This window comes from Epilithonimonas arachidiradicis (genome assembly GCF_003610695.1).
GTDB classification, from domain to species: domain Bacteria; phylum Bacteroidota; class Bacteroidia; order Flavobacteriales; family Weeksellaceae; genus Epilithonimonas; species Epilithonimonas arachidiradicis.
Genome location: NZ_RAQH01000010.1, coordinates 115,343 through 173,013, shown reverse-complemented (window position 1 = coordinate 173,013; position 57,671 = coordinate 115,343). Strand labels below are relative to the sequence as shown.

Annotated in this window: 50 protein-coding genes (2 of these 50 running past the window's edge); 15 read left to right on the top strand and 35 right to left on the bottom strand. The window is 36.9% G+C overall.

Annotation, left to right across the window (positions count from 1 at the left end; translation table 11 throughout):
* Positions 1-1,513, bottom strand: partial view of a TonB-dependent receptor plug domain-containing protein gene (locus tag BXY58_RS15165; protein WP_120214711.1) — the 5' portion only. The gene continues 287 nt to the left of window position 1, outside the view; only the first 1,513 of its 1,800 coding nucleotides appear in the window; the start codon lies at positions 1,511-1,513; the stop codon falls past the left edge of the window.
* Between the two features lie 771 nt (positions 1,514-2,284).
* On the opposite strand from BXY58_RS15165, the gene uvrA reads away from it, so the two are divergent.
* Positions 2,285-5,071 carry an excinuclease ABC subunit UvrA gene (uvrA, locus tag BXY58_RS15160; RefSeq protein WP_120214710.1) on the top strand — a complete coding sequence of 929 codons (2,787 nt, stop codon included), beginning with the start codon at positions 2,285-2,287 and terminating at the stop codon, positions 5,069-5,071.
* A 22-nt stretch (positions 5,072-5,093) separates the two neighbouring features.
* Positions 5,094-5,525: a hypothetical protein gene (locus BXY58_RS15155; protein ID WP_120214709.1), complete on the top strand. Its 432-nt coding sequence runs from the start codon at positions 5,094-5,096 to the stop codon at positions 5,523-5,525.
* A gap of 438 nt (positions 5,526-5,963) precedes the next feature.
* Here BXY58_RS15155 and BXY58_RS15150 read toward each other — a convergent pair whose 3' ends face one another.
* The gene (locus BXY58_RS15150; protein WP_120214708.1) at positions 5,964-6,635 is read right to left on the bottom strand and encodes a YceI family protein; all 672 of its coding nucleotides are present in this window, start codon (positions 6,633-6,635) and stop codon (positions 5,964-5,966) included.
* A gap of 395 nt (positions 6,636-7,030) precedes the next feature.
* Here BXY58_RS15150 and BXY58_RS15145 point away from each other — a divergent pair, with 395 nt between their 5' ends.
* Complete coding sequence (locus tag BXY58_RS15145) at positions 7,031-7,903, top strand: polysaccharide deacetylase family protein (protein ID WP_120214707.1); 873 nt, start codon at positions 7,031-7,033, stop codon at positions 7,901-7,903.
* Positions 7,904-8,000: 97 nt separating this feature from the next.
* Here the strand turns inward: BXY58_RS15145 and BXY58_RS15140 are convergent, their stop codons facing one another.
* The 3 genes from BXY58_RS15140 to BXY58_RS15130 form a co-directional block, all read right to left on the bottom strand.
* The gene (locus tag BXY58_RS15140; RefSeq protein ID WP_120214729.1) at positions 8,001-8,765 is read right to left on the bottom strand and encodes a TIGR02757 family protein; all 765 of its coding nucleotides are present in this window, start codon (positions 8,763-8,765) and stop codon (positions 8,001-8,003) included.
* A gap of 160 nt (positions 8,766-8,925) precedes the next feature.
* On the bottom strand, positions 8,926-10,572 hold the full coding sequence (gene pafA, locus BXY58_RS15135) for an alkaline phosphatase PafA (RefSeq protein ID WP_120214706.1): 1,647 nt from the start codon (positions 10,570-10,572) through the stop codon (positions 8,926-8,928).
* Positions 10,573-10,808: 236 nt separating this feature from the next.
* Positions 10,809-12,992: an outer membrane beta-barrel protein gene (locus BXY58_RS15130; RefSeq protein ID WP_120214705.1), complete on the bottom strand. Its 2,184-nt coding sequence runs from the start codon at positions 12,990-12,992 to the stop codon at positions 10,809-10,811.
* 112 nt (positions 12,993-13,104) lie between these two features.
* Between BXY58_RS15130 and BXY58_RS15125 the strand changes: the two genes are divergently transcribed.
* From BXY58_RS15125 to BXY58_RS15115, 3 genes are all read left to right on the top strand, one after another.
* Entirely contained in the window at positions 13,105-13,680 is a 576-nt protein-coding gene (locus BXY58_RS15125) for a YdeI/OmpD-associated family protein (RefSeq protein ID WP_120214704.1), read from the top strand.
* 114 nt (positions 13,681-13,794) lie between these two features.
* Positions 13,795-14,358 carry a DUF4256 domain-containing protein gene (locus tag BXY58_RS15120; protein ID WP_120214703.1) on the top strand — a complete coding sequence of 188 codons (564 nt, stop codon included), beginning with the start codon at positions 13,795-13,797 and terminating at the stop codon, positions 14,356-14,358.
* A gap of 12 nt (positions 14,359-14,370) precedes the next feature.
* On the top strand, positions 14,371-14,988 hold the full coding sequence (locus tag BXY58_RS15115; protein WP_120214702.1) for an FEKKY domain-containing protein: 618 nt from the start codon (positions 14,371-14,373) through the stop codon (positions 14,986-14,988).
* Between the two features lie 8 nt (positions 14,989-14,996).
* Here BXY58_RS15115 and BXY58_RS15110 read toward each other — a convergent pair whose 3' ends face one another.
* Entirely contained in the window at positions 14,997-15,371 is a 375-nt protein-coding gene (locus BXY58_RS15110; protein WP_120214701.1) for a Fur family transcriptional regulator, read from the bottom strand.
* A 105-nt stretch (positions 15,372-15,476) separates the two neighbouring features.
* Here BXY58_RS15110 and BXY58_RS15105 point away from each other — a divergent pair, with 105 nt between their 5' ends.
* Positions 15,477-16,385, top strand: coding sequence for an NAD(P)/FAD-dependent oxidoreductase (locus BXY58_RS15105; protein WP_120214728.1), 909 nt, complete (start codon positions 15,477-15,479; stop codon positions 16,383-16,385).
* A gap of 40 nt (positions 16,386-16,425) precedes the next feature.
* On the top strand, positions 16,426-16,986 hold the full coding sequence (locus tag BXY58_RS15100) for a hypothetical protein (RefSeq protein ID WP_120214700.1): 561 nt from the start codon (positions 16,426-16,428) through the stop codon (positions 16,984-16,986).
* A 61-nt stretch (positions 16,987-17,047) separates the two neighbouring features.
* Here BXY58_RS15100 and BXY58_RS15095 read toward each other — a convergent pair whose 3' ends face one another.
* On the bottom strand, positions 17,048-17,980 hold the full coding sequence (locus BXY58_RS15095) for a malate dehydrogenase (RefSeq protein WP_120214699.1): 933 nt from the start codon (positions 17,978-17,980) through the stop codon (positions 17,048-17,050).
* Between the two features lie 216 nt (positions 17,981-18,196).
* Here BXY58_RS15095 and pfkA point away from each other — a divergent pair, with 216 nt between their 5' ends.
* Together pfkA and gap are read left to right on the top strand one after the other, a co-directional pair.
* Positions 18,197-19,183, top strand: a complete 987-nt coding sequence (gene pfkA, locus BXY58_RS15090; protein WP_120214698.1) for a 6-phosphofructokinase — start codon at positions 18,197-18,199, stop codon at positions 19,181-19,183.
* Positions 19,184-19,231: 48 nt separating this feature from the next.
* Positions 19,232-20,236 carry a type I glyceraldehyde-3-phosphate dehydrogenase gene (gene gap, locus BXY58_RS15085; RefSeq protein ID WP_120214697.1) on the top strand — a complete coding sequence of 335 codons (1,005 nt, stop codon included), beginning with the start codon at positions 19,232-19,234 and terminating at the stop codon, positions 20,234-20,236.
* A 51-nt stretch (positions 20,237-20,287) separates the two neighbouring features.
* Here the strand turns inward: gap and BXY58_RS15080 are convergent, their stop codons facing one another.
* Complete coding sequence (locus BXY58_RS15080) at positions 20,288-22,774, bottom strand: T9SS type A sorting domain-containing protein (protein WP_120214696.1); 2,487 nt, start codon at positions 22,772-22,774, stop codon at positions 20,288-20,290.
* A 172-nt stretch (positions 22,775-22,946) separates the two neighbouring features.
* Here BXY58_RS15080 and recA point away from each other — a divergent pair, with 172 nt between their 5' ends.
* Positions 22,947-23,948 (top strand): recombinase RecA, encoded by a 1,002-nt coding sequence (recA, locus tag BXY58_RS15075; RefSeq protein ID WP_120214695.1) that lies wholly within the window; start codon positions 22,947-22,949, stop codon positions 23,946-23,948.
* A 30-nt stretch (positions 23,949-23,978) separates the two neighbouring features.
* Here recA and BXY58_RS15070 read toward each other — a convergent pair whose 3' ends face one another.
* From BXY58_RS15070 to BXY58_RS14990, 18 genes are all read right to left on the bottom strand, one after another.
* Positions 23,979-24,656 carry a porin family protein gene (locus tag BXY58_RS15070; protein WP_120214694.1) on the bottom strand — a complete coding sequence of 226 codons (678 nt, stop codon included), beginning with the start codon at positions 24,654-24,656 and terminating at the stop codon, positions 23,979-23,981.
* Positions 24,657-24,755: 99 nt separating this feature from the next.
* Positions 24,756-25,628, bottom strand: a complete 873-nt coding sequence (gene sucD / locus BXY58_RS15065; RefSeq protein ID WP_120214693.1) for a succinate--CoA ligase subunit alpha — start codon at positions 25,626-25,628, stop codon at positions 24,756-24,758.
* Between the two features lie 108 nt (positions 25,629-25,736).
* Entirely contained in the window at positions 25,737-26,639 is a 903-nt protein-coding gene (locus BXY58_RS15060; protein WP_120214692.1) for a UDP-3-O-(3-hydroxymyristoyl)glucosamine N-acyltransferase, read from the bottom strand.
* A gap of 197 nt (positions 26,640-26,836) precedes the next feature.
* Entirely contained in the window at positions 26,837-27,400 is a 564-nt protein-coding gene (gene efp / locus BXY58_RS15055) for an elongation factor P (RefSeq protein ID WP_120214691.1), read from the bottom strand.
* Positions 27,401-27,428: 28 nt separating this feature from the next.
* On the bottom strand, positions 27,429-28,217 hold the full coding sequence (lpxA, locus tag BXY58_RS15050; protein ID WP_120214690.1) for an acyl-ACP--UDP-N-acetylglucosamine O-acyltransferase: 789 nt from the start codon (positions 28,215-28,217) through the stop codon (positions 27,429-27,431).
* Positions 28,218-28,220: 3 nt separating this feature from the next.
* Positions 28,221-29,615 carry a bifunctional UDP-3-O-[3-hydroxymyristoyl] N-acetylglucosamine deacetylase/3-hydroxyacyl-ACP dehydratase gene (locus tag BXY58_RS15045; protein WP_120214689.1) on the bottom strand — a complete coding sequence of 465 codons (1,395 nt, stop codon included), beginning with the start codon at positions 29,613-29,615 and terminating at the stop codon, positions 28,221-28,223.
* Positions 29,616-29,660: 45 nt separating this feature from the next.
* Positions 29,661-30,680, bottom strand: a complete 1,020-nt coding sequence (lpxD, locus tag BXY58_RS15040; RefSeq protein ID WP_120214688.1) for a UDP-3-O-(3-hydroxymyristoyl)glucosamine N-acyltransferase — start codon at positions 30,678-30,680, stop codon at positions 29,661-29,663.
* A 64-nt stretch (positions 30,681-30,744) separates the two neighbouring features.
* The gene (locus tag BXY58_RS15035) at positions 30,745-31,968 is read right to left on the bottom strand and encodes an HD domain-containing protein (protein ID WP_120214687.1); all 1,224 of its coding nucleotides are present in this window, start codon (positions 31,966-31,968) and stop codon (positions 30,745-30,747) included.
* 171 nt (positions 31,969-32,139) lie between these two features.
* On the bottom strand, positions 32,140-32,313 hold the full coding sequence (locus BXY58_RS16990; RefSeq protein WP_170144253.1) for a hypothetical protein: 174 nt from the start codon (positions 32,311-32,313) through the stop codon (positions 32,140-32,142).
* Entirely contained in the window at positions 32,313-33,161 is an 849-nt protein-coding gene (locus BXY58_RS15030) for a diacylglycerol/lipid kinase family protein (protein ID WP_120214686.1), read from the bottom strand. The genes BXY58_RS16990 and BXY58_RS15030 overlap by 1 nt, the downstream gene beginning before the upstream one ends.
* A 180-nt stretch (positions 33,162-33,341) precedes the next feature.
* Entirely contained in the window at positions 33,342-33,788 is a 447-nt protein-coding gene (locus BXY58_RS15025) for a DUF6526 family protein (protein WP_120214685.1), read from the bottom strand.
* Positions 33,789-34,574, bottom strand: a complete 786-nt coding sequence (locus tag BXY58_RS15020) for an RsiV family protein (RefSeq protein ID WP_120214684.1) — start codon at positions 34,572-34,574, stop codon at positions 33,789-33,791.
* Between the two features lie 219 nt (positions 34,575-34,793).
* Positions 34,794-36,728 carry a DNA topoisomerase (ATP-hydrolyzing) subunit B gene (gene gyrB, locus BXY58_RS15015; protein WP_120214683.1) on the bottom strand — a complete coding sequence of 645 codons (1,935 nt, stop codon included), beginning with the start codon at positions 36,726-36,728 and terminating at the stop codon, positions 34,794-34,796.
* Positions 36,729-36,908: 180 nt separating this feature from the next.
* Positions 36,909-38,609 (bottom strand): lysine--tRNA ligase, encoded by a 1,701-nt coding sequence (gene lysS / locus BXY58_RS15010; protein ID WP_120214682.1) that lies wholly within the window; start codon positions 38,607-38,609, stop codon positions 36,909-36,911.
* Between the two features lie 162 nt (positions 38,610-38,771).
* The gene (locus BXY58_RS15005) at positions 38,772-39,203 is read right to left on the bottom strand and encodes a DUF2314 domain-containing protein (protein ID WP_120214681.1); all 432 of its coding nucleotides are present in this window, start codon (positions 39,201-39,203) and stop codon (positions 38,772-38,774) included.
* A 15-nt stretch (positions 39,204-39,218) separates the two neighbouring features.
* Entirely contained in the window at positions 39,219-40,142 is a 924-nt protein-coding gene (gene rlmF / locus BXY58_RS15000; protein WP_170144252.1) for a 23S rRNA (adenine(1618)-N(6))-methyltransferase RlmF, read from the bottom strand.
* Complete coding sequence (locus tag BXY58_RS14995) at positions 40,142-42,280, bottom strand: glucoamylase family protein (protein ID WP_120214727.1); 2,139 nt, start codon at positions 42,278-42,280, stop codon at positions 40,142-40,144. Before BXY58_RS14995 ends, rlmF begins: the two co-directional genes overlap by 1 nt.
* A gap of 100 nt (positions 42,281-42,380) precedes the next feature.
* Positions 42,381-42,761, bottom strand: coding sequence for a c-type cytochrome (locus BXY58_RS14990; RefSeq protein ID WP_120214680.1), 381 nt, complete (start codon positions 42,759-42,761; stop codon positions 42,381-42,383).
* A gap of 86 nt (positions 42,762-42,847) precedes the next feature.
* Here BXY58_RS14990 and dusB point away from each other — a divergent pair, with 86 nt between their 5' ends.
* The 4 genes from dusB (at position 42,848) to BXY58_RS14970 (ending at position 47,875) form a co-directional block, all read left to right on the top strand.
* Positions 42,848-43,837 (top strand): tRNA dihydrouridine synthase DusB, encoded by a 990-nt coding sequence (gene dusB / locus BXY58_RS14985; protein WP_120214679.1) that lies wholly within the window; start codon positions 42,848-42,850, stop codon positions 43,835-43,837.
* Between the two features lie 156 nt (positions 43,838-43,993).
* Positions 43,994-45,619 (top strand): M1 family metallopeptidase, encoded by a 1,626-nt coding sequence (locus tag BXY58_RS14980; RefSeq protein ID WP_120214678.1) that lies wholly within the window; start codon positions 43,994-43,996, stop codon positions 45,617-45,619.
* A gap of 20 nt (positions 45,620-45,639) precedes the next feature.
* Positions 45,640-46,281: a GNAT family N-acetyltransferase gene (locus BXY58_RS14975; RefSeq protein WP_120214677.1), complete on the top strand. Its 642-nt coding sequence runs from the start codon at positions 45,640-45,642 to the stop codon at positions 46,279-46,281.
* A gap of 88 nt (positions 46,282-46,369) precedes the next feature.
* The gene (locus BXY58_RS14970) at positions 46,370-47,875 is read left to right on the top strand and encodes an FMN-binding glutamate synthase family protein (RefSeq protein ID WP_120214676.1); all 1,506 of its coding nucleotides are present in this window, start codon (positions 46,370-46,372) and stop codon (positions 47,873-47,875) included.
* A gap of 64 nt (positions 47,876-47,939) precedes the next feature.
* On the opposite strand, the gene guaA is transcribed toward BXY58_RS14970, so the two are convergent.
* The 9 genes from guaA to BXY58_RS14920 form a co-directional block, all read right to left on the bottom strand.
* Positions 47,940-49,469, bottom strand: a complete 1,530-nt coding sequence (gene guaA / locus BXY58_RS14965; RefSeq protein WP_120214675.1) for a glutamine-hydrolyzing GMP synthase — start codon at positions 49,467-49,469, stop codon at positions 47,940-47,942.
* Between the two features lie 18 nt (positions 49,470-49,487).
* Positions 49,488-50,252 (bottom strand): methyltransferase domain-containing protein, encoded by a 765-nt coding sequence (locus BXY58_RS14960; protein WP_120214674.1) that lies wholly within the window; start codon positions 50,250-50,252, stop codon positions 49,488-49,490.
* A gap of 283 nt (positions 50,253-50,535) precedes the next feature.
* Positions 50,536-51,774: a phosphoribosylamine--glycine ligase gene (purD, locus tag BXY58_RS14955; RefSeq protein WP_120214673.1), complete on the bottom strand. Its 1,239-nt coding sequence runs from the start codon at positions 51,772-51,774 to the stop codon at positions 50,536-50,538.
* A gap of 103 nt (positions 51,775-51,877) precedes the next feature.
* Entirely contained in the window at positions 51,878-52,597 is a 720-nt protein-coding gene (locus BXY58_RS14950) for a pirin family protein (RefSeq protein ID WP_120214672.1), read from the bottom strand.
* A 346-nt stretch (positions 52,598-52,943) separates the two neighbouring features.
* A complete protein-coding gene (locus tag BXY58_RS14940; RefSeq protein WP_120214670.1) occupies positions 52,944-54,323 on the bottom strand; it encodes an MFS transporter in 1,380 nt (459 codons plus the stop codon).
* Positions 54,324-54,345: 22 nt separating this feature from the next.
* A complete protein-coding gene (locus BXY58_RS14935; protein ID WP_120214669.1) occupies positions 54,346-54,861 on the bottom strand; it encodes a nuclear transport factor 2 family protein in 516 nt (171 codons plus the stop codon).
* Between the two features lie 75 nt (positions 54,862-54,936).
* A complete protein-coding gene (locus BXY58_RS14930) occupies positions 54,937-55,341 on the bottom strand; it encodes a DUF1572 domain-containing protein (RefSeq protein WP_308659101.1) in 405 nt (134 codons plus the stop codon).
* A 71-nt stretch (positions 55,342-55,412) separates the two neighbouring features.
* A complete protein-coding gene (locus BXY58_RS14925) occupies positions 55,413-57,260 on the bottom strand; it encodes a glycoside hydrolase family 13 protein (protein WP_120214668.1) in 1,848 nt (615 codons plus the stop codon).
* Between the two features lie 197 nt (positions 57,261-57,457).
* Positions 57,458-57,671, bottom strand: the 3' end of a protein-coding gene (locus BXY58_RS14920) for a bile acid:sodium symporter (protein ID WP_120214667.1). It continues 773 nt past the right edge of the window; only the last 214 of its 987 coding nucleotides appear in the window; its start codon lies off the right edge, out of view — the gene reads right to left on this strand; it ends in the stop codon at positions 57,458-57,460.

Sequence of the window (57,671 nt, the reverse complement as noted above, 5' to 3'; positions counted from 1 at the left end):
CTTCATTTTTATATTGATTGTCAAGATAAGTGTAATTCAATCTATAATTTAAAAAGTCAAATAATTGATGTCTGAATTCCGTCTCAAAACCTTTCAGATTGATTTTCCCAACATTTTCCGCAGTCCAGATACTTTCAGGAGTTGGTTTCAGCCAGTCGATTCCATTATGTGTGTTTCTGATAAAACCACTGACTTTCGCTAATATTTTCTGATTCTGGAATCGGTAACCTAATTCTGAGGATAGTGCACTTTCAGGAATCAGATTTGGATTTCCTTTTTCAGTCGGGCTCACATAATACAAATCCGTGAAAGTCGGGATTCTGAAACCTTTTGAAACTGCACCGAAAATCTTATGATTTGGATTAAAAATATAACCAACATCCACCCCTGGATAAAAGAAATTATCGCCCGAATAATTCGCCAAACTGGCTCCAGGATTAATTTCTAACTTCTGATTAAAAAATTTGAATTGATGATCAAAAAACACCTGCGTTACATCTCTTTTTCTCTCCCCAAGGTTACTGCTGGTCAAAAATTCTTTTCTGTAATCAACACCAAAATTCGTAATCCCAAGTGAAGATTCGTAAGACAAATTGACGGTTCCACCAGCATTGTTGCCAATGTGCATATTCCTGTAAAATGCAGGATTATCACGCTTCAGCAGATACATATCCTGACCTCTGCGCCAGTAAAGACTGGAGTTGAGTGACAGTTTACCAAATTTCTGCTGATACTGCAGACTCACCACAGACGCCTGTGTTTCCTCATATTGGTTGGTATAAGTTGGCGACGCATAGAAACCGTTTGCGCCAAATTTCTTCTCAGAAAAACCTGCCTGCAAGCTCAAACTTCCCTCGTTCAGTTTTAATTTGTTCTGATAAAAAACATTCTTGATTTGATAATCTGTATTATACCGATAACCATCCGAAGCGCCGTTGCTCACCGTCACAAGATTGGTAAATTTCTCCGAACCAAAAGTTGCAGAAGCTGACAAATCATAAGTTTTGAAATCTCCTCCTTGTGCTTTGATCGTCACTTTTTCTTCAGCAGAAGATTTCGTAACAATATTGATGACACCTGCGAAAACATTCTGACCGTAGAGTTTTGCCGATGAACCTTTCATAATTTCAATCCTTTCAACCGCCGAAATATCAAACGGAATATTGAATGTGTTATGACCCGTCTGAGAATCATTCATTCTGATGCCGTTTATCAAAATTAAAACCTGCTCAAAAGAACTTCCCCGAATCGAAATATCGCTCTGGACACCATTAGAACCTCGTCTTCTGATATCCAATCCAGAATGAAACTGCAGCAATTCATCAATGCTCGTTGCCGGACTGTTCTCGATTTGTTGCCTGGTAATGACCGTCACATTCTCATTCACATCATTATACGGAATCGATAAAAACCGACCTTGTAAATTCACTTCATCTATAGCTTTTTCCTGATTTTGTCCAAATCCGTTAACCGACAAAACAATGACGGATAAAGCCATTACAGTTTTTTTCATAGTTTAAAATTTCCTTTCAGATAATCGGGCGCAAATATAGAGATTAGCCAAATTCCCCACCTATAATTCTACTGAAAGTTGAATTATAACCAACCTCAACCAGTTCTGACGTACCTGTAACAGGTTCAACAAATATCATTTTGTGGTTCTCTAAGTGCCTCCGACCAGCTACTTAAGTACCCAGGGACACTTATACCAATCGCTAAAGCCGGTTCTGAAATGGTTTCAACCACTTACCTAAGTAGTCATAGCCACTCGCACAACCACCTACAACCATTTCGGAACCGGTTACAACCACTTGAGCAATAACCTTTTGCCATTTCGGAACCGCCCTTTACCTGGATGATAACCGGCTATAACCACTTAAGAACCGGTCTCAACCATTTATATAACCACCCACAACCATTTCGGAACCGGCTATACCCTGGTTAGGAACCACCCTTACCCCCCTTCCGAGCCACCCCTTCCGAACATATAAACAACACAATATCAAATCATTAGAAACAAATCAAATCCCATAAGGGATGACCTGTTAGTAAACAACAAATACGCACTAAATCAGAGCTCCGTAGGAGCGACCTATTGGATACATTTAACAGGTCGCTCCGATGACGCTTGTCTGTGAAAATCCTATTGCTTCTATTAACAGAACGTTCCTACGGAACTATAAAAACAGTTCCGATTTTTGTGATTTTATTGTGATTATTTTAATCCAAAAACTTACCCGAAAACGATTAAATTTTGCGTAATTTTGTGGGTCTTATTTTTACTATGGCTACAACAACCGACATCGATATCAAGAAATTTCTTTTCGTTAAAAACGCACACCTTAACAATCTGAAAAACATCGACGTTCTGATTCCAAAGAACAAATTGATCGTGATTACAGGTGTCTCCGGAAGTGGAAAATCATCTCTGGCTTTCGACACGATCTATGCGGAAGGGCAAAGGCGTTATGTGGAAAGTTTGAGCTCCTACGCACGTCAGTTTTTAGGTAAATTGGAGAAACCAAAGATTGATGATATCAAAGGTTTGGCGCCATCAATTGCAATTCAGCAAAAGGTGATTTCGTCTAATCCGCGTTCTACTGTGGGAACTTCTACGGAGATTTACGATTATATGAAATTGCTATACGCAAGAGTTGGAAGAACCTATTCGCCGATTTCCGGAGAAGAAGTTAAGAAAGACAGCGTGACGGATGTCATTGATTTCATCAAGGCTTCGAAAAAAGATTCCACTTTTTTACTTTTGACGCCTTTGACATTTGAAAAAGAAACATTTGCTGAATTATTGAAAACTTTGAAAGTTTCAGGATTCACAAGGTTAGAAGTAAATGGAAATCTTGCTGGAATCGAGGATTTGGAATCTTTCGGATTCACGCCGGAAAAAGATATGACGATTAATTTGGTCATCGATAGATTCAGTTATGAGGAAGATGAGAATTTCCTGCAACGTTTAGCAGACTCTATCCAAATGGCTTTCTACGAAGGTCACGGCTATTGTTCACTTAAAAATACAGACACCGGAAAAATCCGTGAATTTTCCAATAAATTTGAATTGGACGGCATCGTTTTCAACGAACCGAATGTTCATTATTTCAGCTTCAATAATCCTTACGGTGCTTGTCCGACTTGCGAAGGTTATGGAAAAGTGATTGGAATTGATGAAGATTTGGTAATCCCTAACAAAAACCTGTCGCTTCACGAGGATGCAGTCGCTTCCTGGAAAGGTGAAAGTATGAGCGAATGGAAAAAAGATTTCATCAAAAAAGCTAAAGATTTTCCGATTCATAAGCCTTATTATCAATTAACCAAAGAGCAGAAACAATATCTTTGGAAAGGCGACAAAACGAGAAATTTCCCGAGCATTGATAATTTCTTCAAAATGCTGGAGGAAAATCTATATAAAATCCAGTATAGAGTAATGCTTTCGCGTTACCGTGGAAAAACCATTTGTCCAACCTGTGAAGGATTACGGTTGAGGGAAGAAACGAGCTGGGTAAAAATCGACGGACATAATATTCAGTCTTTGATTGAGTTGCCTTTGGACGAATTGCTTCCTTTAATAAAAAGCTTAAAACTCAACGACCACGACGGAGAAATAGCAAAACGATTGACTTACGAAATCGAAACAAGACTGGAATTTTTGACTAAAGTTGGTTTGGGTTATCTGACCTTAAACCGGACATCGAACACGCTTTCCGGAGGAGAAAGTCAGAGAATTAATCTGGCGACAAGTTTAGGAAGTTCTTTGGTTGGTTCGATTTATATTTTGGATGAGCCAAGCATCGGTCTGCACTCTCGAGATACGGAAAACCTGATTGGTGTTTTGAAACAATTGCGAGATTTAGGAAATACAGTAATTGTTGTAGAACACGATGAAGATGTGATGCGAGAAGCAGATTATATCATCGATATTGGTCCGGAAGCGGGTTATCTTGGTGGAGATTTGGTTTTCAGCGGCGATTATAAAGAAATGCTAAAAGCGGATACTTTGACCGCAAAATATCTGAATGGCGATTTGGAAATCGAAGTTCCTGCAAAACGAAGAAAGACAAAAGAATACATCGCAATAAAAGGTGCCCGTCAAAACAACCTAAAGAATGTTGATGTGAATGTTCCGTTGGAATGTCTAACAGTTATCACTGGCGTTTCAGGAAGTGGAAAATCGACTTTGATGAAAGAAGTGATGACGAATGCGATTCAGATTCAACTCGGAATGGGTGGAAAAAAAGCAGATTACGATTCGGTGGAGTTTCCTTCAAAATTGATTCAGAATATCGAATTAATTGACCAAAACCCGATTGGAAAATCGTCACGTTCCAATCCTGTAACTTATCTGAAAGCCTATGATGACATCCGTGACCTTTTTGCAAAACAGAAATCTGCAAAAGTTCAAGGTCTGAAACCGAAGCATTTTTCTTTCAACGTAGATGGCGGAAGGTGTGACGAATGTAAAGGCGACGGTGTAATCACAGTATCAATGCAGTTTATGGCAGACATAGAGCTGGAGTGTGAACATTGCCACGGAACACGTTTCAAAAAAGAAATCCTCGAAATCAAATACGACGAGAAAAATATTTCCGACATCCTTCATATGACGGTTGACGAAGCGTTGGAGTTCTTCAAAGAGAATCACGAAGAAAAAATTGCAACCAAACTAAAACCGCTTCAGGATGTTGGTTTGGGTTATCTGCAATTAGGTCAATCTTCTTCTACGCTTTCCGGTGGTGAAGCGCAAAGAGTGAAGCTGGCATCGTTCCTTGTGAAAGGTGTAACGACAGAAAAAACCTTGTTTGTTTTTGACGAACCTTCAACCGGCTTGCATTTCCACGACATCAAAAAATTACTGAAATCGCTTCAGGCATTGATAGAATTAGGACATTCAGTGGTGGTGATTGAACATCAGCCAGACATCATCAAATGTGCCGACCACATCATCGACGTTGGCCCCAATGCCGGAAAATACGGTGGCGAGATTGTTTTCACGGGAACACCGGAAGATTTGGTGAAGGAGAAGAAATCTTTTACTGCGAAGTATATTGCAGAAAAGTTGTAATTAAATTTAATTTCTATTCGCAATGACAAATACTGAAAAACAAATGCAGGAAATTGAAGAAACTTTCAAGAGTATAGAAAAAACAACAGCTTCATTAGAAAAAACCGCATATGATGGAACTAGAGATATATTAAGATATTTTGATAGAATTCACGATAAATTATTTACATTTAATAATATAATGATTGTTGGTTTTTTCACTATTTCAAAAATGAAAGAAGGTGTTCCAATTGAATTAATCCTTGTCCCACTTCTAAACCTTTGTTTTTTGATGTATATTGAATTTAGAATGATGGAAAAAAGTAGATTCGAAGCGAATATTTTAGAAAAATCTAAAACCCAAATTGAAGAACAAGGTAAACAAATTAGAAAAAGCACAAATTATTCATTACTTTCAATTTTCACAACGTTTGTTGTAACTTGTTTTTTTCTATATAATTTATTCAGACAATAATTTTCTTTTTAGATCAAAGTTATCCACAAAAAAATGTGGATAAGTATGAAATTTTAACATTTAGTTTACAAATGGTATGGTTTTTATTTCTAAATTTACAATAGAGATTTAGGAAATGATTACAAAATTTGCTTTTGACTCAATCGGAATTACTCAAATTAAATTTGATATAAAAATTTAAAGGATAGCATTGTCGGCTGTCCTTTTTTGTTGTTGTCTAACTAAAAAAATGAGATGTTTTATCTACTGAACCGGCTTCTAAAGAGTCGGTTCTTTTATTATTAATCCCTTCGAGAGCCTTAAGATGACAATCGACTGACAATTCTACAAAAAACATTTAGTATTAGAATGTCACACTGAGCGAAGTCGAAGTGTTTTGAATTACAAAAAAAGACTGCCTCTTTCGAAACAGTCTTTCTTTTCATTTTTACAATTTATCTATTTAGTAGCATTCACATTGATACCAATTTCGATGTCTTTGCTGATCATCCATTCAGCAGGATCAGTTTCATCCGTCCCGAATTTGATTCCCCAATCTGCTCTGTTTACTGTAAACTTAGCTTCAATAGCCGCTTTACCTTCGGCAACAGTCACTTTTGCAGGGAAAGAAACATTAAGCGTTTTTCCTAACAATGTCAAGTTTCCGCTCACTGTTTTGTTAGCACCAGCGACTGCATCTTTTGGAAGTTCTCCAGTCAAATCCGCTACAGAAGTGATTTTGAAATCAGAAGTTGGATTTTTAGTAACGTTGAAGAAATCTTCATTCTTCAAGTGAGCTTCCAGGTCAGCCGGTTTTTTATCAGCCTCAGTTACAGACGCAGGATCAACTTTCAAAGTTGTCATATCGATTACAAAATCGCCGGAAGTCAGCGCTCCGTTTTCAACAGAAACCTCACCAGATTTGATGTTCAAAGTTCCCCATCTTGGCGCAAAACCTCCTTTATGGAAAGCTTTCCAGTTCACCTTTGAAGTTGCCAAATCTACATTGTAAACATCGCCAGATTTTGCTGCAACTTCCACTGGGTCTTTTCCGCCCTCTTTTGATTTTTCGTTACAAGCTGTGAACATCAAAGCAGCGCCTGCCAATGCCAATACTGTTAATTTTTTCATAGATAATATTTTAAAATTAATATTGATTTTCCGCAGCAAAAATAAGACCTTTAATATTAATACAACATTGATGTACATCAATAAAATCTATGATTCTAATTTTTGGGCAGCTCTATCCACCTTCCACTCTCGCTATTTTGCCAAAGCTAAATTCCAGCCACAAAAATGAGCTCCGTTCAAGTCGGGCTGCATAAGATCTATGCATTAAAATCAATTTAAGATTTAACATAATGTTCCAAAATAATAAAATCCAAAAAAAACAATCATAATTAAATGAATATCAATAACAAAATATTTTAGTGAAAATTTAAAAACATCAAGATTAGGCATTAAATTTGATTCTAAACTTTAACTTAATTAACATTTTTTTAACAATTTAAAATCTTTTATTTCCAATGAAAAAAACTTTTGCTGAAAAATCAAATCATTTGATTTTTCTTGGGACTGCTGCTTTAATCGTTAGCGCAGTATTTTTTTTGAATTCCTGTAACAAAAAATCAAAACAGGTAGCAAGTTCAAAAACACATTCAGAAAAAGTTGTCCCCAAAACAGCAAAAGTGATTTCCACAAAACCGGAGATTCCCGACGACCCAAACAAACGTTACATCTATCTGACCTTTGACGATGGTCCGAATAAAGGAACAGAAAACCTTCTGAAAATCATCAACAAATATCAGATCCCTGTAACATCTTTCATCGTAGGAAAACACGCTTATGATAGCAAAACACAAGCTAAAAACCTGAAAGAATTAGAAATTCACGAATTGGTAGAATTAGCCAATCACAGCTATTCTCACGCAGAAAACAAATACTCTGAATTTTATAAAAACCCTGAGAAAGTAGTTCACGATTTTGACCGGGCTAAGGACAGTTTAAAATTCAAAAACAAATATGCGAGAACCCCTGGACGGAATATCTGGAGAACTTCTGACATCAATAATACCGATATCAAAAGCTCTAAAACTGCCGCAGACGAATTACAAAGAGCAGGTTATGTTTTGGTTGGGTGGGATCTTGAATGGAAACCTGACAATACAATGAAACTGAAAGGTTCTCATCAACAAATGGCAAAGCGCGTGGACAGTATATTTTTCAATGATTTGGAAAAGACTTCCCGACATTTGGTTTTTCTCACGCACGACCAATATCTTCAGGATGACGATTCGGTTAAAGAATTGGATTTGTTTATTTCCGGCTTGCAGAACAGCAACCGTTTTGAGTTTAGAAAAATATCGGATTATCCTGGGATTAATGATATCTTGAAATAATTTTTTTTAAACCACAAAGACACAAAGTTTTTTCACAAGGTTCACAAATTAAATAGTTGTGTTCTTAATGAGACCTTTGTGTATTTGTGGTTAAATTCTATTCAAATTCTTTGGAAACGCCCAATCCAAACAACGCAAAATCGTAAACCGCCGGGTCATCAGCATTATATTTCCTAAGAATCAAATCCAATTCTTCAACCGCTTTCCAATCATTTTGTTTTCTGGTTAGCATTCCTAATTTTCTTGAAATATTGGCTGTATGAACATCCAACGGAACAGAAAGATATTTTGCATCAATTTTTTCCCAAATTCCAAAATCGACACCTTTTTTATCTTTACGAACCATCCAACGCAGAAACATAATCAATCTTTTAGAAGCCGAATTTTTGTAAGGTGAACTCACGTGTTTTTGTCCACGATGTTTTTCAGAAATGAAATGATTACGGAAACGTTCGATAGAATGATAGAAATTGATTTCGTTTTCATTAATCAGAAATGCATCTTCCAAACTTTCAAATTGGTTATAAATTCTTTTAAAATTCTTCAGGAAGAAAATAAAATCTTCGTGGTTGAAAGTTCTGTGAATGGCCTTTTGTGGAATCTTTTTTAAATCAGAATCAGTAAAATTCATCACAAAATCGTAAGGCGAATTTTCCATCAGTTCCATCATTTTATTGGCATCATTGATAATCGATCTTCTGTTTCCCCACGCAATACTTGCAGATAGAAATCCTGAAATCTCAATGTCCTGTTTCAAAGAAAAACGATGCGGAATCTGAATTGGGTCATCAGTAATAAAATCCGGAGAATTGTAAAGTTCTGCTTTTTCATTCAGCAAATCGAAAATGTCTTTTTCGTTCAAATTCATTGTTCAAAAATACGAATTATTTTTATCGCCAAGGCGTAAGAATTTAATTATAGAAAAGCAAAAAGTCGCAAGTTCTTATTGAAAACATTTGCGACTTAGTAAATTAACGATTTGAAATCTAATATCTAGACTTTAATATTTAACTTCTATCTGTCTATCTTCCAATCACTTCCGTAATTGGTTTTCCAACGGCACCACTTGGGAATTCGATATGGAGAAGTGCGGAGATTGTCGGTGCTATATCGGTCATATAATAATCACCATTGCTCTCGCCATGTTTGATTCCCCAGCCCATAAAAATCAATGGAATATGCGAATCGTAGGAATTCCAAACGCTGTGTGTTGTTCCTTTTTTAGCATAAGTCGGCAGCATCCCATCGTGAGAAATGATTTGTATATCGCCGCTTCTCTGCCAATTGTAGCCATTAATCGCTCGGGATTTTATAGGCTCCGGAATCGCTGATGAACCAATCTTCTTCAAATCTACAGCGTACAAAACTCTTGGATCTTTGTTCAGATTGTCGATGATAGTGGTCTTGATCGCTTCTTCGTCCAGGTTTTTTTCTTTGATGAGATTCTGGTTCAGATAAATTTGATAATTATCGATTCCGAGAATCAATTTAGAATTGGCATATTTCTTTTCCAATTCTGCACCCAGATTTTTTTCCATTCCTTCGTCGAAGAAACCGCCTAGAATTTTGTTAGCTCTCAGAAATCCTTCTGCATTTGCACCTCCGTGATCAGCAGACAAGAAAACCAAATAATCATTTTTTCCTACTTTCTCATCCAACATTTTGAAAAATGCCGCCAAATCTCTGTCCAACCTTATGTAAGTATCTTCAACCTCGATAGAATTGGGACCATAAGAATGTCCTACATAATCCGTAGAAGCTAAGTTGATCGCCAGAAAATCTGTTTCAGTTCCTTTTCCTAAAGCATAATTATCCAAAGCTGCTTCTGCAAATTTGAGCGTCAAAGTATTTCCAAAAGGTGTTGTTCTGATAACGCCTTTTTTAGTCGCATAATCTGATAAAAGATTTTTATATGGAAAAACCGGTTCTTTTGCCGTTCCTACAGGATATTCCCATTCTACATTATCAGCTGTACTTTCAGTATATTGATTAATTGGCAGAGCTGTTTCCCAACCGTTTGCCAACAATTTTTCAGGAACTTTCTGGTCGTTGAAATCTTTTACCCATTTCGGCAATTCATTCATATAATAAGAGCTTGTGATAAAGTTTCCGGCAGAATCATCAAACCAAAAAGCACCCGTCGGATTGTGACCGGCAGGCAAAATGGAAGCACGGTCTTTCAAAGAAACTCCAACGACTTTTGACCTGAAATTACTGGCAATTCTCAGTTGGTCTGTAATGGTTGTGGACCAAAGATTTTTTGGAGAATGACTTCCGTTTCTTCTATTATCCGTTCCAATCGGATTGACACTGTCATCTGTTGTACAATAAACGTTCTTCCCTGTCGCTTTGTCCGTCCAGTCGTTCCCGGCAATCCCGTGAATGGAAGGCACAGAACCAGTATAAATGGAAGTATGACCAATGGCTGTAACTGTTGGAATGTAAGGAATATGAACGTTATTGAATGAATAACCTTCTCCCAACAATCTTTTGAAACCGCCTTCTCCAAATTTCTTTTCAAAACGGTAGAGATAATCCCAACGCATCTGGTCTACGACTAATCCTACGACTAGTTTTGGTCTTTCCCCTGAATTTAATTTTGATTTCTGTGCACTGACATTTCCGAATGTGGCCACCGCCAAAACGAAAATCTGAATTTTCCTGAACATTGATTTACTTTTTATTGAGTCCCAAATTTACGGCTTTCAAAAGTTTTGGGATGTGAAATTTTATTAAAATTTAGTTGAGAGTTTTACACAAAGGCACAAAGGACTTCGACTTCGCTCAGCCTGACAGCTTTGATACAATTTAATTCTACATTTATCAATCTGAGCGAAGTCGAAGACTTTCTTAATAAAAAAGAACGAGCAATTGCCCGTTCCTTTAAATATAAAATTTAACAATTCTATTTTCCGCCGCCGGAATTTTTCTCGACATCGGTTTTAGTGTTTTCTTTTACCTTTTGATTTCCGAAACGTTTCACAAACGTTAGCGATACGCCATACCAATCCCAACGGTTAAAGTTTTTAAAAGTTCCTATTTGGCTGTAAGTGGTAGTCGTCATACTTGGTCTTTTGAAAATATTCATAAACTGCAAACTGGTTTCTATCTGTGCCCCTGGAAAAATCTTAGTCACGGAAAAATTATGAAAGTAATTGTATTTATTAGCGACTGAGTTTCCATTATTTTGATTATCAACACTCATCCAAGCACTTAGATTAATATTTTTATTGAATAAATTGGTGTAAGAAAAATTCGTAGAACCGCCGATATAGCTGATGTAATTATTTTCCTGACTTAAATTATTTCTTCTGTTAAAATCGCTGTTGTCAATATAATACCAACCAATTCCAAAATTGACATTGAGCTTATTCTTGAAAAGATTCTGATTGGTGTTAGCGAACAAATAGAATTTCTCAACTTTCCCTTTGAAGTTATCAGGAAAAACAATTGTTTTCAAATTTCCGTTAACATCAGTTTCCTGTGCATAATTTTCCCAGTAATCCTGATCTGTAAACATATATCTGGCTGAGATGAAATATTTTTTGAATAATCCAAATTTCAGCACCACTCTATCGCTTGGATTTGGAAGCAATTCCATATTTCCTCGGTAGAAGATGCCGTTATTATTTGGCACTTCAAAAGGATTAAATTCCGAATACCACGGTCTCCAGAGATTGTGATTGTAGGTTAGACTCAAATCATAGTTTGGAGAAAAAGCATATTTCACTAGAAGGTTTGGTAAAAATGTTCCGTAAGAATCTTTTCTTCCTTGGTTTCCAACATTTTCTCTGATTTTATAATTGATATGTTCGTAGCGCAAACCAACCCTTGTTTCCAGTTTTTCAAAAAACGTTTTGCTGTAGGTAAAGTAAAGTGAATTGATATTATCCGAATAATGGAAATCACTATTCAGTCGGGTATTTTTTATTAAATTCTGATAATTATTCGGAATCACATTGTTATTGAAATTTGCTTTTCCACCGACTTCCAAAGTTCCACCTTTCCCAAGTGGCGTTGTATAATCCACTTTAACATAATAATTTCTGTTTTGTGTGTTGTTATCAATCAAAGTTCTTTCAATCGCCGGTTTGTTTTCCCAATCTTCAGGTTTCACATAAGATGAATTAGCCGTTTTAAGAATTCGGTCTGTATAGCCTTCACTCGAATCGTAATTCAATCCAAAATTAATATCTAAAATTTTATTTTTCTCTTTATCATAATATTTGTAGAACAAATTGGTTCCTAAAGTATTGTTGAGATTTTTGCCCAATGTATTTTGATAATTAAAATATTTAAAAGTATTGTCATCATAAAACCTGGTGTATGAATCGGAATCTGAACTATTGTCGCCACGGAAATATTCCAGTACAAGTCCAATATTATTTTTTTCATTCAGTTCAAATTCTGAGGTCGAAGAAAAAGACGGATTTTTGTTTTTGTAAGCTGTTTCAGAATCGATTAACTGTCTGTTTTTATTAGCATAATAGGAATAGTCGTTAGAACTTTTTGATATAAAAACATTATCGTTATAACTTCCTGTAAAAGTTTGTGTGAAATTCTTTTTATGGTAATTCAAATTCAAACTTCCGTATTGGTTGTTCTTGGTATTCTGAGTATTGGTTAAAGAAATACTTCCTTTCAAACCTTCATCATCTCGTTTTTTCAGAACGATGTTGATAACTGCGCCCGTCGCTTCATAACGGGAAGATGGACTTGTAATGACTTCAATTTTCATCAGATTATCTGCAGGAATTGTTTTGAGGTATTCCTTCAGTTCTTTACCTGTAAAAACCGACTTTCTGTCGTTGATGTAAACCGTTACCGATTCCCCTTCTGCCCTCACATTATCATTATTATCAATACTAACCAGTGGCGTCATTCTCACAATATCCCAAGTGGTATTTCCTGCCAGAATAGAGCTGTTTTCAACATTAAACACAGTTCTGTCGGCTTTACTTTGGACAGTCGGTTTTTTGGCGATAACTGTGACCGCTTCTATTTCCTTTGATTTTATAGTATCTTGAGTAGATTGTGCTAGTAATAAAGTAGTTGAGAGTAATCCTAAGGAGGATAACAGTAATTTCATAGTCTTGTTTTACTTATAAGACAACCGTCGCGGTAGAAATGTTACATCTATAATCAATTAAATTTATATTAATTCGAATTTTAATTAAATTTGGGAAAAACATATTCTTAAAATGAATTCAAAAGTTGACGATCACATCAATCAGTCCAAACAATGGAAAGATGAGATGAACGCATTGAGAATCATTATTCTGGATTGTCAATTGGCAGAGGATTTCAAATGGGGAAAACCCTGTTATTCTTTTCAAGGTAAGAATATTGTGATTATCCAAGGCTTCAAAGATTATTTTGCGCTAATGTTTTTCAAAGGAGGATTGATGAAAGATTCTCAAAATCTTCTGGTAAAAATGGGAGAAAACACACAAGCTGGAAGACAAATGCGATTTCAAAATGTTCAGGATATTTTGGATAAAAAGTCAATTATCAAAGATTATATTTTTGAAGCTGTTGAAATCGAAGAACGTGGCGAAAAAGTGGAAATCAAAAGAGAAGCAACACCAGTTCCCGAAGAATTTCAAATAAAATTAAATGAAAATTCCAAATTGAAATCTGCTTTTGAATCTTTAACTCCCGGAAGACAGCGTGCGTATCTGATTCATTTTTCTGCACCAAAGCAATCCAAAACCAGAGAATCCAGAATCGAAAAATCAATCCCTAATATATTGAAAGGAAAAGGTATGAATGATTGACGATATTTTAAGTCTCGCTGATTTGGCAAATCTTGCAGATTCTGTACAAGTAAGAAATTGCGTAATCTGCTAAATCTGCGAGAGAAATATTTTTATCTAACACAATTAATCAATATGAAAAATAAAGCTCTGCTTTCAACAGAACAACGGGAAGAATTAATCAAAATCCTCAAAACCCGTTTTGAGAAAAATCCGAAGCGCCACGAAAATATCCAATGGGAAGATGTTCAGAAAAAACTGGAATCCAATCCCGGAAAATTGTGGTCACTTAACGAAATGGAAAGAACCGAAGGCAAACCAGATGTTGTTGGTTACGATAAAAAAACAGACGAATATCTTTTTATCGATTGTTCCGCAGAAAGTCCAAAAGGCAGACGAAGTCTTTGCTATGACAGAGATGCGCTCAATTCCAGAAAAGAACACAAGCCTGTAAACAGCGCGATTGATTTGGCTTCAGAATTAGGAATCGAGATTTTAAATGAAGAACAATACCGAGAATTACAAACGCTTGGGAATTTTGATTTGAAAACATCGAGCTGGGTAAAAACACCTGAAGAAATCCGAAAATTAGGTGGTGCTATTTTCTGCGACAGACGTTACAATAATGTTTTCCTTTATCACAACGGCGCAGAATCTTATTATGCTGCGAGAGGTTTTCGTGGGATTTTGAGAGTGTGAAAATAAAAAGAGATGAAGCCAAAATTTTTAATTCTTAATCTGATTGTATTAGCCTTAGTTGTTTTGGCTAATATTTTTCAGTTTTATTTCATTAGTTATCCAATGAAATTTAATTTTCAGCTTGCTGTGGAAGATGGTAATTGGATGATGTTGTTTATCATCCTTTCAACGTTAGCGGTATTTTCATTGGTCTTAGGATTTCTAAAAATTAGACATTTAGATTTTCAGAGGATTTTTTTATGCTTTAATGTTTTGATTTTGATTTTTTTAATTTATTATTCCGCAGATGCTTTTATAAAAACAAAAAAAGAAATTTCCAAAAGAGAAAAAGAATATATCATTAAAGCTAAACAAGACATCAAAAATGACAATGTCACTTTTGAATATAATGGTGGATTTGGAATTATTTTAGACAATCAAAAAATGCTAGATAAAATTGACAACATTCATAAAAAATATGGCGTTGATTATAAGAATATAGGTTGTGTTATCAATTCTGTTGATAATGAAGCTCGTCAAAAATATGATGAAACAGTTAAGCCTTATTTGGAAAAAAGAAATGGTAGAAACTGGGAATCAAAAATGAATGCGGAAATTGAAAAAATGAGAAAAGAAAATATTGAACTCTAATAAAAAGTTTAAGTACAATCTTTACAAATCCCCGTCAAAATACAATTCACACTTTTCACAGAATAACCATTCTCCAAAGAAAATTGAACTTCAATCGGCAGGCATTCTATTGTTTCACAGTTTGTACATCTGAAATGAAAATGATGCTCTGCTAGTTTCTTTTCTTCACATTTGATGCAAACTGCGAAATACTGTTTTCCGTCTTCAGCAACAATTCGGTGGAGAATTCCGTCTTCGCAAAAACGGTTGAGAACACGGTAAACTGTAGCTCGATCCATATTCACAGAAACTTTTTTCATAATAGCTTCCTGGCTCATTGCTTTTTTTGAATCTGTTAAAACATTGAGAACGGCATCTTTTGTCGGTGTACTTCTTCTTATCATTTTATTAATGCGATTTAGTTGCAATAATAAAAATTAATCCTAACTTTGGCAAGAAATAAATATTTAAATTTTCATTTCGAAAAATATTATCTTAAAAATCAAAATATGAAACAGGAAACTATATTCGATGTCATTATAGTTGGCGGAAGTTATGCAGGTCTTTCTGCAGCAATGTCATTGGGAAGATCACTTAGAAAAGTTTTGGTTATTGATAGTGGAAAACCGTGCAATATCCAGACGCCACATTCCCATAATTTTCTGACTCAGGATGGAAAAACGCCGAAAGAAATTTCAACCATTGCAAAAGAGCAAGTCAAAAAATATGATACAGTTGAATTTTATGACGGACTCGCAACGGAAGGAAAGAAAACGGAAAATGGATTTGAAATAATAACCAAACGAGGCGAAAGATTCCAAGCTAAGAAACTCATTTTTGCAACAGGAATTGTAGATGAAGTTCCGAATATCAAAGGATTTTGGGATTGTTGGGGTATTTCTTTGATCCATTGTCCTTACTGCCACGGCTATGAATTTAAAACTAAAAAAACAGGAATTATTGCCAATGGCGAACGTGGTTTTCATATTGCATCATTAGTTAATAATCTGACCAATGATTTGACAATTCTGACCAGAGGAAAAGCCGAATTCACGGAAGAGCAAACTCAAAAACTGAAACAAAATAACATTAATATCATCGAAACAGAAATTGACGAAATCCAGCATCAGAATGGGTATATAGAAAGTTTAATTTTATCCGATGGCGAAAAACTGAATTTCGATGCGGTTTATGGAGCATTTCATTTCAAACAACATTCTGATATTCCCGGTTCTTTGGGTTGTGAATTTACAGAACACGGACACATCAAAATCGATAACTTACAAAAAACAACTATCTCTGGAGTTTATGCTTGTGGCGATAATTCTTGTCCGATGCGTTCCGTTGCCAATGCTGTTTATACGGGTAATCTCACAGGTGCGATGGTTAATATGGAATTGACAAATGAAGGTTTTTAGTTTGGGACATTTGTGTAAATTTGGATTTAAACAATATTGAATGAAAAATACATTTTTATTTATCGCAGTTTTTACAGCTTTCACATTTTCTTGCAGTAAGGACAATAAAGAAACAATTGAAAATCCAGCGACCAATTCTGACAACAAAACAGAATTAAAAGCTGCAGAAAAAACAAATTCAAAAGAAGAACCAACAATCAACTTATCGGAATACAGCAAACTTACTCCAATTGAAATCAAAGATTCTAAACAGAAAGATGTCTTCAAAAAATACGGAATAGAATTCGGTGGCGTTTGTTACTCTTGTGACTTGGCTATCTTTAAAATTAATAAAGAAAGTTTTGAAATCATAGAGCTTTGTAATGAAAAGAACATCCACAGTTATAAGGATTTCAGTTATGAAAAAAACGGCAATAGCTTGAAAATCAAAACACCGGAATCTACTTTTATTTTTACTCAAGTTGAAAACGAGCCAATTTATCAACTTAAAATTGAAGGTCAAAAACCTGAATTCAAAAATATGAGAATCTCAGAATTTTACACTCAGGAAAGCTTGCTTGAAAAATTTGAAGAACACGATTGTGGCGATTTTCAAGGATAATTGAAATTAATTAAAAACAAAAAACCATCTCAAATTGAGATGGTTTAATTTATCTGGAATCTTAAGATTGGAACTTAAGGTCTCCGTTGACTTCTCTTACAGCTTGCGCAGCTTCAGCAAATTTCAATTGCTCATCTACAGTCAAAGTGATGTTCACGATTTTCTCAACCCCATTTTTCCCGATGATCGCTGGGACACCAAGACAGATATCATTTTGCCCGTATTCGCCTTCAAGCATCAATGAGCAAGGAATCATTTTCTTTTGGTCGCAAAGAATAGACTGAACCATTACAGAAACAGCCGCACCTGGCGCATACCAAGCAGAAGTTCCTAATAATTTGGTCAAGGTTGCTCCACCAACTTTAGTTTCTTCGATAACAGAAGCTTTTTGCTCATCAGTCAAGAATTCGGAAACCGGAACACCGTTTCTTGTTGCTTTGCTGAATAATGGCAACATTCCTGTATCAGAGTGCGCAGCGATTACCATTCCGTCAACATCAGAAATTGGACTTTCCAGCGCTTCTGCTAATCTGTATTTGAATCTCGCTGAGTCTAAAGCACCTCCCATTCCGATGATTCTTTCCTTTGGAAGACCTGATGTTTTGTGAACCAAATACGCCATTGTATCCATTGGGTTAGAAACCACGATAATGATTACATCGGGCGAGTGTTTTACTAAGTTTTCTGTTACTTCTTTTACAATTCCGGCATTGATTCCGATCAATTCTTCTCTTGTCATCCCTGGTTTTCTAGGAATCCCGGAAGTGATCACCGCTACTTTTGAACCTGCAGTCTTGGAATAATCTCCGGTAGTCCCTGTGATTTTGGTATCGAAACCATTAAGGGAAGCTGTCTGCATCAGGTCCATTGCTTTTCCTTCTGCAAATCCTTCTTTGATATCCACCAAAACAACTTCTGAAGCGAAGTCTTTCATCGCGATATATTCTGCACAGCTTGCTCCTACTGCACCAGCTCCAACTACGGTAACTTTCATAATGATAATGTATTTTTTATTAGTTTAAAATTCTGTTTTGTATTGCTCGTAAATATAATAAACTTAATTATTTCCTTAATCATATTCAGTTTGATTTTTGTCATATTACCGTATTATTAATTCTGTTATCCTATGATATATTTATCCATCAAGACCATTATGAGTGTTAAAATATGGTTGATTTTTCGTAAATTTGCTTAGAAAAAAATTAAAAATATGTCAGAAAACAACATAAAATCTATTGCGGTTTTGACCTCAGGAGGAGATGCTCCGGGGATGAATGCCGCTCTTAGAGCAGTTGTAAGAACAGCAAATCATTTTAACATAGACTGTTACGGAATTCGTGAGGGTTATAATGGATTAATTGCAGGTGATGTTACGAAAATGGGACCTCGTTCCGTAAAAAATATAATCAATCAAGGAGGAACAATTCTGAAATCTGCAAGATCAAAAGAATTTATGACAGCGGAAGGAAGAAAAAAAGCTTATGAACAATGTCAGAAACTCGGTATTGACGCTTTGGTTTGCATTGGTGGAGACGGAAGTTTTACCGGTGCCAAGATTTTCAATGAAGAATTCGGGATCAAAGTAATCGGCATTCCGGGAACTATTGACAATGATATTTTTGGAACTGATAACACAATTGGTTACGATACAGCTCTTAATACAGCTATGGACGCTATTGACAAAATCCGTGATACAGCCACTTCTCATAACCGAGTGTTTTTTGTGGAAGTAATGGGCAGAGATGCCGGATTTATAGCGCTTAACAGTGGAATCGCGACAGGAGCTCTTGACATTCTGATCCCTGAAAGAAAAGACAGTATGGAAGACCTTTTCAGCACTTTCCGAATGGCGGAAAAAGTGGGTAAATCATCCAGCATAGTCGTTGTTGCTGAAGGCGAAGAATTGGGAAGTATCTATGATCTTGCCAAAGCAACAAAAGAAGAATTCCCATCTTATGACATCCGTGTGACTATTTTGGGACATATCCAAAGAGGCGGTTCTCCAAGCTGCGCAGACCGAGTTCTTGCCAGCAATCTTGGTTACGGAGCAGTTATAGGACTAATGGAAGGCCGAAACAAAGTAATGGTTGGGATGCAGTCAAACAAAATCACCTATACCCCAATAGAAGAAGCTATTAAAAAGCATAACGAAATCGACAAAAACTTACTTCAGATCGCTGAGATTTTGGCGATGTAATTTTTAATCAAAACAATAATAAAACAAAACCTTAATTTTTTAAATCATATGTCAACAATTAAAGTAGGAATCAACGGATTCGGTAGAATCGGACGTTTAGTTTTCAGAGCAATGGCTGTAAGAAGCAACATCGAAGTTGTAGGTATCAATGACCTTATCGATGCTGAATATATGGCTTATATGCTAAAATACGATTCGGTTCACGGAGCGTTCAAAGGAGAAGTATCAGTACAAGGAAACAACCTTGTGGTTAACGGAAAAACAATCCGTGTAACAGCTGAGAAAGATCCTAACAACCTAAAATGGAACGAAGTTGGTGCAGAATATATCGTAGAATCTACAGGATTATTCCTTTCAAAAGATTCGGCTCAGGCTCACATCAACGCTGGTGCTAAGAAAGTGATCCTTTCTGCTCCTTCAAAAGATGATACGCCAATGTTCGTAATGGGTGTAAACCACAAAGAACTGACTGACGATATCAAAATCTTCTCAAACGCATCTTGTACGACTAACTGTCTTGCACCTTTGGCAAAAGTAATCCACGATAACTTTGGTATCGCTGAAGGTCTTATGACAACTGTACACGCAACGACTGCAACTCAGAAAACTGTAGACGGACCGTCTGCAAAAGACTGGAGAGGTGGTAGATCTGCTCTTAATAACATCATCCCTTCTTCTACAGGTGCTGCAAAAGCGGTAGGAAAAGTAATCCCTTCTCTTAACGGGAAATTGACCGGTATGTCTTTCAGAGTTCCAACTGCTGACGTTTCTGTAGTGGACCTTACTGTAAAGTTGGACAAACCGACTTCTTACGAAGAAATCTGTGCTGCTATCAAAGCGGCATCTGAAGGTGAATTGAAAGGAATTCTTGGTTATACAGAGGATGCTGTAGTTTCTCAGGATTTCGTAAGCGATGCAAGAACTTCTATCTTCGACAAAGAAGCTGGAATTATGTTGAATCCAACTTTCGTTAAACTAGTATCTTGGTACGATAACGAGTGGGGTTATTCTAATAAATTAGCAGATATGCTTGTTCATTCAGCTTCTTTATAATCTGAAGCTGAATCAAAATAAAAACCTCTGAATTTCTTCAGAGGTTTTTTATTATTCAATTAAAAATTTTACAGTTTGAACTTTTTGATTCTTGTCAATTAATTTCAAAATGTAAATGCCTTTTTTTAGATAATTAACTTCTATACTCTTATTTCGATTATCAAAGGATTTGTCCACCAATTTTTGTCCTGTAAAATCATAAATTTCATATTTGATTAAATCTAATGAAGATGAAATAAACAATTTATCTGATGTTGGATTCGGATAGATTTTAACTTTAGAAATATCATTATTCGTAGCCAGATGTTCTTCTTCTCCTCCAAAAATTCTTGTAATTCGGTTTCTGCCAACGCCATTATAAGAAGTGAAATCTCCGACTGCGATGAATTTATCGTCTTGATTAATGATTTTATAAACAGCTTTGTTAGCACCACTTTCAATTTTGTTGAATGTATCATCCAGAGCGCCATCTTTAGTAAGTCTGGCAATATAATTTCTATTGATATTATTGAATTTGGTAAAACTGCCTCCGATTAGAATTTTACCATTGGCTTCAAGTGTCAAAGTTTCTACAGAAGCATTGGCTCCAGCGCCACTTGTAAAAGTTGTATCTCTGCTACCGTTAGTATTAAGTCTGGCAATTCGATTTGAAGATACACCTGCAAAAGTTGTAAAATTGCCACCAATGATGATTTTCCCATCTTCCTGAATCAATAGACTGCTAATTGTATTATTAGCTCCAGTTCCGATAGTAAAAGTTGTATCCAGGGTTCCATCAGGATTCAATCTGGCAATCCTGTTTCTTGCAACGCCGTCATAAGTCGTGAAAGTTCCTGCGATTATGATTTTATTATCAGATTGTAATTTCATTGTATAAACATTTCCATTACTGCCACTTACCGGCAAGAAGCTGCTATCGATAGTTCCATCAGGATTCAATCTAATTATTCGATTAGCTGTCTTCGTATTAAAAACAGTAAAATCCCCACATATCAGAATTTTGCCATCAGGCTGAATTAAAATTTCTCTTACAGGTTCTGTAGGGCCATAACCAATACTGAAGCTTGCATCTAGACTTCCTGTAGAAGTTAGCCTGGCAAGATAAGATTTCTGAAGATTATTAAAGGTTAAAAAATCACCGCCAATAAGGATTTTGTCATCATTTTGAACAGCAACAGTTCGTATCAATTGATCTGTTCCAATTGGTACTTGCAAAGATGTGTCGATATTGCCATCAGTATCGATTCTCGCAAGTCTGCTATTAAGATTATCATTGAAGCTGTTAAAATTTCCGGCAATAATCATTTTTTTATCTGATTGAGTAGCAACCGCTCTGATATTTCCGTCTGCGCCATTGCCCGGATTAAAGCTATTGTCTAAACTGCCATCGAAATTAACCCTTGTGATATAGCGTTCGATATTATTATTAAAATTTGTATAGCTCCCTCCTACTACCAATTTACCATCACTCTGCTGCTGAAAACTCGTAACACTTGCTCCAAAACCTTTACTCGGAATAAAACTAGCGTCAATCGATCCATTCTCATTAACAATAGCTACATAGCTTCTAACCATACCATTATAGGCTGTAAAATCTCCTCCTAGCAATACTTTATTATTACTTAAAATTAAAATATTCCTAACCACATTATTTGCTCCAGACCCAATGTTGAAACTTTCATCAATACTTCCATCTTCGTTCAGCTTTAGGATTGAGTTTTTTGTCACATTATTATACTTGGTAAATTTTCCACCAAGAAATATTTTCCCGTCGTTAGATAACAATATTTTGTAAACGATATTATTGGCTCCTGTATTCACAAAAGTCTCGTCAATACTCGCATCCGAATTAAGTCTGACTAAATAATTTTTTGTAACCGAATTATACAACGTGAAATTGCCTCCTGCTAAGATTTTCCCATCCGGCTGAATTGCTAAAGAATAAACATGCGAATTGAAGCCTGCACTTGTATCAAAATTGGTGTCCAGCGATCCATCAACATTAAGTCGTGCGAGATATTTTCTGTTGACACCATTATACTTGGTGAACTGTCCTCCAATAATGATTTTCCCATCCGGCTGAACGACAACACACTCGATTACACCATCCGCACCAGTTCCAATTACAAAACTTGTATCAGTGCTTCCATTAGGGTTAAGCCTAACAATTCTGTTTTTAGAAACTCCGTTGAAGTTTGTAAAACTCCCACAAACAATAAGCTTCCCATCTGGTTGTGCAACAAAAGAAGACACATAATCATTAGCACCCGAACCAATTAGAAACGTATTATCAAAACTTCCGTCAGAATTAATCCTGGCCAGGGATTTTGCTGTATTTGTATTGTAAATGGTAAAATCGCCGCCGATAATGATTTTCCCATCTGGCTGAATCATGACATCCTTCACATAGTCGTTTGCACCATCTCCAAAACCAAAACCTAAATCAGCTGAATTAAAGCTTGTATCTACATCTCCCGGTTTTTGTGCCTGCGCATAAAATAGGAAAAGAAAAAATATAAACAATAAACTTTTTTTCATTCTTAAAAAATATTCACAAATTTAAATGATAATTTGGATATTATAACATATTATTAATTTTTTGACATTAATGATATTTTAATTTTAAGCAACTCAGCTTTATTTTTTATCTGATAAAAAAATTGCCTTTCCAGATTAAAATGATTATTTTTGAGAATAATTTTTTGATATAATGAGTACAAACGACGATAAGAAAAAAGCACTCCAATTGGTGCTTGAAAAACTAGATAAAACCTACGGAAAAGGGACTGTAATGACCTTGGGTGAGGATTCTGTAGATACAACTATTGAAGTGATTCCTTCCGGATCTTTGGGAATCGACCTTGCTTTAGGTGTTGGCGGTTATCCAAGAGGGAGAATCATCGAGATCTACGGACCCGAATCTTCTGGTAAGACCACCCTTACACTTCACGCTATCGCAGAAGCTCAAAAAGCGGGCGGAATAGCAGCTTTTATAGATGCGGAGCACGCTTTTGACAGAAGCTACGCCGCTAAATTGGGAATAGATCTTGAAAACCTGATTATTTCTCAGCCGGACAATGGTGAGCAGGCATTAGAAATTGCTGATAACCTGATCAGATCTGGAGCTATTGACATCGTTGTCATCGACTCTGTTGCTGCTTTGACACCTAAGGCTGAAATCGAAGGTGAAATGGGAGATTCTAAAATGGGTCTTCACGCAAGATTGATGTCTCAGGCTTTGAGAAAACTAACGGCTACAATCAACCGAACAAAATGTACAGTTATTTTCATCAACCAGCTTCGTGAAAAAATTGGCGTAATGTTCGGAAATCCTGAAACTACGACTGGTGGTAATGCTCTTAAATTCTACGCCTCTGTAAGAATTGATATCAGAAAAGCCAGTGCACCAATCAAAAACGGTGACGAAGCCATCGGTAGCCGAGTAAAAGTAAAAGTTGTGAAAAACAAAGTAGCGCCACCATTCAAACAAGCTGAATTTGATATTATGTATGGCGAGGGTGTCTCCAAAGTTGGAGAGATCCTGGATACTGCTGTTGATTTGGGTGTTGTCAAAAAAAGTGGTTCCTGGTTTAGTTATGAGGATACAAAACTGGGACAAGGTCGCGATGCCGTGAAAGATGTTTTGAAAGATAACCCAGAGTTATCCGAAGAAATCGAAAATAAGATCAAGGAACTGATCAAACAAAAATAAAAGAAAATGCGGTGAAGTTCACCGCATTTTTTATTTGAAGAAATAAGTCAGTCCCAGACTTAGAACTTGTTCAGATTTTTTCTTTTGCGTGTTGGGGTCCATTGTCCAAGCCTCTACAAGATTGGGATAAGCATTTGATAATCCGATGTCGTATTTCAAAGCGATTTCCAATTGTCTTTTGTAACTAAATCCGACTCCCGCACCAATTCCTAAATTAAAAGAATTGGCTTTTCCATTAATATTCGGATATTCGGGATTAATGATGTTAGGATCATAATAGTCTCTTCCAGCCGGATAATTTTTCACTTTCTGGCTGATGAGAAAATTGAATCTCGGACCAATTAATCCAAAAAACTCCGATTCTGCTTCAGAAAAATAAGCTTTAAAATTAATTGGAACACTTAGATAGTTATTAGCATAAACGGCGTGTTCCATTCCTTTTGCTTTTTCATATTCTCTATCCCCACCTTCTCCAGCACCAAAATAAAGCGCTTCCGCCTGGATATAAAACTGCTCAGCAATGCCGATAGGAACTTGCGCAGTAACACCTCCTAAAACCGAAAACCTAGGACCAGAAGGATTGTGTGCATTTCTAACCCTGGAATAAGTTCCACCTGCAACGAGACCAAATTCTGTAGATCTGAAATCAACCTGCGCCTGAGATAAAATGGATAATAAAAGTAGAGATCCGAAAAGGATTTTTTTCATATCAGTGTGTTTATAACATTTATGATTCAAATTTAGACAAAAAAAATGAGAAGCTCTATCCGGGCTTCTCAAATATATTTAATTAAATCATTATTAATCTTATGCTAAAACTGAAGCAACAGTCTTACCGATCTCTGCCGGAGAATCAACAACGTGGATTCCGTTTTCTTTCATAATCGCCATCTTAGCCTGCGCCGTATCATCAGCACCACCAACAATTGCACCTGCGTGACCCATTGTTCTGCCCTTAGGCGCAGTTTGCCCAGCGATGAAACCTACAACAGGCTTTGTTGAACCGCTAGCCTTGTACCATCTTGCAGCTTCTGCTTCTAATGATCCACCAATTTCGCCGATCATTACCACAGCTTCGGTTTCCGGATCGTTGATAAATAACTCCAAAGCTTCTTTTGTAGTTGTTCCAATGATTGGATCTCCACCAATTCCGATAGCCGTAGAAACGCCGAAACCAGCCTTCACAACCTGATCAGCAGCTTCGTAAGTTAAAGTTCCTGATTTTGAAACGATACCTACTTTTCCTTTTTTGAAAACAAAGCCTGGCATAATTCCGATTTTTGCTTCCTCAGAAGTAATGATACCCGGACAGTTAGGGCCAATCAAACGAACATCTCTATCCTGGATATAATCTTTTACTTTTACCATATCAGCAACAGGAATTCCTTCTGTAATACAAACGATTACTTTGATACCTGCTTCAGCAGCTTCCATCACAGCATCTGCAGCAAATGCAGGTGGAACGAAAATGATACTCACATTAGCGCCCGCTTTTTCTACAGCTTCAGCAACCGAATTGAAAACAGGCTTACCAAGATGCTCAGTCCCTCCTTTTCCTGGAGTTACACCGCCAACAACGTTGGTTCCGTAATCGATCATCTGACCTGCGTGAAAAGTACCTTCGTTACCTGTAAATCCTTGTACGATAACTTTAGAATCTTTGTTTACTAATACTGACATTTTTTATTATAATTTATTGATTTTGTAAAAATTGTTATTCGCAAAAATAACGATAATAATTCAAAACTTTCTCGCAATTGCAGATTTTTTGAAGGTTAAAAATATGATTTACTTCAGATTTTTGACTTTTACTTCTTTTCTAAGATAATCTCTGAATTCTTCAGCAATCGGACCGAAATAAGTTCCTTTTTTCAGGTTTCTGTTAACACCAACCTGAGCAAGCAGGACAGTTCCAGATTCGATTGTCAATCCAGAAGCGATCCCGACTTGTCCCCACATTGTGACTTCATCTTCTATGATGCAACATCCTGCGATACCAGTTTGGGAAGCTATCAGACATCTTTTGCCAATAACTGTGTCGTGGCCAATCTGGATCTGATTATCCAAAATGCTGCCTTCGCCAATCACTGTAGAGTCTGTCACGCCACGGTCAATCGTACAGCTGTTCCCTATTTCTACATTATTTTCGATTACGACGTTACCTACAGAAATCAATCTATCAAAATTACCATTGAGTTTCCTGTAATAGAAAGCATCACCACCAATTACGGTATTGGACTGAATCACTACGTTGTCGCCGATCACGGTTCTATCGCCAATCACAACATTTGGGAAGATGTGACAATTTTTTCCGATTCTGACATCATTTCCAATAACAGCAGATGGATGGATGGACGTTCCGTCTCCGACTTCGAGATCGTGAAGTTCTTCTTTGAAGTTTGAAATCCTGGTAAAATGTGTATTGATTTTATTAAAATCTCTGAAAGGATCATCGGAAACCAAAAGCGCTTTGCCTTCCGGGCATTCTACTTCTTTGTCGATTAATATAATGGTTGCAGCAGAATTAAGTGCTTTGTCGTAATATTTGGGATGGTTAACAAAAACGATATCGCCTGGGCGAACCATATGGATCTCGTTGGTTCCTAAAACCTGGAAATTGTCGTCTCCTATATATTTTGCGCCAATAATATCTGCAATTGTTTTAAGATTTTGTGGCTGATTAAAAGTCATAACTAGATATAGAATTAAGATATTAGATGGGATTGTAATTGGTAATTTTGAAAATACGAATTACAAGCAGCCCGACCTGAGTGGAGCTCTTTTTCTTTTTTTGTCAAAAAAAGAAAAAAGCGGGAACGGAGGGCGGATAAAGCTGCCCAAATAAAAAATGGAAGTGTGAAGATCAACTCCAGACTTCCATCTTATATTTATTTTACCCTTTCCAGGTAAGAACCGTCTTCTGTATTGACTTTGATCTTATCTCCCGGCTCAATGAAAAGCGGAACCATAACTCTTGCTCCTGTTTCTACGATTGCATTTTTAAGTGCGTTGGTGGCCGTATTTCCTTTCACACCCGGATCAGCTTCGATAACTTCCAGATAAACTGTTGGCGGGATCTCAGCAGATAAAGGCACTTCATCAGCTTCTTTCAGGATAATAGTGACTTCTTCCCCGGCTTTCATGAATTGGGAGTTCTCGATCATCTCTTTGTTCAGGTAGATCTGAGAGAAGTCATCATTATTCATAAAGTGAAATCCGTTGTCATCCTCATATAGGTATTGGAATTTTCTTGTAATTACCTTTACTTCATCGATCTTGTGACCTGCTGAGAATGTGTTATCTACAACTTTCCCGTTGGTTACAGATTTTAGTTTTGTTCTCACGAAAGCAGGACCTTTTCCTGGTTTTACGTGCAAAAATTCGATCACTTTGTAAATGTCATTACTAAATTCTATACAAAGTCCTTTTTTGATATCGTTGCTTGTTGCCATTAGCTATTTATAAACTTATATTATTTTATTATTCTTTTGAAGAGCCATATCCTTTTACGATACCTCTTGGTGAATTCTGGATAAAAGTAATGATCTCATCTCTTTCCATTGTTGGAAGCATCTCTTTTTCGATGTATTCTATTGCCTGAGACACATTCATTTTCATCTGGAAAATATAACGGTAGATCTTCTGGATCTCAAATATTTTATCATTGGTGAAGCCTCTTCTTCTGAGACCCACAGAATTAATCCCTGCATAAGAAATCGGCTCTCTTCCTACTTTGATGTAAGGCGGAATATCTTTTCTGATTAATGAACCACCAGAGATCATCGTGTGCTTTCCTATTTTTCCAAACTGTTGTACTGCAGATAAACCGCCCATAACTGTAAAATCTCCGATCTCTACGTGACCAGCAATTCCACAACCGTTTGCGATGATGACGTTATCTCCGATGATGCAATCGTGTGCAATATGGGAAGTTGCCATTATCAAACAGTCACTTCCTACTTTGGTATAACCAAGTGCTTTTGTACCACGGTTAACGGTTACACATTCCCTAAGCGTAGTATTATCGCCAATGATAGTCTGGGTATCTTCTCCGTCAAATTTCAGATCCTGAGGAATTGCAGAAATTACAGTTCCTGGAAAAATCTTACAGTTCTTTCCGATTCTTGCACCATCCATTATCGTCACATTAGAACCTATCCAGGTTCCTGCGCCAATAACAACATCCGAAGCAATGGTAGTAAACGGTTCAACAGTTACATTCTTACCAATTTTCGCACGTGGATCTATTGCCGTAAGTTGGTGAATCATAAATTAAATTTTAGTTTTTGCGACCTGAGCCATCAATTCGGCTTCTACAACTACACTGTCACCAACATATCCATAACCCTGCATATGCACGATTCCTCTTCGGATCGGTTCGATCAGTTCTATTTTGAAAATCACCTGATCACCCGGAACTACTTTTTTCTTGAATTTCACATTGTCCATTTTCACGAAATAAGTAGAATAATTTTCCGGATCCGGAACATTAGCCAAAACCAAGATTCCACCCACCTGAGCCATAGCTTCGATTTGTAAAACGCCTGGCATCACAGGTTCTTTTGGAAAATGTCCTACGAAGAAAGGTTCGTTCATAGTCACATTTTTAAGTCCTACAACGTGAGTGTCGGAAAGCTCCAAAATCTTATCTACCAGCAAAAACGGCGGTCTGTGCGGCAATAGCTTCATAATTCCGTTGATATCGAAAACAGGTTCTGCTTTTAGATCGAAATCGGGAACGTTTTTTCTTTTTTGCAACTTATATTGTCTGTTTAGTTTTTTTGCAAACTGAGTGTTGACGAAGTGTCCTGGCTTATTCGCGATGACCCTTCCTTTGATTCTAACACCTACCAAAGCCAAATCACCAATCACATCAAGCAATTTGTGCCTAGCAGCTTCGTTGGTAAAGTTAAGTGTCAGGTTGTCAAGAATACCATTTGGGCGGATAGAAACTTCGTCCTTACCAAACGCAACCTTCAGTTTTTCCAGAGTATCAGCCGTCAATTCTTTGTCAACATAAACAATCGCATTGCTGATGTCGCCACCCTTGATGAGGTCAGCATCCAAAAGCTGCTCAAGCTCATGTAAAAAGCTGAATGTTCTTGCAGGTGCAATCTCATCTTTGAACTCAGAAAGATTTTTCATACTGGCGTTTTGAGTTCCCAAAACTTTGGTTCCAAAATCCACCATTGTAGTGATCTCGTAATCCTCAGCAGGAATCACGGTTAGTTCTGAACCTGTAGCAGGATCAACGTAATTCATCACTTCTTTGATTACCAAATATTCTCTTGGAAGATCCTGTTCTACAACACCCACTTTCTCGATGGCCTCAACAAAATATTTGGAAGAACCGTCTAAAATTGGCGGTTCTGCACTGTTCATTTCCAGAATTGCATTGTCAATATCCATCCCAACAAGAGCAGCCAGAAGATGCTCACAAGTATGGATTTTAACGCCCAGTTTTTCCAGAGTCGTACCTCTTTCTGTGGTTGTTACATAGTTGACATCTGCTTCAACTTGCGGACGTCCTTCGAGATCTGTTCTTATAAATACAAATCCGGTATTTTCTTTTGCCGGCTTGATTGTCAAATTAACTTCTCTCCCTGTATGAAGACCTATTCCTGAAAGGTTAATGTCTTCTTTGATTGTTTTTTGTTTATCACTCATTGTATTAGTTTTGAGGTGGAAGAATTGCTTCTTTTCCTGATACCTTTACTCTGATTTTTTATTTTCTAAATCGTTTATTCTTTTGACTATGTCTGTAAAATTACGGAAATGAACGTAGTTCCTTCTGTAATCGCTATAATTGATTGCCGGCGAGCCGTACAATGTTTCACCATCTTTTGCGGATGAATTAACACCACTCTGTGCCTGGATTTTCACCTGGTTTCCTATTTTGATATGTCCCACAATTCCTACCTGGCCGCCAATCTGGTTCCAATCTCCAATGATTGTTGAACCGGCAATCCCGGCTTGCGAAGCTATTACATTGTGCTGACCAATTTTCACGTTATGAGCAATCTGGATCAGATTATCAATCTTGGTTCCTTTACCAATAATTGTAGAACCGATTGTTGCACGGTCTATACTACAGTTGGATCCAATCTCAACATCGTCTTCAATAATAACATTGCCTAACTGAGGAATTTTTTTAAATCCATCAGCTGTTGGCTGGAAACCAAATCCGTCTCCACCAACCACTGTATTAGAATGGATTACACAATTATCTCCAACTACGCAATAATCATAGATTCTTGCGCCACTGTCAATTTTACAGTTCTTCCCTATTTTGACACCTTTACCAATATAAACGTGTGGAAAAATCTGTGTGTGATCTCCAATTTTTGCTTTCTCAGAAACGTAGGTGAATGCGCCAATATATACGCCTTCTCCCACCTGTGCAGTCTCGTGAAAGAATGAGCCTTCTTCTATTCCAGTTTTTCGCCCCTGCATCTCCTGATAAAGATTCATCAGAACCTGAAAAGAAAGATAAGCATCTTCAACAGCAATAATAACAGGTTTATAGTCTCTGTCCTCCAAAAGATTTTCAGAAACGATCAAAACCGCACATTCTGTTGTATCTATATGATTTGCAAAACGACCTTGTCCAACAAAAGACAAATGCCCCTGCTGTCCATTTTCTATCGGAGAGACACCTGTAATAACAGTCTTTTCATCTCCAATGATTCTCCCGTTTATCAATCCTGCAATCTGTTCTGCACTAAATTCCATAGTTTGCAAAGATAAATATTTTATTAATTAAGTTTTAATTTTTTATGACGAATCAAAACTGCTTTTACTTTAATAATTCTATTTCTCTTGGATAATAGACGACATATTTCTTAGTCGCGTTCTCCATACAACCGAATAGAATTTGATTTTCAGACTCTTCCAGTTTGAGCTTTCTACCCGATTTTTCCAACAGATAGATCGGCTGTTTCTCTGTATCATATGGCAATAATGATCTTGAGATTTGCCCAACCAACTCCTCTCCAGTTTCAATCTTAAAGTATTGGTTGACTTTTTCTACTTTTTGTTTCAAAAACTCTTCAGAAAATGGCTTTGATGAAATTATACTTTTCGGAAACTCTCTGTAAATAACCGTTCTGCAAAGTCTCGCCAAAATAAAATCCTCGCTCTCTGTCCAGACTTTGATAGCCTGGAAAACATCCATATCATCCAACATCGTGAATCTTCTGATATCTTCTTCTGTGGCTTCTTCGAATTTATTTTTAACTAAAAAATATTTCAAATTAGAAGGCGCTTCCAAATCAACATTCTGTGAAACCAAATACTTGGCTCTATTAAGGATCTGAACTAAAATATGTTCGCCCAAAGCGGCTGTTTTGTGGTAATAGACCTGCCAATACATAAACATTCTGGCCGTTAGATAGTTTTCTATAGAATAAATTCCTTTAGCATCGATGACCAGTTTTTCATCGCTCACGTTCATCATAGATATGATTCGTTCGACATTCACACTGCCTTCTGAAACGCCGGTGTAAAAACTGTCCCTTTTGAGATAGTCCATCCGGTCCACATCCAACTGCGACGAAATCAACTGATTGAAAAACGAACGATGATACTTTCCCTGGAACATTTCTATCGCCAAATCCAATTTTCCTTTGAATTCCTCATTCAACCGGTTCATTAGCAGAATCGAAATTTTCTCGTGATGCCAGTCATCCATCAGCATATTTTCCAAAGCGTGAGAAAACGGACCGTGACCAATATCGTGAAGCAAAATCGCCAGCATTGCTGCTTTCTCCTCTTCTTTTGATATTTTTATGCCTTTCAATTTCAAGGTTTCTAAAGCTTTGAACATCAGATTCATTGCACCAAGAGCGTGATGAAATCTCGTGTGCTTTGCGCCGGGAAAAATGAGTGAAAGAAGTCCGGTTTGGGAAATCCTTCTGAGTCTTTGGAAATAAGGATGTTCTATAATATCGAACAAAATCTCGTGAGGAATTTTGATAAAACCGTGAACCGGGTCGTTGATAATCTTAAGTTTATTCTGCACCTTTTATAGTTGATGATTGATACAAAAATAGGTAAATTAAAATGGTTTTATGTAATAAATAATAGAATGGAAATCAAACTTTCACTTGGCAAAATAAATAATCGTGATTCTTATAATCTATATCAAAATTTAATTTAGATAGTTTTTCAATTTCTATAGTTTGAGATTCACTTAATGAATATGATAAATATAAATTGTCATCATTTTCTTCAGCAACAATAATTTTTTTAATTCATTAATCTCAATTATTGAAATATCAAATTCCTTTACAAATTTTATATTATAAGTTTTTGCAGGATTTATTACATCTCTTTCATAAACCTCAATAGTCTTAATTATTTTCATTAAATAAGTATTTTCAAACTCCTCGGCAACACTTTAATCTTAATCGGTGATTTGATTTTCTTGAATTCACCATCGATATGCCAGGTTTTTGTATTGACTTTGAATTCGATTTCTGAAACCGGAAGATAAGTGACATAATCGTCATCTTTCAAACGTTTTGTGAACATTCTGAAAGCGAAAAACGGCGAATAAGTCAAAGGAAACTTCTTAACCAAAACCAAATCTACCAGACCATCACTTTTACTTGCCATCGGTGCAATGTAAGCATTGTTGCCGAACTGGCGTGTGTTGGCAATGTTCAGCATCAGATATTTGCCGTTGTATTGTTTGTAATCTTCATCTAAGAATTTGATTTTGATTGGCTTATAATTGAAAAAAGTCTTGATAGAAACCTTGATATAATTCTTGAAACCCCGATTGGTTTTCTCAAATTCTTTCACCACTTTCCCATCAAATCCAGTTCCTGAAACATTGATCGAAAAAATACCGTTAACCGTAAACGTGTCAATACTTCGGAATTTTTTCTGATCTAATTTTTCCAAGAGAAGCGAAATATTTTTGTTAAAATTGGTCTCATTGGAAAACCCATTTCCCGAACCAGCCGGAAAAACCGCTAGAATTTTATCCGTATTAATAAGCTTTTGTGCCACCACAGAAATTGTTCCGTCGCCGCCAACAGCCACAAAAATATCCACATCTTTCCAATGTCTTCTGATGAAATCATCTGTATCTTCCAAAGACCTGGAAATGATATAGAGTGGATTTTCAACCTTCTTGGAAAGGCTGTCCAGGAAAGGCTGATAGTTTTTCTTTGCAGAATAAGGATTGATGATGAAAGCAAACTTCATTGTTCAAAAATAAAAATACTCTGAGGATTTCAGAGTATTTTTTTATGAATTAATTTTTATTTGTTGGGCTTCGAACATCAGCGTGACAGAAATGACTTCAAGAACCTTAACCTAACAAACGTTCGTAATTAGGCGTTCATTCGAGTTGTCATCCTGAGGCTCTCGAAGGATTCTAAAGTTCTAAACTCTTTGATCGTCTGCTTTCCAGTTTTTGATATTCTTTTTGATTTGTGCTGATGACCAATCGTTCTGAGCAGTCTGATGCATCAACTCCATCAAGTCTTCATCTTCTGCAAATCTCAATGCAAAAATCTGAGCATCAGAAAATTGATAAGTCGAATTTTCTAATCGATTACCTGTCAAAGCAAAATACCGGAACTTAAACTCGTTAATTATAATCCTATCCTGGAGCCCCAAAGCATAATGTTGACGAAGCATCAAGGATAAAATAACTATCGAAATAATGATTGCAGAAATAGCAAGCCAAATTAAACTGATATTCCTGTAATCAATTGCATTATCCCAAAATTCAAATAGTGATAATATTAATAAAATCAACATTACCGGATAGAAAACAAAATGATGCAAAGGATAATATTTCCTGTGATTTTTCAGATTTTGACTCATCTATTTAATTTTATATTGGCTTACAAATTCCGGCTTCAGCTGGTCTTTGATGTCTTTGAAATTTAACGTGATGTAAACCACGCCCGCTGCATAAGCCGTAATCTCATATTGATTATAAACAAATGTAATCTTGTCCTGGTCAAAAAAGAAATTGTTATTCAGTTCAATCTTATCTACCAAAAGCATTTCTTTTTGTTCCGGCTGCTCAAAATGATCTTTCAGGATTTTGTCCCAATTGGCATCTGCAGGGTTTTTGAAAATATCGGCTTGAGAAATCACTTTGTTGTTTTTCAGATCGAAGGCCTTATAAGCTTCAAAATAATAACCGTGCGCGCCACCGGAATAACCGCTTCCTGAGTACAAAAGAGTCAAAACATCATTCTGATGAGAAATGACTTTCATAGCAGAGGTCTCATCCCAAGTCTGTTTATATTCCGGCGTGTAATCTTGCGACTCATCTTTTTTCAAAGATTCGTTTTTGAATTTCTCAAGAATAGTGGCCAATGATTTCTTAGAATAATCCTGCGCTTCGATATTGGCAGGTTTATAAATACTGTCCAAGATTGTTTTATTGGTAATATTTGGAAATACCAAAACCTGCTTTTCAAAAGATAAAGTCAATGTTTTTCCGACTTGCAAAGAATCCTGAACCCTTATAGAATCTACAACAAACTCATTTTTGGTTTGAATACTGTCGGATTTTGTGGTTGAACCCTCTTGTGTTTCCTTCTTATTACAAGAGAAAAGCAGAATCCCGAAAGATAGAATTGTGAATAGGTTTTTCATAGGTTTATTTTTAAGTTGGTGATTGAATTTTTGATAATATTTAACGCAAAGTCAGCCATTTTTTTTTGTTATTGAAAGTATTCAAGTTTGAAGGAAAGCTCGCAAAATAATTTCAACTAAATTTTTTACTAATATAAGAAGTAAACACTTAATATAAATAATTGGTCATTAACAAAAAACCTTCCAAAAATTGGAAGGTTTTATTTTTATAAAAATGATTTAAGCATCGATTCTTGCGTAAACCGCATTTTTCTCGATAAATTCTCTTCTCGGCGGCACTTCGTCTCCCATCAGCATAGAGAAAGTTGAATCTGCTTCAACAGCATTATCAATTGTTACTTGTTTCAAAATCCTGTGTTCCGGATTCAAAGTTGTTTCCCAAAGTTGTTCAGGATTCATCTCTCCAAGACCTTTGTAACGTTGCACTTCTACGCCTTTTCCATCCGGTGACATTTCTAAAGTAAACTCTTCGCGCTCCTTTTCGTTGTAAGCATATTGCTTCTTATTTCCTTTCTTTAATAAATACAAAGGTGGTTGGGCGATATAGATATATCCGTTCTCAATCAGCTCTTTCATATATCTGAAGAAGAAGGTCAGAATCAACGTCGAAATGTGGGAACCGTCGATATCGGCATCGGTCATAATCACGATTTTGTGATATCTTAATTTGGCCATATTCAACGCTTTGGAATCTTCTTCTGTTCCAACAGAAACACCAAGCGCTGTGTAGATATTCTTGATTTCCTCATTATCATAAACCTTGTGAAGCATTGATTTCTCTACATTCAGAATCTTACCTCTCAGTGGAAGAATCGCCTGGAAATGACGGTCACGACCTTGCTTTGCCGTTCCACCTGCGGAATCTCCCTCAACCAGGAAAATCTCGGATTCAGCCGGGTCTTTCGAAGAACAGTCAGATAATTTCCCTGGCAACCCAGAACCACCCATCGGCGATTTTCTCTGAACCATTTCACGTGCTTTCTTCGCAGCCTGTCTGGCTTTTGCCGCTAAAACAACTTTTTGAACAATTGTTTTTGCCTCGTTTGGGTTTTCCTCCAGGAAATTAGTCAGCATTTCGCCCACGATCTTATCAACCGCGCCGGAAACTTCTGAGTTACCCAATTTAGTTTTAGTCTGACCTTCGAACTGAGGCTCCATTACCTTTACAGAAACCACTGCTGTCAAGCCTTCTCGGAAATCGTCTCCTGTAACTTCTACTTTTTCTTTTGCAGGAAGTCCTAACTCATCGGCATATTTTTTCAAGGTTCTTGTCAAAGCTCTTCTAAAACCTGCCAAGTGCGTTCCACCTTCGTGGGTATTGATATTATTAACGTAAGAATGCAAGTTCTCGTTGAAAGACGTGTTATAACGCATTGCCACTTCTACTGGAATATCATCACGCTCACCTTCCATAAAAATCACGTGTTCCATTATAGATTCGCGGTTTCCGTCGATATATTCAACAAACTCTTTCAATCCGCCTTCCGAATGGAACACTTCTGATTTGAAAGAACCGTCTTCCAGTTTTTCCCTTTCGTCGGTTAACGTAATTGTAATTCCTTTATTAAGATAAGCCAACTCTCTTAATCTGGTTGCCAACGTATCATAATTGTAAACTAACTCAGTAAAAATAGAATCATCCGGCTGGAAAAACTGTTTCGTTCCTCTGTAATCGCTGTTGCCTATCTCTTCAACCCCGGTTTGCGCTTTTCCTCGGGAATAAACCTGCTGATAAACATTCCCATCTCTGTAAACAGTTGTAATCATTTCGTTGGAAAGTGCGTTAACACAAGAAACCCCGACCCCGTGAAGACCTCCGGAAACTTTGTAAGAATCTTTGTCAAACTTACCACCGGCTCCGATTTTGGTCATTACAACTTCCAGCGCAGACTTCTGTTCTTTCTCGTGAAAATCGACCGGAATACCACGACCGTTATCCATAACTTCGATCGCATTACCTTCTTTTATCGCAACAGTGATTGTATCACAATATCCGGCTAAAGCTTCATCGATAGAGTTATCCACGACTTCATAAACCAAATGGTGGAGACCTCTGACTCCTACATCACCAATGTACATCGAAGGACGCATACGAACGTGCTCCATTCCTTCCAATGCCTGAATACTACTTGCTGTATATTGTTTTTGACTCATATTATTCTTATAATCAGCACTTAGCCGATAATTTTACAAAGTGTTATTTCTATTAAAATGCTCACAAATATCGTGAAAAAATTCGAGATATGAAAGCTAAAAAATGGGTTAGTTTTCAACAGGAATGCAAATAAAAAAGCGAACTACACAGTCCGCTTTTAATTTATATTCAATGAGAAATTAAACCAGTTTCATCAATAAAACCTCATCGATTTTCTCAACTTTTACCAAATTATTTTTAGTTAAAGTTTTAGAAGCCTTGTCCCATTTTTTACCGGAAAGCTGAGAACGATTTTTTACTTCATTCAGTTCCATTGCCTCTTCCTGTGAATTAAGGATTTCAAGAATCACTTTTTCATCTTCTCCCAATTCCACTACCGGAGTTTTTTTCTCAGGTCTCATTTGAGGAAAGAAAAGAACTTCCTGGATTGATGGATTGTTAGTCAGGAACATAATTAATCTGTCCATACCGATTCCTAAACCAGAAGTTGGCGGCATTCCATATTCCAAAGCTCTAAGGAAATCTTCATCAATAAATTGCCCAGCTTCATCATCCCCTTTTTCTGACAATAATAATTGATGTTCAAAACGCTGTCTTTGGTCGATCGGGTCATTCAACTCAGAATAAGCATTCGCGATTTCTTTTCCGCAAACCATTAATTCGAAACGTTCTGTCAAACCTTCCTGACTTCTGTGTTTCTTCGTCAAAGGTGACATCTCAACAGGATAATCTGTAATGAAAGTCGGCTGAATGAAGTTTCCTTCGCATTTCTCTCCAAAAATCTCATCAATCAGTTTTCCTTTACCCATTGTTTCATCAACCTCGATTCCGATAGATTTTGCGAAGTCGAATAATTCCTGCTCAGACTTTCCAGTGATGTCGAAACCTGTGTATTTCAGAATAGCTTCTGTCATAGATACTCTTGGATAAGGTGCTTTCCAGCTGATTTTATGTTCTCCGAAAGTTGATTCCGAAGAGCCGTTTACGGAAGTCGCACAGAATTCCAACAATTTCTCTGTAAAATCCATCATCCAATTGTAATCTTTGTAAGCTACATAGATTTCCATTGCCGTGAATTCCGGATTGTGCGTTCTGTCCATCCCTTCATTTCTGAAGTTTTTCGAGAATTCATACACACCGTCAAATCCACCAACGATTAATCTTTTCAGATATAATTCGTTGGCAATTCTAAGATATAAAGGAATATCCAAAGCATTGTGATGGGTGATAAATGGTCTTGCCGCAGCTCCACCAGGAATGGATTGCAAGATTGGCGTTTCAACTTCAAAATAGCCAGCATCATTGAAAAACGTCCTCATTGCATTGAACAATTTTGTTCTTTTGACGAAGATTTCTTTCACGTGAGGATTCACAACCAAATCTGCATAACGCTGTCTGTAACGCAATTCCGCATCTGTAAAACCGTCAAAAACATTACCTTCTGCATCTACTTTTGGAAGCGGAAGCGGACGAAGAGATTTGGTCAACAATGTGAAATTCTTCACCATTACTGTCATCTCTCCAACCTGAGTTTTGAACAATTCACCTTCGATGCCGATGATATCACCGATATCTAAAAGATGCTTGTAAACCTCGTTGTATAAAGTCTTGTCTTCACCAGTACAAATCTCATCGCGGTTAAAATAAACCTGAATTCTACCTTCAGAATCCTGCAATTCTGCAAAACTTGCCTTCCCCTGAATTCTTCTGGACATCAAACGTCCGGCAATCACCACCTTCTTCCCTTCTTCGAAATCCTGTTTTATAGATTTGGTGGAATCAGTGATTTTGTATTCAGCGGCTGGGAATGCATCGATTCCCAAATCGGTCAATTTCTGTAGTTTCTCGCGACGGATAATTTCCTGTTCTGATAATGACATTTTAATTCAATTTTTTCGAATTGCAAAAATAGTGATTTTTAAATGGTTGTGGAAGTTAAATTTTAGTGAGTAATTTGAACGCAAAGTGCGCAAATATTTTTTGAAATTATTGAAGATATTTAAGGTTCGCAAAGGCGCTTTGCTCAGCAAAATTCAGAATAGTTAATCAATGGAAAGAATGAATTCTTTGTCAAATTTTTCTTTTTCTAATTCTGACATTCGATTGCGTATAACCCTAATTGTAAAGCCTCCAACTAACTTTCCTTTTTTCGAAAACATCCAATCAGAAATTTTATCTTTATCGATTTTAACTTTATCGGTTAATTTTATGTCGGTTACCGAATTGGGTAAGTTATCAATAATTCCAAAATAATCATCATCTATCTTTTCAATATTAACAGCCCAAATATGCTCCGATTTATCATCAACATCATAACGAATCTTTAAAGCAAACTTTTCATTTTCTGAAAACTTTAAAGCTTTATCAAAATCCTCTAAAGTTTTATTCGCTAACTCAATAGCAGAATTCATTTCTTTATCATCTTCACTTAAAGAAAAAATCATTGGCTCTTCACCTCTCTCTATTCTATCCATTTTAAAAATATTTATTTAAAACCAATCTTTCCTATTTTCTTTCGGAATAAATGTCCAAGCTAAAATCCTGCTAATTTTTTGACCTTGCGCCACATCAATGATTTTGAATTCGGGTACTTTGAGATTTTTAAGAAGAGTAGTCAACTGATGCAGATTGTCTTTTTTGGAAACCAAACTTGTGAACCAAAGAACGTTTGAGGAAAATTCTACACTTTCATTTATCATTTTTTTGATGAAAGCCATTTCCCCACCTTCACACCATAATTCGGATTGCTGACCTCCGAAATTGAGTTTTGGATTTTGAATTTTCTTTTTTCTGAGATTGTTATTCTTTCTTCGATTGCCTTGTAAAGCTGATTCTTCCGAGTCGTGGAAAGGCGGATTGCACATCGAAAATGTGAATTTATCATCTTTTAAAATAATATTTTTGAAAATAAATTCTGATTCCGGTTGAAATTTAAGTTGGATATTTTCTTTTAAATCAGGATTGCTTTCTAAAATCTTTTGAGCATTATCCAGAGAATCTTTATTGATATCCGTTCCCAACATTTTCCAGCCATAAGATTGATTAGCAATCAGAGGATAAACAAGATTAGCTCCCATTCCAATATCTAAACCTTTGACTGAATTTCCTTTTGGAATATTTCCATTTTCTTCTGCCAACAAGTCCGCTAAATAATGAACGTAATCTGCTCGACCTGGAATCGGTGGACAAAGATTACCTTCCGGAATATCCCATTCTTTGACATTATAACATTTCAGAAGCAAAGCTTTATTAAGTAACCTGACCGCTTTCGGAATACTGAAATTGATAGTCAATGTATCGTAATCATTTTTAAATACATAATGCTTCAACTCTGGAACGACAGAAATTAATTCTTCAAAATCATAAGAATTACGATGGAGATTTCTTGGATGTAAGCTGGATTTTTCAGACATTATTTTTCCTTGTTCAATTTTTCGATTCCAGCTTTCACATCGGGATGACTCATAAATAATTTCCAAATCAAACCCGTTCTGTGATTTTCCATCATCACGGTCATTGGCGCCTGATTCAGTCCCATAAAAATCGGCGAACACCAATTATTATTCAAATCAAATGAATCCCGGAAACCATATTCACCCCAAAGAAAATCGCCATAATTGAGGTAGAAATTTTTCAAAACCGCCATAGATTCTTTTGGTGTATAAGGGAAGGAAGCAATCGCACCGGTTGGCGTTAATTTTCCTGTGTCTTCTCTTTCCACAGGCTCATCAGGATTGTAGCCATTTGGTCCATCGGAAGCTGTTAACCCCCAACCGTCTTTGCCGTAACCTTTTTGTTTCTTCGGATTTTCGACACAATACAGATAATTGATTTTGGCAATGTTCTGATTGTTTTTGAAATAGTTCGTGTATCTGTCCGTCAATCCGTGCGGGTCATATCCCATAAATGAATAATGTGCGAAAAACAGCGGACCGCCTTTGTTGACGCCGACATCCAGCTTGATGCCGTAATAAGTATTTCCATTGGTGTACATTGCACCTTCATCAGATTTCCCCCAATCTTTACGGTAATCCTGCGCAATCTTATCCTGACTTGCCCAACCCGAATAATACATACTTGCCGGAACTGGATGTGTTGGCGAAGCAATAGCCATCAGGTAAGTTACCATTGTTTCGTTCCAGCCAATCAGTCGGTGATTGATTGTCCAAGCCTGGTCGGGCGACCAATGCCAATATAGAAATTTGCTATCTGGCGTTTGTTTGAACCAGTCCCACTCGATTCCTTTCCAGAATTGGTCGATTTTTGTTCTGATATTTTTTTCTTCCGTATTGTCTTTGTTAAAATATTGATGCGCCGCCAACAATCCCTGAACGAAAAACGATGTTTCTACCAAATCGGCTCCGTTGTCTCTCTTTCCGAAAAAAGGTTCGGTTTTTCCTGTTTTTCCGTCGATAAAATGTGCAACTGCGCCGTGGTATTTATCGGCTTTTTCTATGAAATTAACAATCTTGGTAAATCTATCGACCGCTTCTTTTCTGGAGATAAATCCCCGTTCAGTTCCGGCAATCAGAGCCATAATTCCAAAACCTGAAGCTCCGGTTGCAATCATATTCTGTCTTCCGTTGGTATTTTCTTTTGACAAGCCGCTTTCCGTTTCTGCGCCGTCCCAATAATAATTAAAAGATGCTTCCTGAACCATCGTCATCAATTCCTCATCTGACATATTTCTGGTCTCGGCGGAAACAACTTCTGATAATCTTGATTCGTTGAAAAGTTTGTCGAGGAAACTGATTTTATAGGAATATTTCTTTCCGGTTTCATTAGTGAAATCTGCAAATCTATCAACATAAGCATCCTGAATTCCAACCGGTTTAAAATCTTTTCCATTTTTGGAACGATAGATTTTCACATATTTGATATTATTGTCTTTGATTGGATTCCATTTCAAATCCACGTGTTTCATATAACCTTTCGCCAATGAAATTTTTGGAGTTTCAGCAATCTTCTTCTTTTCTCTTGAATCTATAAAAGTAATATCGTCTAACCAAATTTTGTTATTGGAATCAGAATTTTCTGGTTGAGAAAAAACAATCGCTTTGACTGATTTCGGATTATCTTTCACAGAAGCATCCAAAGTTGACATATCAATTAGAATATTTTCCCACTGATTCTTTTTCGTCAGCTTAAGTGTTACTGGTTTTGAAAAACTTCCGTCTGTTTTCTGAATTTTCACAGCTGGTAAAATATTGGAATCATTTTTCTCAGATTTAATCCAAAAACTTAGGAAATTGGATTGAGTAAAGAAATCTTTTCCTCTTACATCTTCATATTCTATCGATGCTTCCCATTTACCGTCTTTTGCATTTTTATAATCCAACAAAAGAGAATTTCCAGGCGAGTGAAATTCATTTTTATCAACCAGCAATTTATTATTTTGATTTTTCACAGACGCAGAACCTGAAGATTTTACATTGCCGTAGAAGAAATTGTCCTTCATCAGACTGTTTGTAAAAAAAGTATAATCATATTGATGTTCCTGCGCACATAATGATGCGGAAAAAAATAGAGCAGAATATAAGATAGACTTCATAGATTTTGTTTTTGAAAAGATAATCATTTTCTCCAAAAGAAGCATAAACGAAAAAAGACAGTTCAAAACTGCCTTTAATTCTTATAGTCAGAGCTATAAATTATTTTGAAGATAAAATATATTGCGCCATAAATTTCGCATTTTCTTTGCTCAATCCATTATGAGCCGGCATTGGAACATCACCCCAAATTCCCGAACTTCCTTTGATGATTTTATCCGCCAGCAATTCTACATTTTCAGGCGTGTTTTCATATTTCGCAGCCACTTCTTTGTAAGACGGGCCAATCATTCGTTCATCCATTTTATGACATCCTAAACAATCTGCGCCTTCCACTAAAGACTGACCTTCAGCAATTGGGTCCGTTACAACTTTTGGCGCAGCTTCTGGTTCTTCTTTCAGAACATCTTTGTTTCCTGAATTATCACTTTTTGAACAAGCCACAATTGAAGCCAGAACAGCCGCCAGAAATACTCTTTTCATATTCATTAATTTACCCCACAAATTTACCAAAAAGGAATTAAGACTGAATTTAAATTAGAAATAACAGGAATGATTATCTTTGCAGAATGGTAAAAATTGGCAACATAGAACTTCCGGATTTTCCGCTTTTGCTGGCACCGATGGAAGATGTAAGTGACCCACCTTTTAGAAAACTGTGCAAAATGCACGGCGCAGACCTGATGTATTCTGAGTTTATTTCTTCAGAAGGATTGATTCGTGATGCTATCAAGAGCCGCAAAAAGCTGGATATTTTCGATTACGAAAGACCTGTCGGAATCCAGATTTTTGGTGGCGATGAGGAAGCAATGGCAATGTCTGCCAGAATCGTGGAAACAGTTGAGCCGGATTTAGTGGATATTAATTTTGGTTGTCCTGTAAAAAAAGTAGTTTGCAAAGGCGCAGGTGCAGGCGTTTTGAAAGACATCGATTTGATGGTTAGATTAACCAAAGCTGTCGTGAATTCTACCCATTTGCCGGTTACTGTAAAGACCAGATTGGGCTGGGATGACAGCAGTATCAATATTGATGAAGTTGCCGAAAGATTACAGGATGTTGGAATCAAAGCCTTAACCATCCACGCCAGAACACGTGCTCAAATGTACAAAGGCGAAGCCGACTGGGAACACATTTCAAGAATCAAAAATAATCCGAATATTGAAATTCCGATTTTTGGAAACGGCGATGTTGATTCTCCCGAAAAAGCTTTGGAATATAAAAACAAATACAACTGCGACGGAATAATGATTGGTCGTGGTGCGATTGGTTACCCTTGGATTTTCAATGAGATCAAACATTTTTTCGAGACTGGAGAAATTCTTCCTGAACCAACTATTGCCGAGAGACTGGAAGCGGTGAAAAACCATGCCCTTTGGTCTGTGGAATGGAAAGGAGAACGTCCGGGAATTGTAGAAATGAGACAGCATTACAGCAATTATTTTCGTGGAATTCCACACTTTAAAGAATTTAAAACTAAGTTTCTTCAGGCTTTAACCCTTGAACAAATTGATGAAATTATTGAAGAGACGAAGCATTTTTATCAGGAAAATGTGATTTAATTTTTTAAACCACGAGGGTCACTAGGCTTTTCACAAAGTCCACAATTATTATAGTGAACCTTTGTTGAAATCTTTGTGACATTGTGGTTAATTAATATCCAATTTCTGTAACTTTTAACAGTTAAATTCCAACTTATTAGACCTCAAATAATTAAAATGAAAAAAATCTTACTGCTCGCTATATTGGTATCAGGTGTTTCTCAAGCACAGATGTTTGAAGACCCAAAACCAACCAAAATTGACACTTTAAAAGGTTCTAATACAGAATTCAGGAACTTTTGGGATGTGAAGAAATATGATATTGTTCTGGAACCCAACTTCGATGCGAAAAGTATCAAAGGAAGTAATAAAATCAGTTTGACAATTGAGAAAGATATCAAAAACCCGACTTTCCAAATCGATTTGCAAAAACCGATGAAAGCGGACAAAATCACAGCAAGTTTTCCTATTACCGATAAAAAAATTGACTGCGATTTTATTTTTCTTACAACGAAAAAGAAATTCAAAAAAGGCGAAAAATACACGATTGATATTGATTATTCCGGAAATCCTTTGATTGCCAAACACGCGCCCTGGGACGGCGGCTGGATTTTCACAAAGGATAAAAACGGAAATCCGTGGATGACTGCTGCTGATGAAGGAATCGGTGCGAGCATTTGGCTTCCTGTAAAAGACATTTGGAGTGATGAGCCTGATAACGGAATCACTTTCAAAATCATTACACCAAAGGATTTGGTAGGCATTGGAAATGGAAGATTAATCAAAGAAGAAAATCTTGGGGATAAAAAATCCTGGCTTTGGGAAGTGAAAAATCCAATTAATGATTATTCCATCATTCCATCCATTGGGAAATATGTGAATTTCAAAGACACTTTTGACGGAGAAAAGGGAAAACTGGACTTGGATTATTGGGTTTTGGATTACAATCTTGATAAAGCTAAAAAACAATTTGAGCAAGTAAAACCAATGATGAAAGCCTTTGAGCATTGGTTTGGACCTTATCCTTTTTACGAAGATTCTTACAAATTGGTAGAATCACCGCACCTTGGGATGGAACATCAAAGTAACGTTGCATACGGAAACAAATACCAAAATGGTTATCTGGGAAGAGACCTGTCCGGAACTGGAATTGGCTTGAAGTGGGACTACATCATCATCCACGAAACCGGACACGAGTGGTTTGCGAACAACATTACGGCAAAAGACCAAGCTGATATGTGGATTCACGAGAGTTTCACAACCTATTCCGAAACCTTGTTTGTGGACTATGTTTTTGGGAAAGCTGACGGCAACAAGTATCTGCAAGGATTAAGAGGAAATATCCAAAATGATAAACCAATTATCGGGATATACGGCATCCGAAATGAAGGCAGCGGCGATATGTATCCAAAAGGTGCGAATATGATTCACACAATTCGTCAGGTGATTAATAATGATGAGAAATTTCGTCAAATCTTAAGAGGTTTGAATAAAGATTTTTATCATCAGACTGTAACTTCTGCACAAATTCAGAATTACTTTTCTGAAAAATCCGGCATTGATTTAAAATCGATTTTTGAGCAATATTTGACAACCATCAAAATCCCGACTTTGGAATATAAGCAAAACGGTAATCAGCTGACTTATAAATGGACGAATGTTGTTCCGAATTTGAAACTCCCAATCCGATTGGCAGATGGACAGGAACTGAAACCAACGGAACAGAATCAGACAACTACTTTGAAATCTGATAAACCGGTTGAGTTCGATAAAAATTATTACGTCATATATAGTAATAAGTAATTTCAAGATCAACTCTTTTAATGAAAAATTCTGTATCTAAAGACATTATTGAAAAATGGCTGACTGCCTGGTGTTTATCAAGAAAACTCCCATTACCTATCAAATATAAGTCTGGATTCAGAGTAGATGTTGGTTTCGAAAAACAAAAATCCCGTTATGTTTTTCCGGAAATGAATGAGGATTTTATTCAACTTTCAAAAGAGATTACCGAGCCTTGGATTTATTTAAAGTTTTGTGGTCTTCCGGAAGAAATTCAGAATAAAGTTGCAGACAAGTGGAAAGTTCAGCCACAAGGTTTTATGATGCATTGCGGAACGCCAATGAACATTCCAAAAGCAGAGTTACATCCAGCTTATAAATTTGAAATTGAAAATTATAATTCGACATTTGTTATCAGGATTCTGACTCAAAATAACGAACTTGCTTCTGAAGGTAGAATGATTATTGTAGAAAACATCGCAGTTTATGACCGCATATTTACAGAAGATCAACACAAACGCAAGGGTCTTGCAACTTTTTTGATGAAACAATTAGAAATTATCGCTTTATCTAAAAAAATTTATACCAATTTTTTGGTTGCAACAAGTGAAGGCAAATCACTTTATGAAACCTTAGGTTGGGAATTATACTCTTACTATACTTCAATAGTCATAGAAAAATAACTATTTTTAAATTAAAATATTAGTTTTAAAACCATTTCAAATTTATCTTTGAAATGGTTTATATTTAACATCAAACACAAAATTCATTATGAGGAATCAATTTATCCTGTGGGGAATCGTGGTTTTAATTGTAACCTGGGCAACTGCTTTGCTCATCAAAGCCCATTACTGGATTCCAATTTTTCTGACTGTCCTTTATATTTTGGGAATTCACAACACTTATCAGACGAAACATGCGATTCTTAGAAACTTCCCTGTTCTTGGATATTTCCGATATATTTTTGAGGAAATTTCACCGGAGATTCAACAGTATTTTATTGAAAGAGAAACCGATGGAAAACCGTTTCCAAGAAATCAGAGATCTGCAGTTTACAGACGGTCAAAAAATTTGAGCGACACAGTACCTTTTGGGACCCAGCTGGAAATTAATCATCGAAAATATGAAGGCATCAAACATTCGATTTACGCCAAACATCCGAAAGAAGAATTGCCAAGAGTTTTGATTGGCGAAAATTGCAAGCAGCCTTACAATGCATCGCTTCTTAATATTTCTGCAATGAGTTTTGGGGCCTTGAGCGACCGTGCTCAGATGGCACTAAACCGAGGTGCGAAGAAAGGAAACTTTTACCACAACACGGGCGAAGGTGGCATCTCTCCGCACCATTTGCAAGGTGGCGACCTTTGCTGGCAAATCGGTACAGGTTATTTCGGTTGTAGAGATGAATCAGGAAACTTTGATCCTGAATTATTCAGAAAATATGCGACAATGGACAATGTCAAAATGGTTGAAATCAAATTGTCGCAAGGTGCCAAACCTGGTCACGGCGGAGTTTTACCCGCTGTGAAAAACACGCCTGAAATTGCGAAAATCCGACACGTTCCGCCTGGCGTGACAATTCTATCACCGCCATCGCACAGTGCATTTTCTAATGCCGAGGGTTTATTGAGATTTGTGGATCAACTGCGTGAACTTTCCGGCGGCAAACCTGTCGGATTCAAACTTTGCATCGGTGACACCAAAGAGTTCGAAGATATTTGTGAACAGATGACGATTCTGAATATTTACCCGGATTTCATCACCGTAGATGGTGCCGAGGGTGGAACTGGTGCCGCACCACCGGAATTTTCAGATGGTGTCGGTATGCCTTTGGAACCGGCCTTGATTTTCGTTAACAAAACTTTGATGAATTACGAAGTCCGTGACAAGCTAAGAATCATTGCCAGTGGAAAAGTTTTGACGTCGCTGGATATTTTGAGAGCCATTGCAATGGGTGCTGACCTTTGTAATAATGCCAGAGGTTTTATGTTTTCTCTAGGCTGTATCCAGGCATTGAGATGCAACACCAACACTTGCCCAACCGGTGTTGCTACACAAGACAAAATGCTTATCAAAGGATTGGATACCAATGACAAAACCGAACGTGTTTATCAGTTTCATAAAAATACGTTACACACCTGCAACGAGCTGATTGCCGCAGCAGGAAGGGACTCTTACGACCAAGTTGATGCATCGATGTTTATGCGGGGTGACGAGTTCGAACATCTTTCTGACACTTACTTTCCTGATATTTTACAGAATGTGAGGAAACGATAAAATCTGCAACAAATATTAACAAATGAAAAACCAGCAATAAATTGCTGGTTTTTTCATTCATCAATTACTCCCACTCGATGGTTGCTGGTGGTTTTGAACTGATATCATAAGCAACTCTGTTGATTCCTCTAACCTCATTGATGATTCTGCTGGAAACGGTGTCTAAAAACTCATACGGAAGTCGGCTCCAGGTTGCAGTCATAAAATCAATTGTGTTGGCAGAACGAACTACTGCTGTATATTCGTAAGTTCTTTCATCTCCCATTACGCCAACAGATTTTACCGGAAGAAGAACCACGAATGCCTGGGAAACTTTCTCATACAAATCATTTTTATATAATTCTTCGATGAAAATATCATCAGCTTCCTGCAAGATTCTAACTTTTTCAGCATCAACTTCTCCCAAAACTCTGATTCCCAAACCTGGACCAGGAAACGGATGTCTGTAAACCAACTCGTGTGGAATTCCCAACTCCTCGCCTACTTTTCTCACCTCATCTTTGAACAATTCCCTCAAAGGTTCCAACAATTCGAATTCCATTTCTTCGGGAAGCCCACCAACGTTGTGATGAGATTTGATAACTGCAGAAGGTCCTTTCACAGATTGTGATTCGATAACATCCGGATAGATAGTTCCTTGTGCCAAGAATTTCGCACCTTCGATTTGTTTTGATTCTTCATCAAAGACGTGAACAAATTCGTTACCGATGATTTTACGTTTTTCTTCAGGATCACCAACTCCTGCTAATTTGGATAAGAATCTTTCGGAAGCATCTACCATTTTGATATTCATATGGAAATGTTTGCCGTAATTTTCCATTACTTTTTTGCCCTCGTCTTTTCTCAAAAGTCCTGTGTCTACGAAGATACAATTCAGCTGGTCGCCAATGGCTTTATGAATCAAAACTGCAGCTACAGACGAATCAACACCTCCAGACAATCCAAGAATCACTTTTTGATCGCCCACTTTTTCCTTGATTTCAGCAACAGTTTTCTCAATATAATTGGTTAGTTTCCAGTTTTTGTCTGCTTTACAAATTCCAAAAACGAAATTTTCAATCATCTTTCCTCCTTCTTCGGAATGAGAAACTTCAGGATGAAATTGTACAGCGTAAATTTTTTTTTCAGGATTTGAAATCGAAGCGATAACACCAGATTTTGCATTGAGTTCAAAACCTTCCGGCAATTCTGCAACCTCATCAAAATGGCTCATCCAAACGATTGAATTCTGATAAACACCTTTCAGTAATTCGTTTTCTTTTACAATTTCAAGGTGAGCTTTTCCATACTCGCCTTTTTCTCCTTTGGCCACTTTTCCGCCCAAAAGATGTGCTGTTAATTGCATTCCGTAGCAGATTCCTAAAACCGGAATTCCTTGTTTATACAATTCTTTTTCTACAAGGTGCGCATTTTCTGCGTTCACAGAACTTGGACCGCCGGAAAGGATGATTCCTCTTGGTTTTTTCTCAAGAATTTCTGCTAATGGTGTGTTGAATGGTACTATTTCCGAATAAACTTCCATTTCACGGATTCTTCTTCCAATGAGTTGGTTGTACTGTGAACCGAAGTCTAAAATGATAATTCCGTTTTGCATATAATGTTGTAATATTTTTTAAAATTGTGCGTAAATAAAGGTTCTTTTGAATGGATAAAACACCGGCGAACCTGTGAATACTTTTCTCAGTTCTTCTTTATAATCCTGCTTGTATTGCTCTTTCAATTTTTCCGGAAGTCTCTCCACGAATGGAATCATCGCTGTTCCGGAAGCCCAGTCAAAAACCGCATCCGCATCTTTCATAATGTGTGGATAAACTTTTTCGAAAACGTTTATTTTTTTGCCTTCGTTATCTGACAAAATCTTGGCGTAATCTTCTATATTAAGAACCGAATATTCTCTTTTCCAACCGTTAAAATGTTTCTGATAAATCTCGTGTTCTGCAACGACTGATAATAACTGGTGAACAATAAAATTATGATTCGATGGAACCTGAACAGCTAATTGTCCTTCTGGATTCAGTTTTGAAATGAGTTTTGGAAACAAGTCGTAATGATTGTTGCACCATTGTAAAGAAGCGTTAGCGACAATCAGATCAAATTTTTCATCCAATTCCATTTGTTCCTCCACACTTCTCTGAAAAAACTGTAATCTTTTGGTTTCAAATTGTTCCGCTTTTTGAAGCATCTCTGCAGAAGAATCGATTCCTACAATTTTTGAGTCTGGGAAAACATCCAAAAGTCCAGAAGTGAGTTCGCCAGTTCCGCAACCTAAATCGATAACAGACATATTGGATTCTATCTCAACCAATTTGATCAAATCGAAATAAGGCGCTGAACGCTCTTGTTTGAACTGGTCGTAAACATCGGGATTCCAAGGCATTTTTTTTAATTATGAATTATAAGTTATTAATTATGAATTAAACATTACGATAAGCTCAGTATGATAAATCTAATATTATTCAGCAGTATCAGGCTGAGGTTCTGGAAGACTTTCTATTAAATAAATTTCCATATCTCAGTTTCCGAATTGCAAACTAGCCCCGATTGTAACGGATACCCCACAGCAGGCGTTGGCAATTGCGGCGGCGCGAGGAGTATGAGTGGAAAGCGGGATCAGCTCCTAAAAAAAAAGAGACATTGGTCGCCCAACATCTCTGTATATTTTAGAATTTCGCAATATCGTCTCTATAAAATCCGTAGTCAAAATCTACAGGCACTGCGTCTTCGTACACTTTTTTGCGTGCTTCCTCGAATGTGTCCCCCAAAGCTACAAGATTCAGAACTCTACCGCCTGTGGAAATCACACGGTCGCCTCTGTAATCTGCGCCGGCGTAAAGCAGCGTACTGTTTTTCACTTTTTCCGCACCTGTTATCTCGAAGCCTGTCTCGTGGTTCTGAGGATAACCTCCGGAACACACTACAAGACAAACCGCTTTTTTGTTTTTGAATTTCAGCTCCAACTCTCTGCCGTGAAGACAATCCTCGATAACATCTACCAGGTTATTTTCCAACAACGGTAGAAGCACCTGAGTTTCCGGGTCGCCCAGTCTCATATTGTATTCCAACAAGTAAGTCCCGTTCTTAGTCACCATTAATCCGAAGAAAATAAATCCTTTGAAGCTAAGACCTTCTTTTTTAAGACCTTCAACGGTTGGATTCATAATATGCTCTACGAAATCTTTCTGATGCTCATCTGTAAATTCCGGACTTGGCGCTGCAGAACCCATCCCACCTGTGTTTGGGCCTTTGTCACCATTTCCGACTTTTTTGTAATCTTTTGCAGGAATGAAAGGGAAAATCTTTTCACCATTGGAAACACCAATAATAGATGCTTCGAAACCTTGCAAAAATTCTTCGATGATCACCTGAATCCCGGCATCGCCAAAGATTCTTTTAATCATAAAATCGTGGATCGTTCCTTCTGCATCTTCAAGATTCTCGGCGATGACCACACCTTTTCCACCCGCTAATCCACTCGCTTTGATGACTATAGGAAATTTTTGCTTCTGCAAGTATTCCTTAGCTTCTGCGTAAGAATCAAATGTCACGGATTGCGCCGTTTTGATTCCGTAAGTTTTCATAAACTTTTTTGAGAATGCCTTGCTACCTTCCAATGAAGCTGCTTTTTTTGCAGGACCGAAAACCTTGAGGTCAACTTTTTTAAACTCATCCACTATCCCCTCTACCAAAGGTGCTTCCGGACCAACAATGGTCAAATCTACCTTGTGTTTGATCGCAAAATCTCTCAATGCAATGATGTCTGTTTCGTTGATATTTTCTCCCAGTTTTTCGGTAGTGGCATTACCAGGTGCAAAGTACATCTTCGTAATTCTGTTGTCCTCGCTTAGCTTGGTAGCCAAGGCAGAAGCACGTCCACCGTTTCCTACAATAAGTAATCTCATATTATGTTTTCAGTTTAACTTTTTAAAGTGCCAAATTTAAGATTTTTTGAGGACAAATCTTATACCGAGTCTGATGTATTTTTCTTAAAAATTTATTAAAAAATTAAGATTGTGGTAACTGCATTGGAACTTCCATTAGTAGTATTTCGGAATTTTCTTCAGCTTCTAACGCAAAACTTTCTGTCTCCGATATTCCCAAACCGTCTCTTTCATCGAGGATTTGGTCACCGATTTTTGCTTTTCCTTTGATGACAAATACATACACGCCATTTCCTGATTTATGGATGTTGTATTCCTTAGAAAAGCCTTTGTCAAATCTTGCCAAATTGAACCACGCATCCTGATGAATCCAGACACCGGCGTCATCTGCGTTAGGAGAAAGAATCTGCTGAAAATCATTCTGTACAGATTGTTCCTCGATGTTGATTTGATCGTATCTTGGTGTAACATCAGTTTTGTTGGGGATCACCCAGATTTGTAAGAATTTGACAGGTTGTTCGGTGGCGTTTTCTTCGCTGTGCATAATTCCGGTTCCTGCAGACATCACCTGGATATCGCCTTTTTTGATGATTCCGGAATTGCCCATATTATCGCCGTGTCGCAAATCGCCTTCCAAAGGAATCGAGATGATTTCCATATCGCGGTGCGGATGTCTCCCGAATCCCATTCCACCTTCTACAAAATCGTCATTCAACACTCTGAGAACACCAAAATGTGTTCTTTCCGGATTGTGATAGTTGGCAAAGCTAAAAGTGTGATGACTTTTTAACCAACCATGGTTAGCATAACCTCTGCTGTCTGATTTGTGATATACTGTTTTCATTATAAATTGATTTTAATTGTTAGGCTTTTTTGTTGATACAAATTTCCAGCTTTGAAAACTCTTACACATTGACGTAGGATAAGAACGAAAAATCCACCGATTTGGTGGATTTAATAGTTATACTATTTTGATTTATTTCGTCCCAATAATACTATTGAAATGAAGAATAATAAAATTCCTAAAACTAAAGTTGGTATCCAAAAGACAAAACTAATTTCTCCTAATTTAACAATTAATGGGTCCACTTGATTTCCTTTGTATGCAAACAATCCTATTCCGGTTAAAAACATTATTACCGAAAGAATTATAAGCAAAATACTTAATAAAAGAATCTTTTTATAATTCATTAAAAATGAACCTGCTGGATTTCTTCTTCAATTTCTTTTGGTGTTTCGTCATCTGATTTGATGAAAATCATTGTAACGACTGCACCAATTAGCATACAAATGCCGCCGACCACCACGTAATCAATCGCCATTTTTCCAAAAATATTGGAGACAATCGGTCCACCGAAAATTCCGTTAATGATTTGAGGAATGACGATAAAGAAATTAAAAATTCCCATATAAACACCCATTTTTCTTTGCGGAATCACTTCAATCAACATCGCATAAGGCATTGCTAAAATACTTGCCCAAGCAAATCCCAATCCTATCATAGAAATCCAAAGCAACGATGTGTCCTTAATAAAATACATCGAAATCAATCCCAAACCTCCTGATAATAAAGCCAAAGCGTGCGTTTGTTTTTTGCCTAAGAATTTGGCAATCGGTGTTAGCAAAAATGCAAACGGAATAGCCCAAAGGTTATACATCCCGAATAATTTTCCTGTTAAATCTCCGGCATTATTAAAAGCTTCCGAATGTGTATCTTCCGGAGACAACCCAAAATGATGCGTTGCCAAAGCACTTGTTGTGAAAACCCACATTGTGAATAAAGCAAACCAAGAAAAGAACTGAACAATTCCTAATCTTTTCATTTGGGCAGGAATGTTCGCAAAATCCTTGAAAATGTCTGAGAATTTGGAAGGTTCTGCAACTTCTTTTCCGTCTTCGAAAGATGCAAATTCTTCCGGAGAATATTCTTTCGTAGTCAGAATCGTGTAAAGAATAGTCAGAATTAAAAATCCTGCCCCAACATAAAAAGAGAAAATCACGTTATCTGCCACAAACCCTTCCAGAGCAACATTCGAGATTCCTAGTTTGGTAAGCCAATCCGGAAGGTAAGAACCGATTACCGCACCAATTCCGATCAAAATCGTTTGAACGGAAAACCCGATTGTTCCCTGATGTTTTGGAAGCATATCCCCGACCAGTGCTCGGAAAGGTTCCATTGCTACATTGATAGACGCATCCATCATTGCTAAGAAAATTACTGCAAGCAATAATACATTAGCTGCGATAAGATTAGTCACGGAAGCAGCGTTTGGAAGGAGAACCAATCCGATGGCACATAAAACTGCACCAATCAAAAAATAGGGTTTTCTTCTTCCCAACGGACTCCAGGTGTTGTCTCCCATGTGTCCGATAATCGGCTGAACGATTAATCCCGTAACAGGCGCCACCAACCAAAACCAAGACAATTCGTGAACATCAGCGCCAAGATTTGCTAAAATTCTGCTGGCATTTCCGTTCTGCAAGCCAAACGCCATTTGGATTCCCAAAAATCCCATACTCATATTGATAATCTGAGCGATGGAAAGATTCGGTTTTATTTTTTTTTTCATTTTATTTTTAAGGTTTTATATATTATTTTAATTTCTGAATCAAAGCATCCTCGATCGGCGTTTTGATTTTGGTGACTTCATCTATCACTTCATTCGGGATGGTTGCGGAAAGAACGTATTGTTTCACCTTCCATTTTCCGCTGATTTTTTCAAGTACACCAGAACCTCTGCAGATTTTCATCTGCGTATCGAGAATCTCATCGAACCAAGCATAATTTCCGTCTTTGCTGAAATAGATATTTCGTTTTAAGGATTTGAAATTCCAGGTTGTTTTCTTATCGAAAAATGGTTTTGCCCAATCCTTGAATTCTTTCTTGTTCCAAACTTCTGTTGCATCCGTTCCGATAAACGTTGATTCTTCTGCGAAGCAATCAAAATATTTTTCGAAATCTGCGTTAGCTGCAAACGTATTGAAATCGTCCAGTAATTTGTTGATATTTTTTTTCTGAACATTCTCGTAAAAGCCCTTTTTCTGTGCAGAAACAGGAACCGAAAATATCAAAAAAGATAGTATAAAAATGGAAATTATTCTTTTCATTTCGAGTTTATTTTTGAGTTTCTATAATTTTTTTGATTAACACGATCTGACCGAGGTGATAATAACTATGCTCTATCATTCCGTCAAGATTTCTGATGTATGTTCCGTATTTTTCGTCAATAAAATCAGTATTGAGTTTTTCTTCCGGCAGATTTCTATCAGTTTTGCAAATCCTTCGGAATCTCTCCAAAATCCAGTAAGGAAATTATCCCATTGTTGTTGAGATTCTATTGGTGGAAAATCGAAACTGAATTTATCCCTTATTTCCAAATCGCCACCAAGCAAAACATTTTTAATTCCTTTGATATAATAATGAATATGTTGTGCAAGAACAGCAATCGTATTAAGGTTTACTACCTTAGTGGCAGCAATTTTATAATCTAAATTATCTAATTGGTCTTTGAAATTGGTGTTCGCAATCCAGGTTCCATTCAGGATAACTTCCCGAAAACGATTGGCCAATTGCAATTGATTTTTCATATTCAAAATATAATTAAACGATTTTAAAATTTGTTCGGGAACTCAATTACATTTTCTTGTTTTGAATTCTATCATTTTAATTCTAAAATTAATGAAGATTTTGCAGGAACAGACAAATTTGTTTTCAAATCAAACTCTTTGTCAGAAATAATATCTTTTCCTTTTGTGAAATTCTTCAGACCTTCAGAAAAACGTTTCAAATCTAAGTTTTGATTTTCCTTGTTGTTATTGATAACGACCATTACCCTTTTGTTATCCGTATATCGGAAATAAACGTAAACGTTGTTGTTGGGGATATAATGCAAAGTTTTCCCTGTATGAACCGCTTCGTTTGTTTTTCTCCAATTCAGAAGTTTTTTGGTGTAATCAAAATATTCGTTTTGAGAAGCTGTTCTTCCGGATTTTATGAAAGCATTGTGCGCATCGCCAGCCCAACCTCCTGGAAAATCTTTACGGATCTCGCCGTCACCACCTTTGTTTTTGTCGCCAGCCATTCCGATTTCGGAACCGTAATATAGTTGCGGAATTCCACGAATGGTCAAAATCAAACTCATTGCTAATTTGTAATCTTCAACTTTTGGAAAAATTTGATTAAATCTGTTCGTATCGTGATTCTCAGCAAAAACCAAAAGATTATTGATATCCGGATAAAGAAAATCGTTCGCCAGATTATCATAAACTCTCTGCATTCCGGAATCCCAACCAGCATCTTCGCGGAAAACCTGACCAAGAGCATCGTGAAGCGTAAAATCCATCACAGAAGGCAAATAAGAATTGTAACCTTCTATCGCCGCAATTTTGGAATCCTTCTGCCAATAAGACATCTGCGCCTGATCGTGCATCCAGACTTCGCCAACAATATTGAATTTTGGATATTCGTCGGTAATTCTTTTTGTCCAATCTGCAATTCCTTTTTTATCGTTGTAAGAATAAGTGTCCACACGGAACCCGTCCAGACCTGCATATTCAATCCACCAGATTGCGTTCTGAGCCATATAAGTTACAACCATTGGATTGCTCTGATTCATATCCGGCATTGTTGTATCGAACCAGCCATCCATACAAGCTGCTTCGTCTACTTTGGCTGCGTTGCTATCGAACTGTGTTGTCATTCTGTAATTGCTTCTCTGGAACCCATTTTCCTGTCCGTTCCAATAATGAATCCAATCTTTTGAAGGCAAATCTTTGATAATCCAACTTTTCGAACCCCAATGATTCGTGACATAATCCATCACGAGTTTCATTTTTCTTTTATGAAGTTCGTCCGCCAGATTTTTATAATCTTCATTAGTTCCGTAGCGCGGGTCGATTTTGTAATAATCACTTTGCGCGTAGCCGTGGTAAGAATATGAAGGTTCATTATCCTCCAACAAAGGTGTATTCCAAATCGTGGTAACGCCTAATTCCTGAAGGTAATCCAGATTCTTTACAATACCGGCAATATCTCCACCGTGGCGACCACCAGTTTTGCTTCGGTCAGCTTTTTCAGCCGTGTCTGGCGTATTGTCGTTTTTCGGATTTCCGTTGGCAAAACGGTCCGGCATTATGAGATACATTACATCCGAAGACGTGTAAGAATCTCTGTTTGCTGAGTTTTGTAGTCTTTGCTTGAATTCGTAATCGATGGTTTTAACGGTTTTGTTTCCGTTTTTGAAATTCAATTTTGTTTTTCCGGGTTGAACGCCGTTGGTGTCGATAGTTACAAAAAGGTAATTTGGGTTTTCAACTTTTTTGACTTCTTTGATTTTGATTCCAGTTGAGAATTCTGGTTGAAGATTCTGGATGTCTCTTCCGTAAACTAACAATTGTAGTTCAGTATTTTTCATTCCGCTCCACCAAAAAGCTGGTTCTACTTTCTGAACCTGAGAATAGAAAATTGCAGATATTGAGATGGCGGAAATGGTTAATATTTTTTTCATAAGGTTAATTTTTAAGGTCTATTTAAAATTAAGATTTATTTTTAGATTCAAGTGAATTTAGCTGAAATTTGAACACAAAGTCCACGAAGATTTCTTGATTAATGTTTATCTTAAAGTTCGCAAAGGCGTGAAACTTATCAAAGTAACATATTGAGTTGTTGAAAATTATTAAACTGCTAGATTTTTAAATTGTTACATTAAATTTTGGTTCTTTTGGAAATTTTATTCGCTAACCAACTTACGTAGAATAATTGAAAACTGTGGTAAATCATTACCGGTAACAAAAACAACACTTTTTGGTCGTCCGGAATTCCTAAAACCAAAAGGAATAAACTCCCGTGAACTAAGGATTTTTTGGAGCCACAGAAGTTTGTTGTGATGACATCTTGGGGTTTGAAATTCAGTTTTTCG

Coding starts and splice junctions, on each gene's coding strand:
- recA (WP_120214695.1), top strand. CDS start 22,947: ATGAGTACAAACGACGATAAGAAAAAAGCACTCCAATTGGTGCTTGAA.
- BXY58_RS15130 (WP_120214705.1), bottom strand. CDS start 12,992: ATGAAATTACTGTTATCCTCCTTAGGATTACTCTCAACTACTTTATTA.
- BXY58_RS14980 (WP_120214678.1), top strand. CDS start 43,994: ATGAAAAAAATCTTACTGCTCGCTATATTGGTATCAGGTGTTTCTCAA.
- BXY58_RS14950 (WP_120214672.1), bottom strand. CDS start 52,597: ATGAAAACAGTATATCACAAATCAGACAGCAGAGGTTATGCTAACCAT.
- BXY58_RS15100 (WP_120214700.1), top strand. CDS start 16,426: ATGAAAAATACATTTTTATTTATCGCAGTTTTTACAGCTTTCACATTT.
- BXY58_RS14995 (WP_120214727.1), bottom strand. CDS start 42,280: ATGAAGTCTATCTTATATTCTGCTCTATTTTTTTCCGCATCATTATGT.
- BXY58_RS15070 (WP_120214694.1), bottom strand. CDS start 24,656: ATGAAAAAAATCCTTTTCGGATCTCTACTTTTATTATCCATTTTATCT.
- gyrB (WP_120214683.1), bottom strand. CDS start 36,728: ATGAGTCAAAAACAATATACAGCAAGTAGTATTCAGGCATTGGAAGGA.
- sucD (WP_120214693.1), bottom strand. CDS start 25,628: ATGTCAGTATTAGTAAACAAAGATTCTAAAGTTATCGTACAAGGATTT.
- BXY58_RS14970 (WP_120214676.1), top strand. CDS start 46,370: ATGAGGAATCAATTTATCCTGTGGGGAATCGTGGTTTTAATTGTAACC.
- lpxD (WP_120214688.1), bottom strand. CDS start 30,680: ATGGAATTTAGTGCAGAACAGATTGCAGGATTGATAAACGGGAGAATC.
- BXY58_RS16990 (WP_170144253.1), bottom strand. CDS start 32,313: ATGAAAATAATTAAGACTATTGAGGTTTATGAAAGAGATGTAATAAAT.
- BXY58_RS15125 (WP_120214704.1), top strand. CDS start 13,105: ATGAATTCAAAAGTTGACGATCACATCAATCAGTCCAAACAATGGAAA.
- rlmF (WP_170144252.1), bottom strand. CDS start 40,142: ATGTCTGAAAAATCCAGCTTACATCCAAGAAATCTCCATCGTAATTCT.
- BXY58_RS15155 (WP_120214709.1), top strand. CDS start 5,094: ATGACAAATACTGAAAAACAAATGCAGGAAATTGAAGAAACTTTCAAG.
- BXY58_RS15120 (WP_120214703.1), top strand. CDS start 13,795: ATGAAAAATAAAGCTCTGCTTTCAACAGAACAACGGGAAGAATTAATC.
- uvrA (WP_120214710.1), top strand. CDS start 2,285: ATGGCTACAACAACCGACATCGATATCAAGAAATTTCTTTTCGTTAAA.
- BXY58_RS14975 (WP_120214677.1), top strand. CDS start 45,640: ATGAAAAATTCTGTATCTAAAGACATTATTGAAAAATGGCTGACTGCC.
- BXY58_RS15095 (WP_120214699.1), bottom strand. CDS start 17,980: ATGAAAGTTACCGTAGTTGGAGCTGGTGCAGTAGGAGCAAGCTGTGCA.
- BXY58_RS15145 (WP_120214707.1), top strand. CDS start 7,031: ATGAAAAAAACTTTTGCTGAAAAATCAAATCATTTGATTTTTCTTGGG.
- BXY58_RS15045 (WP_120214689.1), bottom strand. CDS start 29,615: ATGAGTGATAAACAAAAAACAATCAAAGAAGACATTAACCTTTCAGGA.
- BXY58_RS15025 (WP_120214685.1), bottom strand. CDS start 33,788: ATGAGTCAAAATCTGAAAAATCACAGGAAATATTATCCTTTGCATCAT.
- BXY58_RS14935 (WP_120214669.1), bottom strand. CDS start 54,861: ATGAAAAGAATAATTTCCATTTTTATACTATCTTTTTTGATATTTTCG.
- BXY58_RS15105 (WP_120214728.1), top strand. CDS start 15,477: ATGAAACAGGAAACTATATTCGATGTCATTATAGTTGGCGGAAGTTAT.
- guaA (WP_120214675.1), bottom strand. CDS start 49,469: ATGCAAAACGGAATTATCATTTTAGACTTCGGTTCACAGTACAACCAA.
- BXY58_RS14925 (WP_120214668.1), bottom strand. CDS start 57,260: ATGAAAAAAATATTAACCATTTCCGCCATCTCAATATCTGCAATTTTC.
- BXY58_RS14940 (WP_120214670.1), bottom strand. CDS start 54,323: ATGAAAAAAAAAATAAAACCGAATCTTTCCATCGCTCAGATTATCAAT.
- BXY58_RS15080 (WP_120214696.1), bottom strand. CDS start 22,774: ATGAAAAAAAGTTTATTGTTTATATTTTTTCTTTTCCTATTTTATGCG.
- purD (WP_120214673.1), bottom strand. CDS start 51,774: ATGAGATTACTTATTGTAGGAAACGGTGGACGTGCTTCTGCCTTGGCT.
- BXY58_RS14960 (WP_120214674.1), bottom strand. CDS start 50,252: ATGCCTTGGAATCCCGATGTTTACGACCAGTTCAAACAAGAGCGTTCA.
- BXY58_RS14990 (WP_120214680.1), bottom strand. CDS start 42,761: ATGAAAAGAGTATTTCTGGCGGCTGTTCTGGCTTCAATTGTGGCTTGT.
- BXY58_RS15020 (WP_120214684.1), bottom strand. CDS start 34,574: ATGAAAAACCTATTCACAATTCTATCTTTCGGGATTCTGCTTTTCTCT.
- BXY58_RS15030 (WP_120214686.1), bottom strand. CDS start 33,161: ATGAAGTTTGCTTTCATCATCAATCCTTATTCTGCAAAGAAAAACTAT.
- lysS (WP_120214682.1), bottom strand. CDS start 38,609: ATGTCATTATCAGAACAGGAAATTATCCGTCGCGAGAAACTACAGAAA.
- pafA (WP_120214706.1), bottom strand. CDS start 10,572: ATGTTCAGGAAAATTCAGATTTTCGTTTTGGCGGTGGCCACATTCGGA.
- BXY58_RS14930 (WP_308659101.1), bottom strand. CDS start 55,341: ATGAAAAATCAATTGCAATTGGCCAATCGTTTTCGGGAAGTTATCCTG.
- efp (WP_120214691.1), bottom strand. CDS start 27,400: ATGGCAACAAGCAACGATATCAAAAAAGGACTTTGTATAGAATTTAGT.
- BXY58_RS15005 (WP_120214681.1), bottom strand. CDS start 39,203: ATGGATAGAATAGAGAGAGGTGAAGAGCCAATGATTTTTTCTTTAAGT.
- BXY58_RS15060 (WP_120214692.1), bottom strand. CDS start 26,639: ATGACTTTTAATCAGCCACAAAATCTTAAAACAATTGCAGATATTATT.
- gap (WP_120214697.1), top strand. CDS start 19,232: ATGTCAACAATTAAAGTAGGAATCAACGGATTCGGTAGAATCGGACGT.
- BXY58_RS15110 (WP_120214701.1), bottom strand. CDS start 15,371: ATGATAAGAAGAAGTACACCGACAAAAGATGCCGTTCTCAATGTTTTA.
- dusB (WP_120214679.1), top strand. CDS start 42,848: ATGGTAAAAATTGGCAACATAGAACTTCCGGATTTTCCGCTTTTGCTG.
- lpxA (WP_120214690.1), bottom strand. CDS start 28,217: ATGATTCACCAACTTACGGCAATAGATCCACGTGCGAAAATTGGTAAG.
- pfkA (WP_120214698.1), top strand. CDS start 18,197: ATGTCAGAAAACAACATAAAATCTATTGCGGTTTTGACCTCAGGAGGA.
- BXY58_RS15150 (WP_120214708.1), bottom strand. CDS start 6,635: ATGAAAAAATTAACAGTATTGGCATTGGCAGGCGCTGCTTTGATGTTC.
- BXY58_RS15115 (WP_120214702.1), top strand. CDS start 14,371: ATGAAGCCAAAATTTTTAATTCTTAATCTGATTGTATTAGCCTTAGTT.